This window comes from Micromonospora sp. NPDC023888, assembly GCF_040639415.1.
Taxonomy (GTDB): Bacteria; Actinomycetota; Actinomycetes; order Mycobacteriales; family Micromonosporaceae; genus Micromonospora.
In genome coordinates this window covers 1-57671 of sequence record NZ_JBEZZW010000017.1, presented here as the reverse complement: position 1 = coordinate 57671, position 57671 = coordinate 1, and the positions used below count along the sequence as shown (strand labels likewise).

55 protein-coding genes (1 of these 55 running past the window's edge) are annotated in these 57671 nt (G+C 69.4%); 28 read left to right on the top strand and 27 right to left on the bottom strand.

The genetic code is table 11. The annotated features are described in order from the left end of the window. Positions 1–1158, top strand: partial view of a nitrate/nitrite transporter gene (locus AB0F61_RS17465; protein WP_357810382.1) — the 3' portion only. It extends 234 nt beyond the left edge of the window; the window shows 1158 of its 1392 coding nt (coding positions 235–1392); the start codon falls outside the window, past its left edge; it ends in the stop codon at positions 1156–1158. 156 nt (positions 1159–1314) lie between these two features. Here AB0F61_RS17465 and AB0F61_RS17460 read toward each other — a convergent pair whose 3' ends face one another. From AB0F61_RS17460 to AB0F61_RS17440, 5 genes are all read right to left on the bottom strand, one after another. Next, on the bottom strand, positions 1315–1896 hold the full coding sequence (locus tag AB0F61_RS17460; RefSeq protein WP_357810379.1) for a hypothetical protein: 582 nt from the start codon (positions 1894–1896) through the stop codon (positions 1315–1317). A gap of 92 nt (positions 1897–1988) precedes the next feature. After that, positions 1989–7166 carry a trypsin-like peptidase domain-containing protein gene (locus AB0F61_RS17455; RefSeq protein ID WP_357810376.1) on the bottom strand — a complete coding sequence of 1726 codons (5178 nt, stop codon included), beginning with the start codon at positions 7164–7166 and terminating at the stop codon, positions 1989–1991. Positions 7167–7182: 16 nt separating this feature from the next. After that, complete coding sequence (locus AB0F61_RS17450; RefSeq protein ID WP_146758808.1) at positions 7183–7503, bottom strand: trypco2 family protein; 321 nt, start codon at positions 7501–7503, stop codon at positions 7183–7185. Between the two features lie 335 nt (positions 7504–7838). After that, entirely contained in the window at positions 7839–7967 is a 129-nt protein-coding gene (locus tag AB0F61_RS17445; RefSeq protein ID WP_357810371.1) for an NAD-dependent epimerase/dehydratase family protein, read from the bottom strand. Positions 7968–8041: 74 nt separating this feature from the next. Further along, positions 8042–8956, bottom strand: coding sequence for a helix-turn-helix transcriptional regulator (locus tag AB0F61_RS17440; RefSeq protein WP_357810368.1), 915 nt, complete (start codon positions 8954–8956; stop codon positions 8042–8044). 171 nt (positions 8957–9127) lie between these two features. On the opposite strand from AB0F61_RS17440, the gene AB0F61_RS17435 reads away from it, so the two are divergent. Next, on the top strand, positions 9128–9988 hold the full coding sequence (locus AB0F61_RS17435) for an SDR family NAD(P)-dependent oxidoreductase (protein WP_357810365.1): 861 nt from the start codon (positions 9128–9130) through the stop codon (positions 9986–9988). A 687-nt stretch (positions 9989–10675) separates the two neighbouring features. After that, complete coding sequence (locus AB0F61_RS17430) at positions 10676–10810, top strand: hypothetical protein (protein WP_357810589.1); 135 nt, start codon at positions 10676–10678, stop codon at positions 10808–10810. 283 nt (positions 10811–11093) lie between these two features. On the opposite strand, the gene AB0F61_RS17425 is transcribed toward AB0F61_RS17430, so the two are convergent. Then, complete coding sequence (locus AB0F61_RS17425) at positions 11094–12119, bottom strand: saccharopine dehydrogenase NADP-binding domain-containing protein (RefSeq protein WP_357810362.1); 1026 nt, start codon at positions 12117–12119, stop codon at positions 11094–11096. Positions 12120–12237: 118 nt separating this feature from the next. Here AB0F61_RS17425 and AB0F61_RS17420 point away from each other — a divergent pair, with 118 nt between their 5' ends. Continuing rightward, a complete protein-coding gene (locus AB0F61_RS17420) occupies positions 12238–13185 on the top strand; it encodes a helix-turn-helix domain-containing protein (protein WP_357810359.1) in 948 nt (315 codons plus the stop codon). Between the two features lie 940 nt (positions 13186–14125). On the opposite strand, the gene AB0F61_RS17415 is transcribed toward AB0F61_RS17420, so the two are convergent. Together AB0F61_RS17415 and AB0F61_RS17410 are read right to left on the bottom strand one after the other, a co-directional pair. Then, a complete protein-coding gene (locus AB0F61_RS17415; RefSeq protein ID WP_357810356.1) occupies positions 14126–14482 on the bottom strand; it encodes an antibiotic biosynthesis monooxygenase in 357 nt (118 codons plus the stop codon). Beyond that, the gene (locus tag AB0F61_RS17410) at positions 14479–15198 is read right to left on the bottom strand and encodes a DUF3159 domain-containing protein (protein WP_357810353.1); all 720 of its coding nucleotides are present in this window, start codon (positions 15196–15198) and stop codon (positions 14479–14481) included. Before AB0F61_RS17410 ends, AB0F61_RS17415 begins: the two co-directional genes overlap by 4 nt. A gap of 65 nt (positions 15199–15263) precedes the next feature. On the opposite strand from AB0F61_RS17410, the gene AB0F61_RS17405 reads away from it, so the two are divergent. The 8 genes from AB0F61_RS17405 (at position 15264) to AB0F61_RS17370 (ending at position 22357) form a co-directional block, all read left to right on the top strand. Beyond that, positions 15264–15755 (top strand): MarR family transcriptional regulator, encoded by a 492-nt coding sequence (locus tag AB0F61_RS17405; RefSeq protein WP_357810350.1) that lies wholly within the window; start codon positions 15264–15266, stop codon positions 15753–15755. An 89-nt stretch (positions 15756–15844) separates the two neighbouring features. Further along, positions 15845–17095 (top strand): NAD(P)/FAD-dependent oxidoreductase, encoded by a 1251-nt coding sequence (locus tag AB0F61_RS17400; protein WP_357810347.1) that lies wholly within the window; start codon positions 15845–15847, stop codon positions 17093–17095. Positions 17096–17126: 31 nt separating this feature from the next. Further along, positions 17127–17333 (top strand): hypothetical protein, encoded by a 207-nt coding sequence (locus tag AB0F61_RS17395; protein WP_357810344.1) that lies wholly within the window; start codon positions 17127–17129, stop codon positions 17331–17333. A 67-nt stretch (positions 17334–17400) separates the two neighbouring features. Then, positions 17401–18072 carry an HAD-IA family hydrolase gene (locus AB0F61_RS17390; RefSeq protein ID WP_357810341.1) on the top strand — a complete coding sequence of 224 codons (672 nt, stop codon included), beginning with the start codon at positions 17401–17403 and terminating at the stop codon, positions 18070–18072. Beyond that, entirely contained in the window at positions 18066–18572 is a 507-nt protein-coding gene (locus tag AB0F61_RS17385; protein ID WP_357810339.1) for a DUF523 domain-containing protein, read from the top strand. The genes AB0F61_RS17390 and AB0F61_RS17385 overlap by 7 nt, the downstream gene beginning before the upstream one ends. Positions 18573–18953: 381 nt before the next feature. Further along, positions 18954–19901, top strand: a complete 948-nt coding sequence (locus tag AB0F61_RS17380) for an alpha/beta hydrolase (protein ID WP_357810336.1) — start codon at positions 18954–18956, stop codon at positions 19899–19901. Between the two features lie 585 nt (positions 19902–20486). Further along, on the top strand, positions 20487–21725 hold the full coding sequence (locus AB0F61_RS17375) for a sensor histidine kinase (protein WP_357810333.1): 1239 nt from the start codon (positions 20487–20489) through the stop codon (positions 21723–21725). Further along, the gene (locus AB0F61_RS17370) at positions 21713–22357 is read left to right on the top strand and encodes a response regulator transcription factor (RefSeq protein ID WP_357810330.1); all 645 of its coding nucleotides are present in this window, start codon (positions 21713–21715) and stop codon (positions 22355–22357) included. The genes AB0F61_RS17375 and AB0F61_RS17370 overlap by 13 nt, the downstream gene beginning before the upstream one ends. A 67-nt stretch (positions 22358–22424) precedes the next feature. On the opposite strand, the gene AB0F61_RS17365 is transcribed toward AB0F61_RS17370, so the two are convergent. From AB0F61_RS17365 to AB0F61_RS17345, 5 genes are all read right to left on the bottom strand, one after another. Then, entirely contained in the window at positions 22425–24875 is a 2451-nt protein-coding gene (locus AB0F61_RS17365) for a lanthionine synthetase LanC family protein (protein ID WP_357810327.1), read from the bottom strand. Further along, positions 24848–26002 (bottom strand): hypothetical protein, encoded by a 1155-nt coding sequence (locus AB0F61_RS17360; protein ID WP_357810324.1) that lies wholly within the window; start codon positions 26000–26002, stop codon positions 24848–24850. Before AB0F61_RS17360 ends, AB0F61_RS17365 begins: the two co-directional genes overlap by 28 nt. A 4-nt stretch (positions 26003–26006) precedes the next feature. Next, positions 26007–26486, bottom strand: coding sequence for a hypothetical protein (locus AB0F61_RS17355; RefSeq protein ID WP_357810321.1), 480 nt, complete (start codon positions 26484–26486; stop codon positions 26007–26009). A 387-nt stretch (positions 26487–26873) separates the two neighbouring features. Continuing rightward, complete coding sequence (locus AB0F61_RS17350; protein ID WP_357810318.1) at positions 26874–27314, bottom strand: hypothetical protein; 441 nt, start codon at positions 27312–27314, stop codon at positions 26874–26876. A gap of 15 nt (positions 27315–27329) precedes the next feature. Continuing rightward, a complete protein-coding gene (locus tag AB0F61_RS17345; protein WP_357810316.1) occupies positions 27330–28109 on the bottom strand; it encodes a metalloregulator ArsR/SmtB family transcription factor in 780 nt (259 codons plus the stop codon). 299 nt (positions 28110–28408) lie between these two features. On the opposite strand from AB0F61_RS17345, the gene AB0F61_RS17340 reads away from it, so the two are divergent. Continuing rightward, positions 28409–28726 (top strand): hypothetical protein, encoded by a 318-nt coding sequence (locus AB0F61_RS17340; RefSeq protein WP_357810313.1) that lies wholly within the window; start codon positions 28409–28411, stop codon positions 28724–28726. Between the two features lie 109 nt (positions 28727–28835). Continuing rightward, the gene (locus tag AB0F61_RS17335; RefSeq protein ID WP_357810310.1) at positions 28836–29066 is read left to right on the top strand and encodes a DUF6188 family protein; all 231 of its coding nucleotides are present in this window, start codon (positions 28836–28838) and stop codon (positions 29064–29066) included. On the opposite strand, the gene AB0F61_RS17330 is transcribed toward AB0F61_RS17335, so the two are convergent. The 5 genes from AB0F61_RS17330 to AB0F61_RS17310 form a co-directional block, all read right to left on the bottom strand. Continuing rightward, positions 28970–29437, bottom strand: a complete 468-nt coding sequence (locus tag AB0F61_RS17330) for a transposase (protein WP_357810306.1) — start codon at positions 29435–29437, stop codon at positions 28970–28972. The two genes, AB0F61_RS17335 and AB0F61_RS17330, sit on opposite strands and share 97 nt — an antisense overlap. A gap of 183 nt (positions 29438–29620) precedes the next feature. Continuing rightward, positions 29621–29941 (bottom strand): hypothetical protein, encoded by a 321-nt coding sequence (locus tag AB0F61_RS17325; protein ID WP_357810303.1) that lies wholly within the window; start codon positions 29939–29941, stop codon positions 29621–29623. Positions 29942–30021: 80 nt separating this feature from the next. Beyond that, positions 30022–31809, bottom strand: coding sequence for a peptidoglycan-binding protein (locus AB0F61_RS17320; protein ID WP_357810300.1), 1788 nt, complete (start codon positions 31807–31809; stop codon positions 30022–30024). 39 nt (positions 31810–31848) lie between these two features. Continuing rightward, positions 31849–33198 carry an alkaline phosphatase PhoX gene (locus tag AB0F61_RS17315; RefSeq protein ID WP_357810297.1) on the bottom strand — a complete coding sequence of 450 codons (1350 nt, stop codon included), beginning with the start codon at positions 33196–33198 and terminating at the stop codon, positions 31849–31851. A 295-nt stretch (positions 33199–33493) separates the two neighbouring features. After that, positions 33494–34537 carry a winged helix-turn-helix domain-containing protein gene (locus tag AB0F61_RS17310; RefSeq protein ID WP_357810294.1) on the bottom strand — a complete coding sequence of 348 codons (1044 nt, stop codon included), beginning with the start codon at positions 34535–34537 and terminating at the stop codon, positions 33494–33496. Between the two features lie 1094 nt (positions 34538–35631). Between AB0F61_RS17310 and AB0F61_RS17305 the strand changes: the two genes are divergently transcribed. The 8 genes from AB0F61_RS17305 to AB0F61_RS17270 all read left to right on the top strand — a co-directional run bounded on the left by AB0F61_RS17305 (position 35632) and on the right by AB0F61_RS17270 (position 42686). Continuing rightward, positions 35632–35757: a lasso RiPP family leader peptide-containing protein gene (locus AB0F61_RS17305; RefSeq protein WP_238657641.1), complete on the top strand. Its 126-nt coding sequence runs from the start codon at positions 35632–35634 to the stop codon at positions 35755–35757. Between the two features lie 152 nt (positions 35758–35909). Next, positions 35910–37691 (top strand): asparagine synthase-related protein, encoded by a 1782-nt coding sequence (locus AB0F61_RS17300; RefSeq protein ID WP_357810290.1) that lies wholly within the window; start codon positions 35910–35912, stop codon positions 37689–37691. Between the two features lie 14 nt (positions 37692–37705). After that, positions 37706–37975: a lasso peptide biosynthesis PqqD family chaperone gene (locus AB0F61_RS17295; RefSeq protein WP_357810287.1), complete on the top strand. Its 270-nt coding sequence runs from the start codon at positions 37706–37708 to the stop codon at positions 37973–37975. Beyond that, a complete protein-coding gene (locus AB0F61_RS17290) occupies positions 37960–38391 on the top strand; it encodes a lasso peptide biosynthesis B2 protein (protein ID WP_357810285.1) in 432 nt (143 codons plus the stop codon). Before AB0F61_RS17295 ends, AB0F61_RS17290 begins: the two co-directional genes overlap by 16 nt. After that, positions 38388–39701 carry a glycosyltransferase gene (locus tag AB0F61_RS17285; protein WP_357810283.1) on the top strand — a complete coding sequence of 438 codons (1314 nt, stop codon included), beginning with the start codon at positions 38388–38390 and terminating at the stop codon, positions 39699–39701. Before AB0F61_RS17290 ends, AB0F61_RS17285 begins: the two co-directional genes overlap by 4 nt. Further along, a complete protein-coding gene (locus tag AB0F61_RS17280) occupies positions 39698–40876 on the top strand; it encodes a hypothetical protein (protein WP_357810280.1) in 1179 nt (392 codons plus the stop codon). Before AB0F61_RS17285 ends, AB0F61_RS17280 begins: the two co-directional genes overlap by 4 nt. Beyond that, positions 40873–41805, top strand: a complete 933-nt coding sequence (locus AB0F61_RS17275; protein WP_357810278.1) for an ATP-binding cassette domain-containing protein — start codon at positions 40873–40875, stop codon at positions 41803–41805. The genes AB0F61_RS17280 and AB0F61_RS17275 overlap by 4 nt, the downstream gene beginning before the upstream one ends. Next, a complete protein-coding gene (locus AB0F61_RS17270; protein ID WP_357810275.1) occupies positions 41802–42686 on the top strand; it encodes an ABC transporter permease in 885 nt (294 codons plus the stop codon). Before AB0F61_RS17275 ends, AB0F61_RS17270 begins: the two co-directional genes overlap by 4 nt. Before the next feature lie 117 nt (positions 42687–42803). Here the strand turns inward: AB0F61_RS17270 and AB0F61_RS17265 are convergent, their stop codons facing one another. Then, the gene (locus AB0F61_RS17265) at positions 42804–42902 is read right to left on the bottom strand and encodes a lasso RiPP family leader peptide-containing protein (RefSeq protein WP_357810272.1); all 99 of its coding nucleotides are present in this window, start codon (positions 42900–42902) and stop codon (positions 42804–42806) included. A gap of 138 nt (positions 42903–43040) precedes the next feature. On the opposite strand from AB0F61_RS17265, the gene AB0F61_RS17260 reads away from it, so the two are divergent. From AB0F61_RS17260 to AB0F61_RS17250, 3 genes are all read left to right on the top strand, one after another. Beyond that, entirely contained in the window at positions 43041–45845 is a 2805-nt protein-coding gene (locus AB0F61_RS17260) for a tetratricopeptide repeat protein (RefSeq protein WP_357810269.1), read from the top strand. 270 nt (positions 45846–46115) lie between these two features. Next, positions 46116–46514, top strand: coding sequence for a VOC family protein (locus AB0F61_RS17255; RefSeq protein WP_357810266.1), 399 nt, complete (start codon positions 46116–46118; stop codon positions 46512–46514). A 146-nt stretch (positions 46515–46660) separates the two neighbouring features. Continuing rightward, positions 46661–47584, top strand: a complete 924-nt coding sequence (locus tag AB0F61_RS17250) for an SMI1/KNR4 family protein (RefSeq protein WP_357810264.1) — start codon at positions 46661–46663, stop codon at positions 47582–47584. 658 nt (positions 47585–48242) lie between these two features. Here the strand turns inward: AB0F61_RS17250 and AB0F61_RS17245 are convergent. Then, positions 48243–48710, bottom strand: a complete 468-nt coding sequence (locus AB0F61_RS17245; protein ID WP_357810261.1) for a hypothetical protein — start codon at positions 48708–48710, stop codon at positions 48243–48245. A gap of 595 nt (positions 48711–49305) precedes the next feature. Then, complete coding sequence (locus tag AB0F61_RS17240; RefSeq protein ID WP_357810258.1) at positions 49306–50235, bottom strand: LysR family transcriptional regulator; 930 nt, start codon at positions 50233–50235, stop codon at positions 49306–49308. Positions 50236–50307: 72 nt separating this feature from the next. Between AB0F61_RS17240 and AB0F61_RS17235 the strand changes: the two genes are divergently transcribed. Continuing rightward, on the top strand, positions 50308–51231 hold the full coding sequence (locus AB0F61_RS17235) for an EamA family transporter (RefSeq protein ID WP_357810256.1): 924 nt from the start codon (positions 50308–50310) through the stop codon (positions 51229–51231). Positions 51232–51328: 97 nt separating this feature from the next. Here AB0F61_RS17235 and AB0F61_RS17230 read toward each other — a convergent pair whose 3' ends face one another. From AB0F61_RS17230 to AB0F61_RS17220, 3 genes are all read right to left on the bottom strand, one after another. Beyond that, positions 51329–52411, bottom strand: coding sequence for an IS5 family transposase (locus AB0F61_RS17230; RefSeq protein ID WP_357810253.1), 1083 nt, complete (start codon positions 52409–52411; stop codon positions 51329–51331). Then, positions 52411–52578, bottom strand: coding sequence for a hypothetical protein (locus tag AB0F61_RS17225; RefSeq protein WP_357810251.1), 168 nt, complete (start codon positions 52576–52578; stop codon positions 52411–52413). Before AB0F61_RS17225 ends, AB0F61_RS17230 begins: the two co-directional genes overlap by 1 nt. A 328-nt stretch (positions 52579–52906) precedes the next feature. Further along, a complete protein-coding gene (locus AB0F61_RS17220; protein WP_357810248.1) occupies positions 52907–53356 on the bottom strand; it encodes a group II truncated hemoglobin in 450 nt (149 codons plus the stop codon). A 511-nt stretch (positions 53357–53867) separates the two neighbouring features. Between AB0F61_RS17220 and AB0F61_RS17215 the strand changes: the two genes are divergently transcribed. Then, entirely contained in the window at positions 53868–54122 is a 255-nt protein-coding gene (locus tag AB0F61_RS17215) for a cold shock domain-containing protein (RefSeq protein WP_357810245.1), read from the top strand. Positions 54123–54635: 513 nt separating this feature from the next. Here the strand turns inward: AB0F61_RS17215 and AB0F61_RS17210 are convergent. Together AB0F61_RS17210 and AB0F61_RS17205 are read right to left on the bottom strand one after the other, a co-directional pair. Then, the gene (locus tag AB0F61_RS17210) at positions 54636–54887 is read right to left on the bottom strand and encodes a hypothetical protein (RefSeq protein ID WP_357810243.1); all 252 of its coding nucleotides are present in this window, start codon (positions 54885–54887) and stop codon (positions 54636–54638) included. Between the two features lie 574 nt (positions 54888–55461). Beyond that, entirely contained in the window at positions 55462–56304 is an 843-nt protein-coding gene (locus AB0F61_RS17205) for an HAD family hydrolase (RefSeq protein WP_357810240.1), read from the bottom strand. A gap of 318 nt (positions 56305–56622) precedes the next feature. Here AB0F61_RS17205 and AB0F61_RS17200 point away from each other — a divergent pair, with 318 nt between their 5' ends. Next, positions 56623–57000, top strand: a complete 378-nt coding sequence (locus AB0F61_RS17200; protein WP_357810238.1) for a VOC family protein — start codon at positions 56623–56625, stop codon at positions 56998–57000. A 296-nt stretch (positions 57001–57296) separates the two neighbouring features. On the opposite strand, the gene AB0F61_RS17195 is transcribed toward AB0F61_RS17200, so the two are convergent. Beyond that, the coding region (locus AB0F61_RS17195; RefSeq protein WP_357810235.1) for a DUF1524 domain-containing protein at positions 57297–57671 on the bottom strand (375 nt) is incomplete at its 5' end.

Sequence of the window (57671 nt, the reverse complement as noted above, 5' to 3'; positions counted from 1 at the left end):
GCCGGAAAATTCCTGCTCACCGCCGTGCCCGCACTGGTCGGGTCGATACTGCGGATCCCGTACACCCTTGCCGTGGCCCGGTTCGGCGGCCGCAACTGGACGATCATCAGCGCGTCGCTGCTGCTGATCCCGAGCCTGCTCGGCGCCTTCCTGATCCGGCCCGGCGTCTCGTACTCGACGCTGGTGCTCATCGCCGCGCTGGCCGGCGTCGGCGGCGGGAACTTCGCCTCCTCGATGGCGAACATCAACGCGTACTACCCCGACCGGCTCAAGGGCTGGGCGCTCGGCATCAACGCCGGCGGCGGCAACCTCGGCGTCGCTGCGGTCCAGCTCGTCGGCCTGCTCGTGCTGGCATTCCTGGGAACGGCCAGTCCCGGCATCGTCGCCGGCATCTACCTGCCGGCGATCGTGCTGGCAGCACTCGGTTCCGCGATGTTCATGGACAACCTCAGCCACGCCCGCAACGAGAAACGGGCCATGCGTGACGTCACCCGCGAACCGCACACCTGGATCATGTCCCTGCTCTACATCGGCACGTTCGGGTCGTTCATCGGCTTCGGGTTCGCCTTCGGCCAGGTGCTTCAGGTGCAGTTCGCCGACACCTTCAACACACCGGTGAAGGCCGCGTACCTGACGTTCCTCGGACCGCTGCTCGGCTCGCTCATCCGTCCCGTGGGCGGTCTCCTGGCCGACCGGCTCGGCGGGGCACGGGTCACCTTCGTGAACTTCGTGGCGATGGCGGCCGGCGCGTCGATCGTCCTGCTCGCCTCCCAGCAACATTCGCTGCCGTTGTACCTGGTCGGCTTCATCGCGCTGTTCGTGTTCAGCGGCATCGGCAACGGCTCGACGTACAAGATGATCCCGGCGATCTTCCGGGCCAGGTGCGGTGTGCAGTTGACCGCCGGCGGCGCGGCCGACCCGCACGACCGGGCGGCGGAGCACGAGGCCCGGCGACTCTCCGGCGCGCTCATCGGCGTCGCCGGTGCCATCGGCGCGTTCGGCGGAGTCCTCGTCAATCTTGCCTTCCGGCAGTCGTTCCTGGCCTACAAGACCGCGGATGCGGCCTACATCGCCTTCATCGCTTTCTACGCGATCTGCTTCGTCATCACCTGGTTCGTGTACATGCGCCCGTCGCCCGGGAGACTTAAGGGCGTCTGACAGCCGGCAGTAAACGGGGGCCATGAGCAGGTCGTCGGTGTCCCGCGGGGATGTTCGTTGCACTCTTGTACGGCGCGGCTGTTGAGGTCGGCAAGGCCGAACTCAGTGAACAGCAGCAGATCGAGTTCGTCGACGCTTGGGCGTCCGTTGTCACGACTATGCAATCTCGTGCTGGCGCGACGACGCTTTCGCCGAACCGTCGTTCATGCCGAGCTCGGCGGGATAGCTGCCGAAGCTCTTCAGGTTGAACTTGCGTACAGCCACCGCCCACGGATTATGCGTGGCCATGCAGACGAGGTGCTCGAAGTGTGACAGGTACGTCTCGCCGCGCTGGGCACGCTCGGCGAGGATGTAGGGCTCCAGGACGCGCCAGGCCTGCCGAGAGCGGTAGCTGACCGTACCCACGAGGAGCCTCGGATCGACCGCCGCAAAAGCCAGCATCTGGCCCAGACCGTTGTAGTACATAGATAGCCGGACCACATGGTGACGGGCCTCGGCCGGCAGGTCACTGACGCTGACATGGGGTGGCGGGTGTCGGACGGTCAGCTCATTGAGGACAAAGTCCTCGGCGCGTAGAAACTGGTCGCTGGATCGGTCTCGGGTCAGCAGCTCAATCGCGACGAGGGTCTGGTTGGCGGTCTGCGCCGAGCGCAGCTGGCGTAACGCGAATACGACCGTCACGACAACCGCGATGGCAGATCCGCCGGCCGCGACGACATTCGCCAGGTCAGCTATCACAAGTCCTGAGGGTAGTAAGTTGAGGCGAGTGTCGATGGCTGTATCCCCGCGCTTCGGACTAACGCGACCACGAGCCACATTGGTCGCTGGGGTCAGTCGGCGGGGCGCGAAGCGTACCGACCGTGCGCCACCAGGTCGGTGAGCAGGTCCGGCGGGATCTCGTACAGGAATCCACAGGTGCGGTCCACGGCGAGAGCGCCGCCGTCGACGCCGGAGATGTCCGCGTCCAAGGTGGTGTCGCAGCGGTCGCAGTGCACCCGGGGCCGGGGGTTTCGGCGGCTGCCCCCGACCTGCGCAGTGGGGGCCGGCAGACGGGTGAGTCGCTGGGCGACCGCGACGCGACCGGTACGGATGTCGATGCTCAGGTCACTGGCGCACCCCTGGCAGGTGAAGGACTTCACGGCGGGATGCGCGCCGTTGCCCTGCAGCACGAACGGGGCCCGGCAGCCGGCGCAGGTCAACGGTCGCCGCCAATGGCCGGCGGGCGGGTTGTCCGGTGCGGCCGGCGGGCTGCCCGGGCGTGGACCGACCAACCGTGTCGAGGCGGGTCCCGGCGCGGGAAAGCCCGTCGGGGTCGGCCGGTCGGCCAGGCGCGACCGTACCCTGTTCCACGCGCCGGTCGCCGGGGCCGCGTCGAGCCGCGGCTGCGCCAGCGGGCGCAGCTGCGCGCGGTGCACCTCGTCGGGGTACGCGTCCCACAACCGGACCCAGAGGGGCGCGAAAACCTCCGCCGCCAGGCCCGGCAGCAGCTCCCGGGAGAACCGCCACGCCGCCTCGGACGGCGCCACCGAGATCAGCCACCGCCACAGGACAGCCCAGACCTCGGTGCGCTGCCAGGTGGTCAGCTCCCGCTGGGCGGCCTCGAGCGACTCGGGCCGCGCCTGCCACTCGTCCACGATCCGGTCGATCACGCCGTACGCCTGGTCGACCGGGGCGTTGGACTCGACCGCCGCCCGCACCACGTCCAGGTCGGTCGGATCGTCGCTGATGAGGTCCTTGGCGATGAGCGCCCAGGACGGCCGTGTCCCGTTGCGGCGCAGCCAGTTCGCGACGACGACACGGAAATCCCGGTCCCGCAGCAGGTGCCGGCACGGCCCCTCGTGTATCGCGATCCGCCACAGCGGGCCGGCCGAGAACTCGTATGTGTCCGCCGCGCTGAACCAACGGTGCACCAGCTCGCCCAGGTGCGTGCCGTCGAGGTCGCCGGCCGTCGCGGCCAGCACCCCCGCCCACCGCTTGTCGGTCATCTCGGTCAGCAGCCAGGGCAGCGCCAGGGCGCGGGCCCGGTCGGCGGGCAGTGACGGGCGGATGGCGGCGTAGACGGCGCCCCACGCCGGTCGAGGGACGGCGAGCCACCGTTCGGCGTGGACCAGCACGGCCGGTTCGGCGGGGGTGCCCGCCGAGGCGGTGGTCGCGACCTGGAGGAGCTGCGCCGCGCGACCGGACGCCGGGTGGGCGCGTACCCAGTCCAGCAGGGTGCGGGCCGTCCGTTCCCGGTGCTCGGGGGCCGTGGCTCGGGCGATCCGGGAGGCGAGGTCACCCCACGCGGTCTCCTCGTCGGGGTAGCGGGTGAGCCAGAGCAGCGCGGTGTCCGCCACCTCGGCGCGCCGCGCCGGTGGTGCGACGCGCAGCATGCCGGCGAACACGTCAGCGCAGTGCAGGGCGTCCAGGCCGCCGGTCAGGCGGTCGGCGCCACGGCCGACGAGCCCGTCGTCCGGCTCCACCATGTTCAGGCAGAGATGGCTGTACACGCGGGGCCAGCGGGTCGAACCGGGGTTGTGGTCCAGCCAGTCGATCGCCGCGGCCCGGATCTCGGGTTGCCGGACGTGGGCCGCCCGCAGCTGCACGAACAGCAGCGACCAGGCCGGGTGGTCGGCCGTCAGCAGGCCGACCAGTCGATCCCGCAGCGGCGGGCAGAGCTCACCGTGCCGTTCCAGGTGGGCACGCAGCACGTCGCGCCGCCAGCCGCCCCGGAGAAACCAGGGCCAGCTGACCAGGCGGGCGAGGGCGTGGCCGGTGGCGACGTCGGTGGGGAACTCCCGCATCCACGCCCCGAGCGCCGGCAGCAGGTCGACCGGTACGGGCGCGGCGAGGATCTGCCGCCACACCAGGGCCTGCTCCCGGCGCGGAGGACCGGCCAGCCAACCGTGCACGACGCCCTGGTGGTCGGCGCCCCGGCGATGCAGGGCGGCGACCAGAGGCGCGAGCGACCCGTCGGTCGCGATCCCGCCGCGGACCAGCCGGTGCGCCACCTCCAGCAGGGGGCGGTACGACCACGGCTGGCGCAGGACGGCCACCAGGGTCTGTAGCGCGTCACCGTCGGCGCGGCCGGTCGTCGTCTCGATCAACACGTCGAGGTCTTCGTCGTCGGGTCGACGCTCGACCAGCCGGCGTGCCGTGGAGTGCCAGGCCGGCCAGCTCCGGTTCGCCCGCAGGAAGGCCCACACCGCCCGGTCCGCGACCGGATCGCGCAGCCGTACCAGCGCGTCGACCAGGTCGGTCAGCCCGACGTCGGTGCCGGCCGACGTGGTCAGCCGGTGCAGGGCGTGGGCCAGCGGGCTCCAGCCCCGGGCAAACCGGACCTGACGCTCCAGGCCGACCCAGACCGCGAGCACCGGGTGGGCGAGGCGGGTCAGGTCCGCACCGATCGCCTCGGCGGCGGCGAGTACGGCGACTTCGGCGTCCAGCCGGGAAAGCGGGGACGCGGCGTCCGGACCGTCGGCGCGACCTGCCGGTTCGGTCGGATACTGACTCAGGGCGGCCCGGGTGACGGCGGCGAGCAGCTCGCGTAGCAGGGGCAGGCTGGCCCAGCCGCGCGGGTTGACCCGCACCGCGCCCAGCAGCGCGTCGCGCAGGTGCTCCCGCCGGACGGCGGCGTGCCCCGCCACGGGAAACCAGACGTCGTACATCAGGCCGGCCAGCAGGGGATGGGCGAGTCGGTAACCGGGGCGACCGTCGTCGGACGGCAGCACGTGCAGGTCGGTCCCGTAGCCGTCGAGGGCGTCCCGGACCTCGGCGGGCAGCAGGTGGAACGACTTCTCGGGGTAGCCGACGTCCAGCCGGTTGACGGCGAGCAGGTCGACGAAGAACCGGTACAGCTCCGGACTGTTGGTCGCGGTCACCCGCGACCGGAAACGCCGGGCGTACGCGGTGATGCCCTCGCCGTTGTTGCGCCACTCGAAGAACAGCTGCGCGGGCAGGGGAACTCCCCCGTCGGGCAGCGCGGGTGCCGGGGTGCCGGTGCGCAGGGCGTACCAGTCACGGAGCTGTTCGCGCAGCGTCGTGTCGTACCCGTCGTGGCGGTAGCCGCCGGTGACCACGTCGCCGTGCCGCCGCTCGAACATCGCCCGCTGCTCGGTCGGGGCGCAGCAGACGAAGACCGGCAGGCTGGTCACCGGCTCGGTCTGCGACCGGTGGGCGAGGATGTCGAAAGCCTGCCGCCAGGGGTCGGGCCCCTGCCCGTCGCCGACGGTGAGCGGGTCGTCCACCCCGATGACCACGTGCCGGGTACGACCGAGCCCGTCGGCGTGCCGCGCGGCGTCGGACAGGTGGGACCCGCCGGCCGGGCACAGCACGGACACGCCGGCGCGGGCGTTGAGCCGGGCCAGCAGTTGCAGGAGCAGGATGCTCTTGCCGGCGCCGGACGGCCCGGTGACCCAGAACATCGGAAGTCGGCCGGCGAGCTGACCCGCGTCGGCCAGGATGACGTCCTCGTACCAGGCCCAGTAGGCCCGTTCCACCTCGTCGACGGCGTCGGTGGGGGCGAAGAAACCCTCGCGGAGGTGGGCCAGGGTGGGTTTCTGGTTGACCAGGACCCCGCCGGGACGGGGGACGACGTGCTCAGGTGCCCGGTCCCGGCCGGTCATCATGACGACGGGCGCGGGGCCGGCCTCCCCGAGCATGGTCCGCAGCAGCTGATCCGGGGGCTCGCCCAGACCGGAGGCGAAGATCTCGCTGACCAGCTTCGGTGCCCGCGCCGCCGGTTGTGCCCACCCGCCGTTGTGCAGCAGGGCGATCAGCCGGCCCTGCGGGTCCGCGCCCGGGTGCAGGTCGACCCGGTCGATCAAGTCGTGCAGGGCGCGCTCGGCGTCCTCCAGCTCGTCCGTCGGTTGGCCGGCCAGCATGTCCGTCAGCCACCGCCGCATCTCCGCGTGCGGGTCGGCCACCGCGATGCGGGGCGCCTCGATCCGGTACCGCAACCGGGCGCTCGCCCGGGGCAGCGCCGCGACGGTCGAGTGCACCCGGGCCAGCTCGTCGAGCAGCTGGCGCAGGACGCCCACGTCGAGGGGTCGGCTCGTCGCCACCCGGTACACCGGCTCGGCGGCCTCCGAGCGTGTCAACTCGGTGTGGATCCGCTCCGCGGCGGCACTGGGATCCTGCGGATCCGCCGTGGCGAAGGCGCGCTCCAGCACCTCGTACAACTGGATCGCGAAGGTGCCGGGACGCCGCGCCGCCTCCGGCACGCGGGGATTCTGCCGCAGCTCGTCGTGGACGGCCCGCAGGTCGTCCAGCCAACCGGCGCTGGCCCCGTTGCCCGGCAGGATCGGCGCCGCGGCGTGGTCGGGCACACCGAGCAGTCGCCACCACCGCTGCGGGTCCGGGACGCCCGGTCCCCATTCCGGCCACGCCCGTTCCGGCTCCAGCAGGGTCAGCGGCGCGCAGAGCAGGCGGCCGGTACGCGGTGCGTGCTCGACCACCACACCGACCAGGTGGTCCCGCACGATCACCGGGCCGCCGGACATCCCGTCCCAGGCGGAGTTCGGCGGGTGGAGGAAGCCTCTCGTCCGCGCGCCGCCGGGCTCGCCGTCGGTCACCGGGGGCAGGCGGACCTCAACCAGGCCCGATTCCAGCTGCGACGCCCGGAGCAGCGAACCCCGTTCACAGAACGACAGACCCCGGTTGGTCTCGGCGAACGCCGGACAACCCCACACGTCCACCCCGTCGAGCGGCGCGAGGTCGGTGCCGGCGCGATCCAGCCGGGCCACCGGGAAGGTGCGCAGCCCTGTTCCAAGCCCGGGTACGCGGAGGAGGGCGAGGTCGGGGCCGTCCGGGCCCGGCGTCCAGATCGCGTCCGGGCCACACGGGACCGTGTGCCGGGCTCCGTGCAGGTCGACCGCGGCGACCGTCCGGCCGGCGGCCACCACGTGCGCGCAGGTGAGCACCACCTCGGGCCGGACGACGAAGCCGCTGCCGTAGACGTAACCGCCCTCGACCCCGACCTCGATCCGCACCAGCCGCTCCGCCGAGGACAGGCCAGCCGACGGTGTCACCAGGACCGGCCTCCCCTCACCGCAGCCGGGTCGCGCTCACCCGGTTGACCTGCACAGGGTTGCCGCTGGCGTCGACCGGTGCCCCGAACTCGATGGTGATGGTGTGGGTGGCCTCGCGCGAGTAGCTGGCGCCCCCGCCCAGTTCCGCCTCGATGACCGGGATCTTGAAGCCGGCCCGGCCGTCGATGTCGGTGGTGGCCACCGCGCTCAGCTCCACGGAGACGGCGTTGATGGGAAACCGGATCTCCGCGCTGGCCGCCCTGGTCTGGGCGAGCGTCAACTCGCGACGCAGCTCCTCGATGGCGTCGGCCAGGTCGAGGCCGCCCTTCCTGGTCATCCGCACCTCCGGGTGATCACGATCGGCGTGCGCCGCCTGATCGGCGTTTCGACAGCATCGCAGGTGGCAGTCGATCATCTGGTGCGGATGCGGTGCGAGGGAGTGTCCGATTTCCGATTGCCGTAGGCCGACGTTTCCGCGCCCAGGCGCTCATCGCCCCTTGTCACCGTTCGTCGACGATTGGCCGGGGTTTTCGGGGGGTAAACGGGGGACCCACAACCCGCAAGGTCCGACCGCCCCTCCGCATCTGCCACGGCGCTCTAGACGCCTCACGGCATGCGCACTGATCGAACCTGTGTCAGCCCTTCCCCGGTCAGCACAACCGTCACCGGACCTCACGCGACGGTGGCCTCGAGAAGGCCGGTCCCACCCGCACGGGCGGAACGCGCCACGGTGGTCGCGGCATGACCTCGCTCGCGCAGCACGTCCACGACATGGGCACCGATCAGACCACTGCCACCCACCACAAGAATTCGTACGCTGAATCGTCCATGGTGGACGCCACCGATTGTCAAGGGGCGATCGACGCCCGTCGGAATCAGGCTGAGCCCGGAGACCTGGTTAAGCTGTCTTCGATCTGGGCGGGAGCGGCCTTGGATGGGCTGGTCGTTGGGGCGTACAACTGCTGTGTCGCCCAGAGCGCGAGCAGGCGCAGGTTGTCGTGTGAGCTGCTGCCGGGATCCGTGGTGTAGATGAAGAGTGTCTGGTCGTCGTCGCCGGGTAGTGCCAGCGCCTCGTATCGGATGGTCATCGGTCCCACGGCGGGGTGGACCATGTGCTTGGTGCCGTGGGTCCGCTCGTGCACCCGGTGGTTGTGCCACCACGTACGGAACTGCGGGCTCTTGATGGTCAGCTCGCCGACGAGTTCGTTGAGCTGCGGATCGTCGGGGTTCCGGCCGGCGTAGAGGCGCAGGGTGCCCACGACGTCAGCCGCCACGGTGGCCCATTCGGGGTAGACCTCGCGGGCGCCGGGGTCGAGGAGGACCCAGCGCGTGTAGTTGCGCTCGCGGGGTGGCAGTTGGGTCCAGTCGGTGAGGAGGGCGCGGGCCAGCAGGTTCGACGCGAGGATGTCGGTGCGGCGCCCGACGATGAAGGCCGGGTGGTCGACCATCGAGGCGATCATCTGGTGCATCGCCGGCCGGACCCGCTGGCCCGGCACCTGCCCGGTGCGGTGCCGGGCCGGCCGGGCCAGGTCGACAAGGTGAGCCCGGGCGGCCGCGTCGAGTTGGAAGACACGGCCCAAAGCGTCGATGACCGCCTCCGACGGACTGGTGTGGCGGCCCTGTTCGAGTCGGGTGTAGTAGTCGACGCTCACCCCGGCGAGCTGAGCCACCTCCTCCCGGCGCAGGCCGCGGACGCGTCGCCCCGACAGCGGGAGGATTCCCGCTGCCTCCGGCGTCGTGTCAGCCCGGCATTTCCGCAGGAAGCCGGCCAGTTCTGTGCGTCGCACCATGTCGCCAATGATGCCGCGCGCGGCGGGCCGCGCCCAGGGGCTGGGTGGGCATGTCGTTCCCAGGTACGGCTGGGCCTGGCCAGAGGTGTTCGGCTCGCCCGCCCGGCAGCAGCATGAAATGCGTTTCCGGCAGGGCACAGCGCTGCCACTCCAGTCACAAGGAGAACACCGATGTCGTACCCCACCACCCGACCCGCCACCTGGTTCGTCACGGGCACCTCCCGGGGCCTCGGCCTGGAGTTGGTCAAGCAGCTCCTTGAGCGCGGTGACAACGTCGCGGCGACGACCAGGTCGGCTGAGCGTCTCGACGCGACCCTGGGATCCGTGGACCGGGCCCGGCTGCTGCCACTTGAGCTGAACCTCGCGGACGAGCCGGCGGTCGCGGCGGCGATCCGTTCCACCACCGACCGTTTCGGCGCGATCGACGTGGTCGTGAACAACGCCGGCTACGGCTTCCTCGCCGCCATCGAGGAGGTCACGGACGCCGACGTCCGGCAGATGTTCGACGTGCAGATCTTTGGGCTCTGGAACGTTCTTCGTGCGGTGCTGCCGTCCCTGCGCGCCCAGCGCAGCGGTCACATCATCAACATCTCCTCGATCCTCGGTCTGACCTCCTTCCCGGGCTGGGGTCTCTACTGCGCCGCAAAGTACGCCCTGGAAGGGCTGACCGAGTCACTGGCCGCGGAAGTCGGCGATTTCGGCGTGCAGGTCAACCTCGTGGAGCCCGGCTACATGCAGACCGACTTTCTGCGTACGCACTCCCTTGGCCTGCCGCCGACCACCGTGTCCGGCTACGAGTCGATCCGGGAGATGACCGAGGCGCACCTGGCGATGCCGGGCACCCAGCTCGGTGACCCCGTCCGAGCCGCAACCGCCATCATCGAGGTGGCGGTCTCGGGTAAGGCTCCTCTGCACCAACTGCTCGGCTCGGACTCCTACTCGCTGGTCAAGGCCCGGATCGATGCACTGACCTCCGACGTGGAGGCGGGCCGCGAGCTGGCGTACACGACGGACATCCCGCAGCACAGCTAAGGGCTCTCCGTTGCCTCCTGGCGTTGCCCGGCCTGGTCTCACTGTCCAGGCCGGGCCCGCCGCCGTTCAGCACGTGACGAGGTCGAACTTCTCCCGCTTACGGTTCCCGGGCCGTAAGCCCTTCGACGACCGCAAGGTTGCTCATCTAGGACACGGCTGCGTTAGGCCGCCGTGTCAGTCATAGCGCTTGCTCTTCGACGAGACACCGACGGAACCGCCGAGACCTAGCTGTACTGACCATGGACGTTGGTGACGGGGAGATCTTGATATAGGTGAGGGCCTTCGGGTTCGGTGTGGATTGCGACGTCCTACCCCGAACCAGCGGAGGCCCTCATGCCCCACCGTAATGCACCCTTGTCCGAGACCGGCCGGCTGCGGCTGGCTCGCTGTGTCGTTCGACGGTGCCCGCCGTCCTACCAGCGGGGCCTCCCGTCACCAAGAGAACGACGTATCCCTTTCATCGCGACCCGCCTACCGCAGGGCATGGGGGTGCGAGTCGGTGAGGCGACACGAACCATTGCCCAACACCGGCGATGCACTTCCCATCGTCGGCACGAGCTGGAACAGCGTAGGGTCGGCGTGCAGCGAAGACCTCGCGCACGCCGCGCGGGTCTTCCGTCACCTGCACGCCTCGATCAGGCGAGTACCACGCTGCACGTTCACCGACCTGCTCCAGGAGGTTCGATCATGTCCAAGGACTCGACGAGCAAGGCGAACGTCAAGAAAAAGGGTAAGACGACCAAGGAGAAGCAGACTGCGAAGCGCCTGAAGCGCGACGAGCAGAACGGGCATTCCTCAAACATCGTGCCCACCGGGCGCTGACGCCGACGGCATCGCTCAATTGTCCGAACGCGGCGATGAAGGTGGGGGCTGACGATCGTCGGGTCCCCACCTACCGCTGCGGCCCTAAAGTTGCGGCAGCGCCGCTCAGTGGTGCACAGGGCACAGGCAGGCGCCCGGCGCTGGTCTCCAACCGCTACGAACGGGCTCGGGCATCAGGTCCGCGGACTTACCTTTCGGGTGCGTCGTGGGCGCTGTCCGTCCGCGGCCGAGTTGGCAAAGTGGCCGCACTGACCACGGTCTGGATCCCTGCACGGGTCGCCGGTCAGCCGCTTGTGTCGAGCGGGACGTGCAGCGAGAGGTGCGAGGACAGGGCGCGGAGGAAGTCCGGGGTGTCGAAGACCGCGCCCGCGGAGGCGACGCCGGTGGTCCTGGTCCGGCCGGTGAGGATGCGGTCGACGGCCTCCACCGCGAGCGGCGCGCTGATGGCGTAGATGTCCTGACCGGCGGCGACCACGCGGCGTTCCGCTCCGCCGGAGCGGACGAGGACGTCGACGACGAAGGTCTGCGCGGAGCGGCCGCGCTCGTCGACGGCGGTCGGTGCCGAGGCGTCAGGAGCGGACAGGTCCGCCACCGCCTTGGCGGTCATGTAGGTGCGCACCTCCGGGATGGCCAGGTGGCTGGGAATGGTGACGACGTCGGCCATGGTGAACTCTCCGATGACGCTCTGGGGGCCGAGCGGAGCCGGGAAGGGCCACTCCAGGGTCGGCAGAGTGTCGTCGTGGTACTCCAGCCGTCCGCCGGTGTAGCGGACACGGCGGCCACCCCGTCGCTGCCCCGAGACCGCGCCCGCAACACGCGTCCCGGCGGTGGGGTGCCAACTGCTCAGGCCGTAGGCGATGTGCGCCTCGTCCGCCGCCGTCCAGTCGCCCATCGCGGTGGTGACCAACAGGTCGCCGAGGCCGCCGTAGAAGGCCATCGCAGGGACCACCACGGTGCCCGCGGCGCGGGCGCGCTCCGCGAAGTGCGCGAACGTGTCAAGGTTCGCCTCGATCTCGGCGGCCACGTCGACATACGGGATGCCGGCGCGCAGCGCCGCCTCGACCAGCGGGGCTGCGGTCGTGGCGAAAGGCCCGGCGCAGTTGATCACGGCGGCCGCGCCGTTCAGCGCGCGGTCGAGCGAGGCTGGATCGTCGACCGACGCCTGCCGCGCCTCGAGCCCCGGTTGGGCCTGCGTCAGCGCCAGCAGCTTGTCCTCGTCGCGACCGAGGAGCAGCGGGACGTATCCGCGCTCGCGCAACTCCGCGACCACGAACCGCCCGGTGTGCCCGTAGGCCCCGAACACTGCCACGTTCCGACCTGATCCCATGTCTGACCCCGCGTGCTCGAAGCGATCCACTGTGGAATCCTGTCCCCGTTTGCCCATCGGTGCCAGTGTCCGGAACGACATGACCCGTACAATTCCCGACATGAGCTCTGTCCCGCGTTCCGTCGCGGTCGCCGCTACCGACGGGATGCTGCACTTCGAGCTGGCCCTGGCCTACGAGGTCTTCGGTTCCGCCCCGGCCGCCCTGCCAGGCCCTTGGTACGACGTCAAGGTGTGCGGCACGCACGCCGTCCGGGTCGGCCGGTTCCTGCTGGAGCCGGACTGCGGGCTCGACCGGCTGGCGCACGCCGACACCGTGATCGTCCCCGCCTTGGCGGACGTCGACGAGGACCCGCCGGCCGACCTGGTCGAGGCGGTGCGAGCGGCCCACGAGTCGGGCGCGCGGGTGGTCTCCCTGTGCACGGGCGTGTTCGTGCTCGCCGCCGCCGGCCTGCTGGACGGGCTACACGCGACCACGCACTGGGCCCACACCGATTTACTGGCCGCGCGCTATCCCCGGGTGAAGGTCGACCCGGACGTGCTCTACGTCGACAACGGCAGCGTGCTCACGTCTGCGGGCAAGGCCGCAGCGATGGACCTGTGCCTGCATCTAGTCCGCCGCGACCACGGCTCGGCGATCGCCAACGTGGTCGCCCGCCGCCTGGTCGTGCCGCCCCACCGGGCCGGTGGCCAGGCCCAGTTCGTCACCACACCGGTGCCCACCCAGGACGGCCATCCCCTAGCCGAGCTGCTCCCCTGGGTGATGCGGCGGCTGGACCAGCCGCTCACCGTGGAGGACCTGGCCCGCCAGGCGAACATGAGCTCGCGCCACCTGGCCCGCCACTTCCACTCGGTAACCGGCACCACCCCGCTGCAGTGGCTGCTGACGCAGCGGATCCGCCGCGCGCAGGAGCTGCTGGAGACCACGGACGACAGCGTCGACACCATCGCCTCGGCCGCGGGCATGGGCACGGCGACGACACTGCGCCGCCACTTCCACCGCACGATCGGCGTACCGCCGGACGCCTACCGCCGCACGTTCCGGGCGTGAGGCTGCGGTCCTCGCCTTGACGGCTCTCGCCGTCTCAGCAGCGCCCTCCGCCAGCTCGGCGCCCAGGTCCCCGTCATCGCCGACGCCCTCGGCATCCACCAGACGACCGTGACCAGACAAGCCATCAACGTCGGCACATCTGCGCGAGCGGATCGCCAACGACCGCCCCCACGGCATCGGCGGCGAAAAGCTGCTCTGTCTGCTCTGCATGGGCTACCGGGCCAAGAGGGGACTCCCCCGCGCACCGGTCTGGCTGACCTTCGTGGAAGGGCGGCACGGCCCGATGCTCCGGCACGAGGATGGCCGCTCGCCGCACCCGGAGCACCAGCCCGAGACTGACACCCACAAGGCGCTCAGAGAGCGCAAGGCCCGCACGTGGGAATCAGTCGGCGGCGCCGTAGAGGTCGGGGTGTGGCGGCCGCGCGCCCGCCGCCGACCAGACGTCCTCGCCATCGGTCCGGTCCTGACGGTAGCCGGGGAGGTCCAGCACTCCAAGGAGACCCCTCGGACCATCCGGGCCCGGCGACGAGCGCTGCGCAAGGCCGGAGACTCACGGTGCAGCCGTTTTTGTTTTGCGGGCTACTGCCCGTCTGACTGGACTGCGGGTGGGGCGTCGTCACTCTCCAGCGCGGCACCTACCTTTTGGAGATCCTCGATAAGACCTGCCCACTGCTCAGCGGCCAGCGTGGGCCTGCCCCGGCGCGACGCAACAGGGTCGCGGTGACGACGCTGCCCGCGAGCGCCGCGACAGTGGAGGTGACTGTGTCCCGGTGCAGGTGCAGTGCCCCGTAGCTGCCGGACAGGAACTGGCCGGCGAAGACGGCCTGATCGAGGGACAGAACCGCAGCGGTGGTGATGGTGAGCCGGAACAGTCAGATCGGCCACCGCCGCCTCGACGACATGGGTTGGGACTGCGGGGATGGCGTGGTCCGCGTGGTCGTCACGATGCGTCGAATGCCAGGGTGTGGTGGGAACGGATGACCTGCACGTCGGCGAGCAGACGAGAAGCCGCCATGCTGGAACGGCCGCCAGGGCTGGCCAACATTGCCGCCAGGGCGTCGTCGTCGCGCCAGCGTGCGTGGTGGATGACGTGTCGCCCGTCGTCGGATCGGCTCAGTGTCGAGCCGAGGAATCCGGGCGTGTGCTCCAGGACGTCGTGGCCGTTGGCGGTCAGCAGCGCGTACAGCTGGTCCTGGTGTTGTTCGGTCACGGTGAAGACGCTCGTCACGGTCAGCTCGCCGCCAGCGGCTGCCGGATTGTCTGGTCGGCTGGCCGGGCGCTCGGTGGGGGCGGTCATCGCTGAGCCGCCAGGGTCTTGCGGACGGCGACGATCGTGACCGCGACGAGGGTGGCGAAGACCGGTCCCGTGGCCGCGTGGGCGACGGCGAGCACGATGGTGTCGCCCCGGTCGTAGAAGATCACCTGCACGGTGGCGTTGATGATGTTGATACCGATCGCCGTACTGGTAGCGATCAGGTGGACGCGGCGCAGCGCGGCGTTGCGGTACCAGTCGTGCGGGCCGCCGGTGACCCGGTTGAGCAGCAGTCCGGTCAATGGGCGGCGCGCGATGATGCTGGCCAGGCACGCCATGATCACGGCGAACGGGATCAGCGTCGGGACCAGGAAGAAGCCCCGCGCTTCGCCGGTAACCGCGGCGACCACCGCGCACACCGCCACCACCAGGATGCCGATCAGTGCCGACCTCGGCGACTGTCGGCGCGCCAGCCGGTAGCCCAGGCCGGCGAGAGCGGTCACGGCAGCGGCGGTGATCGCCGGGTACAGGGAGGCCACCACATTCGCCGCGACAAACACCAGGCCCGGGGCCGCGGCCACGAGGATCCCGACCCAGCGCTCAGGGTCACTCCAGGTTTGCCTGATCGCCGCCCATCCTGACTCCGGTCCCTGGTGGCGGCCCTGCTGCGGGCCAGGTCGGGGTGGTGGTTCGGGGTTGCGGCTGGCGTCGTCCTCGGGCATTCGATCGCTGATCGTCAGGGTGGCTCGTTGGTTGCTCATGGGCAAGATGGTTACACGTGAAACGGTTTCTTGCAAACCTGTGTCTCGTGAGATAGTGTTCGGGCGTGCCTAACGAACAAGCTTCCGCCGACCAGTCAGCTACGTCCGGCACTCCGGAAAACCCGGAGGAGGGGTCGCCCTTTGCGATCGGGCTACTGCTGCGTCGGGCGCACGATCGCGTAGCGGCGGCGATGGACGGTGCTTTGGCGCCGTTCGGCATCGAGCGGCGCCACCTGATGGTGATGATGCGGCTGCACGCCTCGGGGCCGCTCAGCCAACGTGACCTCGTCGCGCACACAAACCACGACAAAGCCTCGATCGTCCGGATTGTCGACGACCTCGAACGACTCGATCTCGCTTCACGCCAGCTGGTGCCCGGTGATCGGCGGCTGCGGGCCGTCACCCTGACCGACCACGGCCGTGAGGTCTTCGCCCAGGCGCACCAGGCTGCCGAACCCGCGGCCTCGGCCGCAACGGCTCCCCTCACTGCTGCGCAGGCCCAGCAACTCCAGCGGCTCCTGCGCACGATGGTCGCCCCCGTGAGCCCACCCGCCTGATACTCCGGCAGCTCACCGCCCGTCTCGGGCCGCCCGGTGTCGACCGGCGGGCCCTCCCGCCAGCTCGCTGGCACGAAAGGCAGCACCTCATGCGCGTTCTCATCATCGGCGGGGGCCTCGGCGGCCTGACTCTCCTGCACGGACTACGAAGCGCGGGAATCGACGCCCGCGTGTTCGAACGGTCGGCGCACCGCGCACAGCAGCCGGCCAGCTACGGGATCCACCTCAACGCCGACGGCCTGCGTGCCCTGCACGCCTGCCTCCCCGCTGAGAACTGGAAGATGGTCGACGCGGCCGGGACTCCCGTACCGCTGATCGTCCGGTTCCACGACCCCCGCCGCGGCGTCCTGGCCACCATCGACAAGAGGTTCCCCGAAGACACCACCGACCCGATCACCAAACGCCGCGCGATCAGCCGCGGCAAGCTCCACGAAGCCCTCCTGCACAACACCCGCACCGACGACGACGCGGAACCTCTCGTGCACTGGGACAAGAAGTTCACCCACTACGAGCTACACAACGACGGCGTCCGGGCGTACTTCGCCGACGGCTCCCACAGCGACGGCGACATCCTCGTCGGCGCAGACGGCAGCAACTCCCAGGTCCGCAACCAACGTCTTCCCGGCCTGCAACGTCAGGATCTCGGCATCATCAACATCGCCGGCCGCGCCCCCCTGGCAGGCACCGTCGCCGCCGCCCTACCAGCCGACTTCACCGACGGCGGCATCAACAACGTCGTCCCCGCCCGCAACGGGTGGATGTTCCTCTCCACCTGGCCCACTGGCGATCCCGACAACACCGACGTCAGCAACGGCGCCCCCGAGTACGTCGTCTGGGCCTGGGCCGGATCGGAAAACTCGTACCCGCAGGGAATGAAAGATCTCAACGGAATCCTGCTCAAACGACTCGTCACCGAACGCGTCCGCGACTGGGCAGCACCGCTACGGACCCTGGTCGACGCCACGGACGCCGCGACCATCACCACCGTGCCGCTACGGACCATGCCCCAGCTCCCCGAGTGGGCACCCTCGCGAGTCACACTCCTCGGCGACGCCATTCACAACATGACACCCATGGCAGGCATCGGCGCCAACACCGCCCTGCGCGACGCCGACCACCTCCGCCAAGCCCTCACGACCGCCACCGATCCGGTGAAAAGCATCGGCGTCTACGAAACGGCGATGCGACACTACGCCAACCAAGCCCTAGCCCTCTCCACCCGAAACGCCACCAACGCCGCCCTCGCCTCACCAGCGAACCGGACCACGTTCCGTGCGCTTCTTCGTGCTAGTGCGACCGTCCCCGCCCTACGGCGCAAGGTCTTCGGCCCATCCATCTAACTGAGCAGACCCGGTTCTGTCTCCGCGGCCGATGAATGACATCGTGCCCGATGCCGTCTCTCGAGATCATGCCGATCTCTATGTTGCAAGTATCAGCGTCGCCGTCGGTTCCGAGAGCTTGTCGTGTCGGTCAACAGAACTTCCGTTCACGGAAGGTGACGAGTCGCCCGAAGCTGAACGCGTGTTGTCAGCGGCAGAAGAGCGTACGCAACAAGGTGCCGGCTGTGCCGGTCTGTGATGGCGGCTTCGGCACGAGGGGTGCCTGGCGGCCGACCGGGGTCAGATCAGTCGGGTAGCGTCTCACTGTGTATCAGGCGATCTTGCTGGACGTGTACGGCACGCTCGTACACGATGATGAGAGCTCGGTCAATGACGTCTGCGTGCAAGTAGCAGATTTGATCGCAGTCGATCCGTCTGCTATCGCGGCGGAGTGGTCCCGACAGCTGGAGGCCAGCGCCGAAATGGCGTATGGGGCCGGTTTTCGTACGCTCGCAGACCTGACGCTCGGCAGCCTCACCGAGGCTGTGGCGAACTTCGGGGCATCCGTGGAGCTTGAGCCGATCTGCCGCAAGCAGATGCACTCCTGGCGTCATCCACCGTTGTACGACGACAGCCGGCCGTTCCTCGATGCGGTGAAGGTGCCGGTGTGCCTGGTCTCCGACGTCGACCAGGACGACCTGACGGCGGTGCTGCGGTGGCACGGCATCGCCGTCGCCGCCGCGGTGACCAGCGAAGAAGCCCGCGCATACAAGCCCCGCCCTGAACCGTTCCAGCTCGCGCTGGCCCGCCTCGGCCTGGGCCCCGGCGACGTGATCCACATCGGCAACTCCGCATCGTCCGATGTCGCCGGAGCCGCCGCTCTGGGTATCGACACGGCATTCCTCGACCGTGCTGGAGTCGGCCTGCCGCCGGGGGTCACGGCAACCTACACCGCGGCGACGCTGACGGCGCTGCTGCCCCAGGTGTTGCCGTGTTGAAAATCCTGGTCAGCGGCTGCCTGGGCGGCGCACCGATCCGGTTCAACGAGACTGGCGTGCCGGTCGCCTCTCCGATCTGGCAGCGGTGGGCTTCTGAAGGGCGCCTCGTGTCGCTGTGTCCAGAACTGGTCGTCGGATTCCCGGTACCGCGCCCGCCAGCCGAGATCGTCGGCGGCAGCGCGGCCGACGTCCTCGACGGCCGCGCCCAAGTGCACGAAGCATCGGGCCGTGACGTCACCGAACTGTTCCAGGCGGCGGCGCAGCGGGCGGTCGACAAGGCGCTGCAGGCCGGCGTCGGGCTCGCCATCCTGGTCGAGGGCAGCCCTACCTGCGGTAGCACCTACGTTCACGACGGAACCTTCACCGGCGTCACTGTCGCTGGGCGTGGCGTCGCGGCCGAGGCGTTGCGCCGCCGGGGCATCCCTGTGTTTTCTCACTACGACCTGGACAGGGCAGCGGCTGCTCTGGCGGAGCAGGAACGGCAGCACGGCAACGGCTGACGCCCGCTCGACGCAGCGCGGGGCCTTCGCGATGGTTGGAGGCCAGCGTGATGCCGTGCACAGATGCCAAGTATTCGTAGGAGTGGCGCAGGTATTCCGGTGCTGAAGACCCGGCACCGCTGCTCCACGGCGTATCCGACCTGAACCTCGAACTGCACGGCCGGGACGTCCGCGGCCGGCTGGCGGTGGTCAGGCAGGAATCTGGTCCACCAGCACCCACCTGCTGACCGGCCCACCGGCGGGCGCTGGTGCGCCCGACCCGGACCGGGCGTCCTGCCTGACGGGTTCTGATCTGCCCCTGGCGAGGGTAGGGGTAACTCCCAACCCGACTGGGAGGTAGCAGGATCGAGCAAGATTCAGAAACCGTGGAAGCTCATTTCCATGACCACGCAGAAGATCTTCCGGTTCCATCGGGCCGCCCTGGCTCTCGTCCTTCCCGTCGCCGTGATAGCGGCAGTCGCCGGGTGTGATGACTCGGCGGCGCCGAAGGCCGCGCCAGCGGCCAGTTCGGTAGCCGCGGTTCCCTCGACCTCGACAAACGCGGCCGGCCCGGCAAGTGCGGCCCCCGCAGCGGGCTTGCATATGATCGCCAACAACGGGCATCAGCTTGCCTTCCACGTCACGCCCGGAAGTTCTCCCACCATCGTGCTGGACGCCGGCGGTGGCGAGGACTCCTCGTACTGGGATGCCCTGGTGCCGCAGCTGTCGCAGGCCACCGGATCGCAGATCATCACCTACGACCGGGCCGGTCTGGGCGCCAGCGAGGAGGTGAAGGGCCCATGGGACCCCAAGGCCGCCGCCTCCGACCTGCAGGCCGGTCTGCGTGAACTCGGCGTCACCCAGAACGTGGTCCTCGCGGGCCACTCGCAGGCAGGAGAGGTGGCCCACTACTTCGTCCTCGCGAACCCCGGCGTTGTCACCGGGGCGGTGCTCATCGATGCCAACGTGCCGCAATTCTTCACCGACACCCAGACCCAACGCCTCGTCGCGCTAACCGCGCCGCAGATCGAAGAGCTCAAGAAGGCGCCGTCGACGAAGGCGAACCGCCAGCTCATCGCCACGGCCGACAACTTCGGTCCCACGCACCAGGCGTACCACAAGGTCTCCTGGCCCGACGGCGTTCCCGTCATCTATATCGTGTCGGACAAGACACCCTTCGATGGATCTCCGCAGGACGCTCAGGCCTGGCGCGACGCGGCAGCGGCGTTCACCAAGGCGGGGCCCGACCGCACACTCGTCATCGCCGAGGGAAGCTCGCACGACGTTCCCCAGGACAAGCCCGCCCTGGTGCTCAAGGAAATCGAACAGATGACCGCCACCGTCAAGTAAAGGCCATCGGGCCGACGGCTGACAGGACCGGCGAGCCTGGTTGACCGGCGCTGCCCCGGCGTTCTTGGTCAACCAGTCTGCGGAGACGACCTCACCGCGTGCGGTCACCGGTAGAGCGAGCACGGAGCGTCCGCCGACTCGGAATTCGTTGTGGCGCAGCTGCCGATGACCGGGGCAGCGCCGTAGGCGAGCGCGACAAGCCACACGGTCCGGATCCCGATGACGGCGAGGTGGTGGTCGAGATTCGGGGAGCGGACCGGAACTGCTTACGCGATGGGTAGCGTGTGTGCGGGTGTCGATCGATCGAGCCGTCGATCGGCGACGCGAGCCTCCGTGGACCACGGACGGACACCATGGTCGCTGGATCCCGCGCGACGTGGGGGACACCGACCGTGGGGAAGTGCGGATCGCCGGCCAACATGAGTCACCAGCCCGGCGGTTCGGCACAATGCGCAATGATGGAGTGAGATGACCGATAACAGCGGAGCCTCCCTGTCCGGCGGCTCCTCGCCCTCGCGGGAGGGCTCCGGGCCGGGTCGCGTCGCTCGCAGCGGTCCGATTTCGCGCTCCGCGCTGGCCCAACGGATGAGCCTGCTGGGCTGGTCGCTGGTGCTGCTGGCGGGCGCGGTCCTGGGTGCCGTGCTGGCCACACTCTGGATCACCTCGATATCGATCGCCGCGCTTGGCGCCGGAATCCCACTGACCCTGCTCGCGACCGTACTGGTGCGCTGGTTTGCCGACCTGCATCGCCAGTGGGCCGCCGACCGGCTCGGCGAACCGGTGCCCGCCCGGCCCTATCAGCCGACGCCGGACGCCGGGTGGCCGGTGCGGCTCTGGACGATCCTGCGCGACCCGGCGACGTGGCGGGACTGGATCTGGTTGGTGGTCAACTCGATCACCATTTGGTTGAGTTGCGGACTGTCGCTGCTGTTCTTCGTCGTCGGATTCGTATACCTGACCTATCCGCTCATCTATCAGCTGACGCCTTCTCAGGTATTCCGCACTCCGATGGGGGAGGGCTTCCGGCTGCACAGCGTCGCGCAGTCGTTCGGGCTGGTACCGCTCGGTCCGGTTTTCCTTCTGCTCTGGTACGTCACTGCGGTGCGCCTCGCGAACCTCAACGCTCGGGTGATCCGCGCTCTGCTCGGCCCCACCGAACAGGCGCGCCTGCGGGCCCGCGTCCAACAGTTGGCGACCTCGCGAGCTGAGACCGTCGACACCCAGGCCGGTGAACTGCGCCGAATCGAACGCGACCTGCACGACGGCGCGCAGGCCCGGCTGGTGTCGCTGGGTATGAGCCTGGGCTTGGCCGAACAGTTACTGCCCAACGATCCGCAGGCCGTCCAGCAGTTGCTGGCCGAGGCCCGCGAGTCGACCTCCAGCGCCCTCACCGAGCTGCGCGACCTGGTACGAGGCATCCATCCGCCGGTACTGGCCGACCGTGGCCTGGACGGCGCACTCAAGGCCTTGGCCCTGGTCAATCCGATCCCGACCACGGTGGTGACCCGCCTACCCGGACGGCTGCCGGCCCCGATCGAGTCCGCGGCCTACTTCGCCGTCGCCGAGGCCGTGTCGAACGCCATCAAGCACGCCCAGGCCCAGCAGATCGGGATCACCGTGGAGTTCGCACCCCACCGGGGCGGCGCTGCCGGGGAACTGACGATGCTGGTGTCCGACGACGGCCGTGGGGGTGCTTCGATCGATTCCGGCACGGGCCTGCGTGGCATCGTCCGTCGCCTGGCGGCCTTCGACGGCACGCTGACCGTTGACAGCCCGCCGGGCGGACCTACCGAGGTGAGGATGTCGCTGCCGTGCGTATCGTGATGGCCGAGGACCTCGCCCTGCTCCGCGAGGGCCTGATCAGGATCCTGCGGGCCAATTCATTCGAGGTCGTGGAAGCCGTTGACAACGGCCCCGCGCTGATCCGGTCGCTGACGACGCACCGCCCCGACGTCGCCATCGTCGACGTGCGGTTGCCGCCGACCTTCACCGACGAGGGGCTGCGTTCCGCGATCGAGGCCCGCCGCCAGATTCCAGGGCTGCCCATCATGGTGCTATCGCAGTATGTCGAGCAGATCTACGCCAGGGAGCTGATGTCAGATCGCGCGGGCGCGGTGGGCTACCTGTTGAAGGACCGCGTTACGGACGTCGACCAATTCGTCGCCAGTGTCCGGCAGGTCGCTACCGGCAGCACCGTTATGGACCCCGACGTGGTGAGTGCGCTACTCACCCACCGCTCCACCGACCCTAAGCTCCTGGAGCTGAGCCCACGCGAGCATGAGGTCCTCACCCTGATGGCCGAGGGCCGCTCGAACGCTGCGATCGCCGCCCGGATGTTCGTCACCGAGAAAACCGTCAGCAACCACAGCAACAACATCTTCACCAAGCTCGGTCTCAAGCCCTCCGAGGACGACAACCGCCGCATCCTGGCGGTCCTCGCCTACCTGCAAGGCTGAGTCCTTGGCCTCCGCCCCACCATCGTGCTGGCCGGCGTGAATACCGGCCACCTCGGCCGGTGGTCGACTATCCGCTCTGGACGGCCCGACCGCAGCCGGCCGGGCCGTCCAGCTCGAACAGCGGCATCCGGGCATGGTCGGGGTGTGCCAACTGGGCCACCAGCACGGCGGTACCGACATCGCCCTTGTACAGGCTGTCCCGGCGCATCGTCCATTGGCGTACCTCGGCCACCGCCTCGCCGGTCAGCGCCCGGGCCCGGTTCAGCCAGGCCGGCTCACCGCTGTGCCGGTACTGGCACAGCAGCGCGTACGCCCGGCCGGCCGAACCGCAGCACAGGTCCCCGGCCCTGGCCCCAGCCGCGTCGAACGTGCTCCACGCGGCCTGCCGGGCCAGCCGGGCGTACGCCGCCTCGCCGTACTGGCCGTGCGCCAGGTTCCACAGGTGTACGTACCCGGCGGTGCCGTTGCACCAACTGGTACCGAGCCCGGGGTCGGGCGCGGGCCCACCGACCTGGTACGCCCAGTACACCCCCCGACCGGCCGGGACAGCCTGTGCGGCCAACTCCGCGAGCCGCTCGGCCACACCGTACGGCGGTGCGGTACCGGCCGCGGCGCTCCAGCACAGTAGCGCGTAGAGGTAGCCGGCCCAGCCGTGCGCGACGCCCAGGGTGCGCAGCTCCGCCGCACGGTCCAAGGGCGGCTGCTGCGCCAACCGGCGCCACAGCGCGTCCCGCAGCGCATCGCCGAGCGCCACCAGGTTGATCAGATCGGTGGCGGCCGGATCGGCTAGCCGCTGGACCAGCACGGCGCAGCCGAGCAGCAGGCCGGACCGGCCGAAGGCAAGGTCGAACTCGCCGGAACCGGGGCCGCGCCGGGCCGGGTCCAGCTCCGACTGGGCGATGGCGAGATAGTCGGCCAGCGCGAGTCGGCAGCCCAGCTCGTCACCCCGGGCGTCGGCGATCAGTGCCTGGACCGCGTGCACGCCGGTGATGCTGTGATAGAACGAGCGCTCGCCGACGGACCCCGGGTTGATCTCCAGCTCGTCGCTGACGTAAGCCCGCTCGTCACCGGAGGCTAGCAGCGCCCGGGTAGCCCACCGGTCGGCCCCGGCCAGCAGTTCGGCGTCCTCGCGTTCTGCGGCGATCTCCAGCAGCGCGTACCCGAGGCCGGCGGCGCCGTTCATCACCGGCGCGACTGGGGCGACCAGGTCGTCCTCGAAGCGTTGGTCGGCGCGGGTCAGCCGGGCCAACACGTCGTCCACCAACTGCTGCCCGGACCGGCTGCTGTCGGAGGCCGGGGCGCGACGGTCGCGCGCGGCCGCGGTTCGCAGCGCCGTGCGGAAGTCCGCGACCGAGGGATAGCGCCGGGACGGTCGGTCAGCCAGCGCACGCCGGACGGTGCGCTGCACGGCCGGCAGGTCGGCCACCCCGTGCTCGGCGAAGGGCGCGGGTGGCCGGCGCGGTAGTCGGGAGTCCGTCAACGCCGGTGGGTGCGGCTGACCGCCGGTGAGGATCAGGTACACCAGCCGGGCGACGCTGTACTGCTCACCGGCGGCGCTTGGCAGCCGGGTCGGACCGCCGGGGCGACGCGCACCGGACAGCTCCGGTTCCCGGTAGAGGTCCACGCCGCCGGTGGCGACGGCGCGGACCGTCCCGTCCGCGTCGACGGTGGCCGCGAGTCCGAAGTCAACCAGCGTCACCCGATCGTCGGCGGTCACCAGTACGTTGCGCGGGTGCACGTCGCCGTGGAGCACGCCAGCGCTGTGCAGGTGGGCGTAGGTAGCCAGGACCCGGTCGGCCAAGTCGATCAACGCGTCCCGCCGGGCTGACCCGGGCAGTCGCCGGACACCGGTCGCGGCGCGGTGCAGATCCACCCCGGCGATCCAGGCGGTGACCAGGTACGGGCGGTCGTCGTACTCGCCCGCGTCGAGCAACGCCGGGCTGACCACGCCGGCTAGCCGGGCTAGTACCGAGGCCTCATGCTCCAGCTGGGCGCGCACCTGTGCGCCGAACCCCGGTCGGGCCAGCTTGACCGCCACCGGGGTACCGTCGGCCGCGCTGCCCCGATGCACCTCGGTGTCGATCAGCACCTGGACCGGCTGGTGCACGGTGTACCCGCCGATCCGCTCCGCCGGCCGCAGCCCGGTACCGATCGGCGCGGCCAGGGCGGAGTCGGCCACCACCAGTACCCCGTCGTTGATGAACCCGCTCAGCAGCGCGAACGCTTCCTCCAAGGTCTCCGCCGGATCTACGCCGTTGGCCAGGCTGAAGGCCAGCACCGCGTCGGCGATGGTGGTCGGCTGGCGGAACTCGCCGAGCAGCGCCGCGCCGGCCGAGTCCACGATGGTCGAGGCGGTCCGGGCGTTCGGCCGGGTCACGCAGTGCTCGTCCGGCTCCTGCTGGAGCTGGCCGCGCAGCTGCGCCGGCAACTGGGCGACCGGCGTGATCGTCACGTCCGGCGGGAGCACCAGCGGGCCGAGCAGCGGGCCGGTCATCGGCCACCCGGCGACGTCGCCCACAGCCCACGATCGGCAGTCCAGGTACGGGTGTCCACCCCGGACAGTCGCAGCTGGTGCAGGGCGAGCCGCCACGGAGGTGTAGCGCCCGGGTCGGCGAGTTGGGCCGCCGCGAGGTACCGGGCCAGCTGTGCCGTGACCCAGCCACGCCAACTGGTCTTCGCACCCGGCGGATCGGTACCCCAGGACAGCAGCCCGTCCCCGGTGAGTGCGGTACTGAAGGTGACCCCGTCGGCGGGTAATCCGGACAGCTTTTCCCGCAACGCTTCGGCGCACGCGGTCAGGTCGGTGGGCTGGTCCAGGTAGACCACCAGCCGGTCCGGTCGGCACAGACCGACATGGTCCGCGCCGACCTTGAAGCCGCTGACCCCGGGTAGCCCGGGAACCACCTGCGCCACCGCCCGCACCGCGTCCGGCATGACGGCGAGTGTCGGGCTGACGTAGAGCTTGTACCCGCTGGTGTGCTGCGGGGCGAACGGATCGGCCGGAGGCGGGGCGTGCCAGTGCCACCAGTGGTGATGCTCTGCCGGCGGGGCCGGAGCCGTCCACCGCGCGCCGGACAGCTCGCGCACCAGTTGCCCGTCCGGGGCCAGGCCCAGGTGGTCGGCGATGGCCGAGCGGTTGGGCAGCCGCTCGCGCAGCCGGGGGTGCACGGGGGTCCGGCCGTAGCTGTAGAGCCGGCCGGCGAGCAGCGGCGCGGGCAGGTCCGCCAGGCACTGCGCGTAACGCAGCGCGGCCCGGGAAAGCTCGCCGATCCGGCCGGTGCCGCCGTCGTCGGGGTCGGCGTCCGGCCAGCCGGCCGCCAGCGCGCCGCTGGTGAAGCCGCCGTCCCGGGCGATCTCCAGCACACCGTCGAGGACGAGCCGGGTGGCGATCCAGCCGAGCTGCGGGCCGAAGCGGGACCGGGCATACCCGGGCAGCGGCCCCGGCTCGATCAGGCTGAGGTAGAGCAGCGCGAGGTCCGGGCTGATCGGACGGGTTGGCAGCGGCGAGTCCCGGCCGGGTACAAGCAGGCCGTAGCACTCGCTGTCGTCGAGGGCTGTGGCCGGCAGAGCGGCGCGGTCGGCGGCTGGCAGCCGCTCCAGCGGCACCAGGGTGTACCCCGGATTGGCGCGGTACACCTGCGCCACCGGGCTACTCCCGTGCCGCGCGGTCGCGTAGGGCCCGTTCGGCGACCTCGATGTGGGCCAGATGGGTATCGATGGCGTCCCGCTGTGCCTGGGCGACAACATCGATCTCCAGCCGCCGGGCCTCCAGGTGCGCCCGCAGCACCGGCAGGTACTCCTCGGTCACGCTGAGGACGGTGCTCCCCCGGTTCATCATGAAGGTGGCACTGCCGTACTTGGTGCGGACCACCGGGTCCGGCGCGCTCTGCAACTCGGCCACGACGCACTCTGTGCCCCCGGAGCCACCGGTCGGCAGATCCGGTTGGCTGACTGGACAGGTGTAGGTCATCAGCGGGCCGCAGTGCACCAGGTCCGGGATGCTGACCGAGTCGCACGGGTGGTGGATCAGGGGGTCTCCGAACGGGCTGCCCTGCAATGGACAGAACCACCCGTCCGGCTCGTCGGCGGCCTCGATGATCGAGTTCTCGCCGTCGCACGGCAGTTGCACCCGTAACTTCCTCGCCCGGAAGGCCACCGCGCACCTCACTGCCAGAGTCCGACTGACTACTCTGATGAGTACAGCAGGACAGCACTGCGCGAGGCAAGGAAGACGCAACGTTCCGCCGGTGCCGTCAGCTCCGCAGTGGGAATGCCAGCACGACGGAATCGCTCTGGCCGTCCAGGTGCCGGTGAGCTCCGCAAGCGCGGCGGCAGGGGCCGGCCGTCAAGCGCGCGAATCATACGCAGACATTCGCCCTGCCTGGATCACCACAAACGGCAAACCCGTGCGCCGGAGCAGGTCCGCGGCGCCGTGATCCGCGTCGGAACCGTGCGCGGACATCGGCACGACCGGACATCGTGTGTGCCGGTCAAGCAGCATCACGCTGTGTCCAGCCTAAAGCTGCTTGGTGTGTCCGGGTAGCTCTGCGTCGGCGAGGCCGGTGAGAATGTCCCCCAGCGAGAGTGGCTGTTCGACCAGGCACGTGTCATTGGACAACAGCAGCGTTGGTACCTTCGTGGCGAGCTCGGCCTCGCTCAGCAATGCGGCGAGGGAGCACAATGCCTCCCCCTGCACGCGGATGCGCTCCCGTAGGCCTGCTTCGCCGCTGGCGAGCGCGATGACGCGGTCGAGGGTCCACGGGTCCTGGGACAGGCGGTTGTCGTACGTCGAGACCGTCGCCGAGGCGACTGCAGCAACGCTGCTGATGGTGGCCGCGCTGACGAGCGAGACGTGGGCCAGGATCTGCTCGGTGTTCCATTCATCGGGCGGTGGTACGGCTCGCGGGGCGGCGGCCAGCAAGGCGTCGTAGGCCTGCCGGAGGGGCGTGGTATCCATTGGGTCGGGTTCCTCTCAGGCGTGTGTGCCGGTCATTTTCCACGGAGCTTGCGGGAGCACGTCGCCGGTCTCTAGCAGGGACTTCAGGTTCGACAGGACCGCGGGCCAGCCGCGCGAGATACCGTTGAGCATGGCGAGGTTGGCGAGGTTCTCGTGGGTCACCGTGAGACGCACGATGTCCTGGTGCGGTTCGACGAGGAACGTGACGACCGAGGGCTCCCGTTCCTCGTTCGGGCTGTCCTCAAAGGTGATGGCCAGATGCGTCGGCGGCTCGGCGGTGAGCACCTTGCCCACGACGTCGGCCACGCCCGATCCGTCGGTGCGCTGGTGCTCCCATGCCGAGCCGGGCTGCCAGTCGGAGACGTTGGCGTGGTCCCAGTACCGCGCGGTCAGGTCGGCGTCGGTGAGTGCCTGCCATACCTGCTCGGCGGTGGCGCGGATGTAGGTGACGTATACGTAGGTCGGCACGGAGGTCATGCCGTACTCCTCTGCTTGGTCTTTGATCATGCTGAGTGCTCGCAGACGAGGCTTGTCGAAGCCGGAGATCCAGCGCTGCTCGATTTCGTGGATCGGTGCGGGGTTCAGGTAGTGCAGGCGCTCCCGCCCTCGCCGCACGACGGTGACGAGATTGGCCCGCACGAGGATGTCGAGATGCTGGGTGGCCGACTGGCGGGCCATGGCCAGGTGCTCACAGAGCTCGCCCAACGTCTGGCCGTTGCGTTCGCGGAGGCGGTCGAGCAGAAGCCGCCTCGTGGAATCGGCCAGCGCCTTGAAGGTCAGCTCCGTGTCGCTCACACCCCCATTATGCAGGTATCTACCTGCATAATGTCAAGCCCAGTCGCCGCACAGCTGTGATTCGCCCCCACCGGTGCGTGCTCCCACCCCGCTCCCGGAGAAGGGCACCATCCAAGCTCGCGCACTGATTTGCCGCAGAGCACTGCGACGCGCAGGCGCTATCGACGGACCCTCAACTCGCACCTGCCCGACTCCGCTTGATCCGTTACAGGGTGGCTTCATATGACGCCTGACGCTCCCCCAGCGATGGCTCGAGCCCCACGAGTCCAAACCTCCGCGAGCTACGCGACGATGATCCGGTGGACGAACAGCTCGTCTTTACCGACCCGTGGTGGGACCTACGCCGAGGTGGTCCAACCGAACAACGACAGCGTGAGGCACTGCACGCGGAACTTCTGACCGAGGTGGCCGCCGGGCACCCCCTACACAACCAACCCGTCGAGGTGATCGGCAGGTCCGGGGCCTCAGACGACATCGTTGTGGAACTGGCTTCTGGGGGCTGGGCCCTCGTTCACCTCACCTGGAAACGCGCGGCCGAGAGACAACCCTGGCCCGAGACCACCTTCTACAGCACCATCAAGGCCCTCGAAGAGGACATCCACGAGCCGGACTGGTGACACGCATGATGATCCTCTAGAACTGTTCAGCGCGCTGAAGAACGGCGTGCCACCGCCCACCAGAACCGGGTAGGGGAACAGCACGTACTCGTTGATCAGCCCGGCCCGCATGTCCACCCCGGCAAGCGTCGCGCCAGCGATGCCCGTCGGGCCGCCGTCCTCGGTTGAGGCACTGATCCGCAAGGACGGTCGGTTGACTCTGACCTTCGCCGACGACGCAGTCCTCGTCGTCGAGCCGGACGATCAGTACGAGGCGTTCACCGTCACGAGTATGCCGCCGCCGGGGTTCCGGGGATTTCGCTTCGTCGCTGTCCCCGGCCGCGGTCTCGCCCACTGGTAGCCGAACACCGACAGTGATGCACACGCCTTCACGACCAGCGGCAGATCCGTGCGCCCGATCATGGCGGCGGTCCGTTGGGGTCCCGGGTGGCCGATCTGCTCGGCCAGCCAATCGCGCACGTCGTCGCGGACGACGTCGGCGTCCCACACCGCCGTACGCAGCAGCCGCTGCATCGCCTGCGGATCGGCGTGCCCAGCCCGCTCCGCAAGGGACCAGCAGGTCTTCCGTTCCACGCCAGACAGCAGCCCTTGCGCGAACTGCCCCGCCGTCGCACGCGGCTTCGCCCGCACGAACCGGTCAGCGACCCGCGTCACCGCCTCGTCCAGGATGACCCGCCATCTCGCGGGGTCCACGCTGTGGCCCACGGCCACCGCGCGATCTTCGATTGTCCTCACAAACCATCGATGATCAACGCGGTGGCCGTCCTCATGCCCACGCCAGGCCCAACACCAAAACCAAGTGACGTTGGACTAGTAGGCCCCACTCGCAGCCTCTGCCCCTACGTCACTCCGGCGAGGTGGCAGGGCAGTCCAGCGCGGTCGTTTGGCGCCGAATCAAGCCCAGTGATATTTCTCGGATACGAAATACCCCGAACTCCTCATGTACCAGTAATTGCCGTAGCTGTTGATGCAATAGTAGGTGATGAAAACCTTACCACCACCGCGAAAGGAGACTGGGCTACTACCATAGGGCTCGATATGCCACGGCGCATCCGGGGCGAAATTCATGTTCTGTCCCCACTCGTAACAGTCGTAGCCGGCGGCTGCGGCCACCTCACGCCCGGCAGGCGCAGCCACAGCGGGCGCAGGATTGACCCCCGCCACTAATCCGAACCCAACCACAGCACCAATAATGGTGCGCCTGATCTTCCGCACAGGATTACCCTTTCTCGCAATCAAATGAAACCGAGATAACTTGCGACGCGTGGTACGCAGGTCAGCTGTACCGCACGGGTTCAGAAGCGTCCCAGGTTGATGGCGTTCTGCACGGCTCGCACCGTGCTCGGTCCCCACAGTGCGTCGACCGTGAGCCCGGCTCCGACCATCCGGTTAAGGTGCTGTTGCAGCGCTCGCACGGTGGCCGGGCCCATCCCCCCGTCGACGGCGAGGCCGGCGTCGGCCCAGGTGTTGAGGTGGTGCTGCAGAGCGCGGATCGACCCGGGTCCCCACTGGCCGTCGGGTGCCGCGCCGATGGCACGTTGCAGGGCGGTGACGGTGGTCGGGCCGAACACGCCGTCTACGACGATCCGCGCTCCCTCGTCGGCGTACCCGTTGTAGGCCGCGTCGGTCGTCGGCCCCCAGAAGCCGTCCGCGCTGACGCCCACCCTGGCCTGCAGCCAACGCACTCCCGCGTCGGTCGTCGGCCCCCAGATGCCGTCCACGACCAACGGCGGGGTGTAGCCGAGGCGGTTGACCGCGTTCTGCTGGTAGGCGACCGACCGGACCGAGGTCATACCGCCCCCGCTGGACGTGTCCCCGGTGAGGCGCCGGTACGCCGCCTCGGTCTGCGGGCCCCAGAGCCCGTCGGCGTCACCGCCCGCCTTGGCCTGCAGCCAGCGCACGCCCGCCTCGGTCTGCGGCCCCCAGATGCCGTCCACGACCAACGGCGGGGTGTAGCCGAGGCCATTGACGGCGCGCTGCTGCGCGGCGACGGTGCGGACCGAGGTCATGCCGCCGCCCGCGCCGCTCGTGCCGTCGGTGATGGGCAGGTCGTCACCCTGCATGCCGCCCTGGACCCACGCTCGTAGCGCCGAGCCGGGGCACTGGGTGGCCTGCCCCGACAGGCCGCCGTGCCAGGTCTTGTCCAGCGTACGACCGCACAGGCGGTTGGCGTAGAGGTAGAGGGCGCGGATCGCCGCGGCGGTGCGTGCGGTGGCCTCGCCGTCGCGGCCGATGAAGCAGACGCCGATGTGGGTGGTGTTGTAGCCGGCGGCATGGGCGCCCAGGATCTGCCAGCCGCGTCCCTCATAGATGTGGCCGTCGCGGTCGACCAGGAAGTTGTATCCGATGTCGTCCCAGCCGTTGGAGTCCATGTGATAGTTCTGGATCTGCCTCGGGGTCTGGGTCGGCGGGCCGGCCGAGTAGTGCACGGTGAACCCAGTTCGGCTGCTCAGGGGCACCTGCTCCGCGCTGCGTGGCGGCCGGGCGCCCCAGCGGCTGCGGGGAATGATCGTGACTCCACCGCTGGGCGGCGGAGTCGGCGACGTGGGTTCGAGCGATCCGTTCTTCACGTACGGGTAGAGGTTGACCGGGCACTGGGTGTCGAACAGTTCGCGATGCCCCTTGATCTCCGTCCCCGCTCGCTGCTGTTGCTGGCGCAGTTGCCCGATCAGGTCACGAATCGCGGTGAGCATCGCCTGGCTGGGCTGATCCCCCGATTCGATCATCCCCATGACCGCGTAGTAGTTCTTGTTCGCGCCGGGCGTCGTGGTGCCGTTCGCCGCCGACCGGACCGCGTCGCCTCGCCCCTCGAAGACCCATCCGTGTTGGCAGACGAGGTAGTTGTAGGGGATGTCGTCGTATTCCTCATCCCCCAGCAGTTCCTCAAAGAACCACTTGTTCATGGCCTGATCCTGGATGTCCCAGACCTGCTGGTAGCACTCCTGGTGGTTGGCCTTCGGGAAGCCGGTTCCCGGCCCGTGGTGATGGATGACCACCCCGCCGAGCCACGGGGTCCACGGGTCGTCGATCGGTTGCTTCGGCACCACCGCGTGCCAGACGGAACGGGGAACGATGTACACCATGGCGGTTTCTCCGGTCGTCGCAGCGGATGAGAGAACTGGTCAGGCGGCGCCGATGACGCCACCGTCTGCGCGCCGGACGACGAAGGTGACGGGGTCGGTTCCATCCTTGCGTGACGTGCCCACCAGGGCCGGCCACGCTACGGTGACGGACATGGTCCGCTGGTCCGCAGCGAGCGCCAGTGCGGTGATCTCGCGTCCGCGGGGGACGGTGAGGAAGCGTCTGACCTCGCCGGACGCCGGGTCGACGGCGAGCACCGCGTCGTTGCCTAGCGCGCGGTACACCTCGTCCGGCAGGTCACGGTCCGTGCCGTTCAGGGCGGTGCGGATCCACAACCGGCCGTCGGCGTCGAACGACAGCCCGCGTGGACGACCGAAGGGGGCAGCTTGCCCCGTGCCCGTGGTGCCGTCCGTCTCGGCGACGACGTCCCACCGGAACCCGACCGCGGTCGCGTCGCCCGCGTCCTCGCGCCACCGCAGGACATGGCCGGAACCGGGTGCGGTCGACTCCCGCTCCGGCCCCACCGGGCCGGCGTCCGGCGCCGCGCACCGGACGTCCACCGCGCCGCCGGCGACTGCGCAGTAGACGGACTCGCCGCTCGGATCGACCGCCACCTGCTGTGGGCGGGCCAGTGGGGTGGCACCGACCGCGTCGGCGGCCAGCCGGGTGCGCAGAAGGACGTCCGCCTGGTCCAGCCAGCCGTTCCGCACCGTCAGCGGGCCCTGCCCGTGCGCCAGCGGCACCCACTGGCCCGAACCGTCGGCGGCGAGCCGCGCGACGTGCAGGACACCCTGGTCCAGTGGACTGCGGCCATCGGCCCTGAGCCGCCGCCACCCGTCGGCCCCGACGAACTTGTAGAGGTAGCCCCCGTCCTCGTCGTCACCGATGTAGACCACGACCCGGCCCCCGGATTCCACGGCCGTGATCCCGGCCGGGCTGAACCGGCCCAGAGCGGTGCGCTTCACCGGGTCGGCCGGAGTTCCCTCGGGCTTGACGGCCAACTCCACCACCCAGCCGTACCGGCCGGCCTCGCCGAGATCGGCAGCAAGGTCGGCGCCGGGCAGTTTCTCACCTCGGGCACCACCCGGCAGGTGGGGACCGAGCCCGTAGCGCAGGTCGGTCTCGCTGGGTCGCCAGTCGCGGTGCCCGACGTCGAACCAGCGCTGAAATCCCGCCTCCCCCGCCAGGTGGGACCCCCACGGCGTACGTACGGAAGCGGCCTGCGCCAACGTCACGCTCACCGGCAGGCGCGGGGGCGCGGCGCGTACCGGACCGGAGAAGGTGGCCGCGCCACGGCCGGTCAGCGGCGCGTGGCGTGCTGGCGCCTGCGCCGCTGCGCGGACCCGGTAGCCGGCCGGTACCCGGGGTGACCTGTCCGTGTTCACTGGCACCGGACGGAACCCAAGCACCGGGCGGACGGGTGTTGGTAGTGGAGCGGAAGCGAGGGCCTGGCCGTCCGGTATGGCCAACAACGCCGCCGCCGAGGCCAGACCCGCGAGGGCGGTCCGTCGCGAGACGGCGGCCGGTTGACGGGCGGGCGTGTGCTCTGCGTCCCGCATGCGTTTCTCCTCGTGGGTCGGAACTGTCGTGCGGATCGCGAGCCGGTGGCGGCGAGCGTCGGGAGGAATCGGCCCGGAAAACGGCACACTCCCTTTGCGTCGCACCGATGTCCGTGCTCGACGCGTCCTACTGTGGCCGAGCGGGAAATTCCGGTCCAGCCTTTGCCTCAGCCGGCAATGGCGCAGTTCGGCCGTCCGGTAGTTCACCGTTGAGCAACGCGATGCCAAGGCCGGTGGGCCCGTGCCACACCGAGCCACCGCACCGCCGGGTCTCTAGCAGCCCGGCGGCACGCAGCACGCCGCAGTGGCGGCTCACCACCGGATCCGCGACCCCCACCCGCCGTGCCAACTCTCTGGTGCTCCCGCCTGCCGCGGCCGCCTCCAGGACCGCCGCGCGGGTGCCGCCGAGCAGGGCGACGGTCGGTGACGTCGACTCACGCGCGAGTGCGGCGCCACGGAACAGGCCGAGCCGTGGCGCGAGCGGATAGACCAGCACGGGGGGCCGCTTCGCGTCCAGCAGCGTGATCGGCTGGATCCGGCAGAAGAAGGAGGGGACCAGGACGATTCCCCGCCCCCGCAGATGGACGTCCTGATGCATGTACACCGGTATCCGTAGCACCGGTGGCTCCCACTTCACTCGGGGGTGGAGGCTGCCGAGGAGTCGGTCGACCCCGCCGGCTAGCAGCATCTGGGCCCGGCGGGTCCGGTCCGCCTCCGCCTGCGCGCGAAAGGCGTCGCGGTGCGGCGCCAACGCCAGCCGGTGGTAGGTCGTGAACGCGGCCTCGAGGCGCCGCAGCGCGCCCGTCTCGCCCGAACCAATGGCCCGGACCCAGGTGCTGACCGGGCCTGTCTCGGCCAGTGCCTCGATGTCGGCCCCCAACCGCCGACGTGGGGTGGACAGCAGCCGGTCGAGCAGAACTTCGAACTCGGCGTCCCCCCGGCCGGGGGTGAGGAAGTCGGGTGAGTATCCCCAGGGCGGGGCCAACTGTGCCAGCAACCGCAGCGAAGCGGACCTGGTGGAATTTATCCGTCGGCGCCACTGGTCGAACTCCACGCAGGTGTCACGCTCCTGCAGCAGGTGCAGGCTGAGGAGAATCTCCCAGAGCGGATCGACTCCATCGGCCACGGTCACCCGCCGCAGGTCTTCGCTGGTGAAGTGGATGCGTAGCATGACTCTCCCTCGGCCCACCATCACTCGTCCCGCGATATCCGGATGCCGCATCCATTCCCGGTACCGGGCGTGGTCGATAGCAGGCGCCGTCGCCCGCTGACCGTTGTCAGCCGGCCAGGGCTTTCGAGCTGCGGCACACGCGGCGGGATTCGTCCAGCTCACCGCTCTCGGCAGCAACGTAGGCGAATTCCGCGTTCAGGACCGGACCGAACGGTCTCGAACCCCGTGTTCAACACCGCGCGATCTGTGACCGCCCGGCAGGCCTGCCCATTGTCCAGCACCATTGCCGGCATGTCTGTCCCGCAGGCCGCATGCCCGCTCCGGACATCGAAGCCACCGACACCACCCGGGCCAGCCGCCGAACGGGGCCTTGCGGGTCAAACGTCAACTGACCGCGGTGTCGATGAGCAAGGTGGTCGCGGCGTAGGCGCTGGAAAAGTTCACACCCAATCGGTGTACGACCGTCGACGTGATTCGCAAGTCGGCGGCTGCCAGGAGCCGGCCGACCAAGTCGCGGTCACCGACAGCACGACCAAGGGCAGTACCAGGCGCGGGCGGGGGCCGGGCGGGGCGACCCACCGGCTCGAGGGCTACGCCCGGGGATGCCGGTAGGTAGCCGCCGATGACCCGCCCCCGGCCGAGTCGTCTGCCAGGGATATCCAGCCGCGTCGCCCCCGCTGCTCCCAACCTGCTCCCCCCAACCGGCCTCGCACCGGGCCGCCCACCGATCGTGAGCTGCCAGCACAGCGGTTGGCACCAGCGGGGCTACATGGTCGTCGAGGCGACCAGCCGCCGTAGTACCACAGTGGACCGCTCGACATCGATAGCGCCGGCCCGGGTCGGCCACCCGAGCGACGGCGGTCCCCGCCCACTGCTCCTGCTTCGCCAAACCCCACAAGTCGAACGGACGGTACCCCTGCGCGATGTCCTGTCCGGGCCCTTGTCCGGGACGGCCGCACCGCCGCTGGTGACCCGTTGCGCGTCTGTCCCGGACAGGAAGGCGCGATTGCCGGTCAGCACCCACGGATATCTGATGGGTGTCAGCGAGGCAGTCACAAGGATCGCCTCAATTCACCGATTACGAGGTGAACAGCATGAACGAGAAGACGATGGGCTACGAGGCCCCCGCGCTGGTCGAGGTCGGCGACTTCACCGAGCTCACCCGCATCACCAACGTCGGCGAGTGGACCGACCTGTGGGGCGGCTGGTTCGACCTCTGAGTCGACCCGACCTACCAACCGGTGAACGACTAACGCGATAACTGACGCACGTCGAACACCGCATCAACGCGCCGGGGTGGTCGGCCAGCTGCACCAGGGCTGACCACCCCGGCGTCCTGCGTCCAGACGGACCTTGCCGAAGGGAGCGGGCAATGCGGTTCATCATCCTTTCCGACCACGAGGCATCGGCGGCCCTGGCCCGGCGACACAGCGGAGGACAGACGATCCGGCATCCGTCCGGACGGCCCTGGATCGTCGGACACTGGGAGCACGACGACATCGTCGTGGCCCGTGCCGGTGACCGGGCCCTGGCGCTCCTCGGCCGGACCGCCGAGACCAGCGAGAGCCTCACCCGGCGCCTCGACGCCGTCCGAGGCGTGGCCGACCTGGACGCCGTCGCCAGGAGTGTGCCGGGCTGCTATCACCTCATCGGATCGATCGGCGGGGTCACCCGGGCACAGGGCAGCCTGTCCTACCGCTACCAGCTCTTCACCGGAACCGTCGACCGGGTCGCGGTCGCGGCCGACCGCGCCGACACGATCGCCGCCATGACCGGCGCCGGCATCGACTCCGAAGCCGTCGTGCTCCAACTCGTCGCACCGTTCGGGCCGCCGTGGCCGCTGCGCGAGCGATGTGTCTGGCAGGGTGTCGAACAGGTGCCGGGTGGACGTTTCCTCGTCCTGCGCGGCGACGACCCGGTCGCCCGTACCTGTCGATGGTGGACACCGCCGGAGCCCGAGCTGTCACTGGCCGACGGCGCGCAAGTCGTGCGGACAGCACTGGTCGCGGCCGTCGCGGCGCGCGTCCCGCGCGGCGGCGGGTCGCTCAGCGCTGACCTTTCCGGCGGTCTGGACTCGACCAGCCTCTGCTTCATCGCCGCGGCCGCCGGGGCCGACCCGACGACGTTCCGCTTCGCGCCTCTGGACGAGTCGAACGAGGATGAGCGGTGGGCGGAGTGGTGCGAGGAACAGCTGCCGGGCAAACATCTGGTGGTACCGGGCGACGAGGCACCCTCCTGGTACGAGGTCACCGGAGATGACGACGTCGAAGGGCCCTTCCCGTTCGTCCGTACGCGGGCCCTGGCCGGTTTCATCGCTGCGCACGTCGGAGCCCACGGCTCCCGGCGTCACCTCCAGGGGATCGGCGGCGACGAGCTCTTCTCCGCCAGCACGTTGACCCTGCACGACCTGGCCCGGCGCCATCCCACCACCGCCGCACGGCAGATCCTGACCACCAAGGCGATGCGCCGCTGGTCGGTCGCCACGACGACCCGGTTCCTTCTCTCCGGCGTGCCCTACCACCGGTGGTTGGCGCGCAGCGGCCGACGGCTGACCGCGCCGCCCGGTGAGATGACACACGCGAACTGGGAAATCGCCACGACCCTCCCGCCGTGGATCACCGCGGACGCCGCAGACGTGGCGCGACGCCTCTACCGGGAGGCGGCCGCGAGCCGACCCCGACCGGAGGCCACTCCACCAGCGCAGCACGAGATGATCCGGATCACCCAGTTCAATGGAGCGGCCGCACGGCGCAGCTCGCGGGTCGCAGAACGCGACAGCGTCACGCTGGAGAACCCGTACCTCGATGACCATGTGCTGAACGCGGCGCTGTCGGTGCGGTTCGCCGATCGGATGGTCAGCGGCCGGTTCAAGCCGGTGCTCGGCGAGGCGATGCGGGGCATCATTCCCGACGGGTTGCTCGACCGGCGGACCAAGGGCGACTACAGCGCCGAACAGTTCGCCGGGCTGCGTCGCCACCGCGGCGACCTGCTCGCGCTCTTCGACGACGCCGAACTGGCCCGGATGGGTCTCATCGACACCGATCGGCTGCGCGCCGACGTCTTCGGCGTCCTGCCGAACTCAAAGCCACTGATCCCGTTCGAACGGACCCTGTCCTGCGAGGCATGGCTTCGCGACGTGGCCCGAGCCGCCTGAAGGAGGAAAATGAGATGAGTCTCGCACTGGCTCCAGAAGTGACAGCCGCCGAAACCAGCAACGGTCTCGTGCTGCTCGACCAGCGGTCAGGCCGCTACTGGCAGCTCAACGGCACCGGAGCGACGACCGTGCGGATGCTGCTCGACGGCCGAACGCCCGACGGCGTCTCCGCCGCCCTCCGCGAACGGTTCCCCGACTGCGGGGAACGCGTGGAAGCGGACGTGAATTCGCTGGTGGACGCGCTGCTCGACGCGAGGCTGGTGGAATCATGCCAGCCGGAGTGATGATCGAGCGTCCCACGACCCCGCCACTGTCGCTCGTGCCGGGCGCTGTCGCCGCCGCCGGTCTGGGCCGGGTGCTGGCGCGGGTCACACCGCACCGGCTGCGGAAGGTGCTGGAGTTCGCCCGCCGGGGCGCCCGCCCGGCGACCGAGGCGGAGGCCAGCCGTGCCCGCAACGCGATCGTCGCGGTCAGCCCCCGCTGCCGGGGCCAGTGGTGCCTGCAACGGGCCATCGCCACCGCGCTGCTGTGCCGGGCGGGAGGCGCCTGGCCGCAGTGGTGCACCGGCGTGCGGACCGACCCGTTCCAGGCGCACGCCTGGGTCGCCGTCGACGGCCGTCCGATCGGAGAGCCCGGCTCCGACATCCACTATTTCCGGGCGATGATGGTGGTGCCGCCGGTCGGGCGGGACGCGTCATGAGGGTCCTGGTGTGCACCTACGGCAGCCGGGGCGACACCGAGCCCTACGTCGCTCTCGCCTGTGCGCTCAACGCCGCCGGCCACGAGGCGATCCTCGCCGCACCCTCGACCTACGCGGGTCTCGCCGCCCGGCACGGCGTGGAGTTCGCCGCCCGTGACGCCGGGCTCCTCAACCTCATCCACGACCCCCGGATGCGCAGGCAGATCGAGGATGGCAGGGCGACGGGTCGCCATCCGGACCTGGCTCTGGAGATCCGCGACCGGCTGTTCCCCGCCCACCTCACCGGCCTCCTGGAGGCCGCGGCGGACGCCGATCTGGTCGTGCACCGTGCCGACTACGGGCACCACGTCGCCGAGAAGATCGGAGTGCCCACCGTGCTCGGCCTGCTCAACCCGCACGGGGTCACCTCGGCCTACTATCCGACCGTCGACGCCCTGGGCACCGAGGCGCCCCGACCGCGCGACGACGGTCCCAGCCGCGAGAACCTGCGCACTCACGTGCGGGCACGGCTTCGGGGCGAGCCCGCTTCGACGAGGAAGTGCGTCGAGCGGTGGCGGGAGCGGGACCTGGGACTGCCGCCCCGGGCGGGCATGCATGACCGGTTCCATCAGGTCGACAACCGCCCGGTCCCGGTCCTGCACGCCTTCAGTCGGCACCTGGTCGAACCGGCACCCGACTGGCCACCCTGGGTCCACACCACCGGATTCTGGTTCCTGCCGACCGACCGAGTGGCGCCACCGCCGAGGCTGGTGCGATTCCTGGAGCAGGGCGCGCCGCCGGTCTTCTTCGGCCTGGGCAGCCTGGTGGGCACCGACCCCCGACAGACCGGCCGGATGGTCGTCGAGGCAGCTCGCCGCGTGGGAGTGCGTGCGGTGGTCGTCGCCGGTGCCGGCGGCATCGCGATCGACGACCCCGAGACGAGCGACGATGTCCTGGTCGTCGACGACGTTGACTATGACTGGCTGTTCCCCCGGGTCCGCGCCGCCGTCCACGCCGGTGGTCTCGGCACCACCCACCACGCACTCGCCGCGGGCCTACCGCAGGTCGCGCTGCCGTTCCACGTGGAGCAGATGAGCTGGGCGACGCACCTGCACGCCCGGGGTGTCGCGCCACCGCCGATCTGGCAACGCGACCTGAGCACAACCGTGCTCAGCACCGCCCTGCGGGCCTGCCTCACCGATCCCGCCCGCACCCGCGCCGCCCAGGCGCTGGGCCGGAACCTGCGCGCCGAGGGCGGGGCCGCCGCCGCGGTCGAGGTCCTGGAAGCGATCTACGGTCCGCGCCTTCGAAGAACAGGAGAGGCAGCATGAGTACGCTCCGCGAGCCGACTGACCTTCGCGTGCTGATCCGCTCCGCGGCTGCCGGTGACGACGCGGTCGCGGAGGCCATCTCCCGGCTGGGACCGGCCCGTGTCGCGGCGACCCTGGTCGACGAGTTGATCAGCCGGGCCGACCTCGGCGAGGTCGGCCCGCTGCCAGGACCGGTGACGGTCAGGTTCGATCTGGACTTCGATGGTCGTACCCTGGCGCACTCGGTGTCCTTCGAGGAGGGGCGGGTCCGCCACGGTCACTCCTGCCCCGACGGCGCCCGACCGGTGCTGGTCGAACTGGAACTCGTCGCCTTGACCAGGGCGGTGTTCGGTGGGCCACTGGCTACCCACGCGCTGTGCCGGCGGATCGACTGGGGTGATGTCGACGACCCGAGGGAGTTCATGGTCGGCGTCGCCGCCGCTCCCGTGGTGCAGCGGTTGCTGCGCGGCGCCGCCGGCGAACCCGCGCGACTCGACGAGCTGGCCCTGGCCAACGGCTCCGACAAGTGGGGCCCACACTTCTACACGCCTATCTACGAACGGCACTTCGCGCCGCTACGCGAGCAGGAACTGACCATCGTCGAGTTGGGCATCGGTGGGTACGCCATTCCGGGCAGCGGCGGTGGTTCGCTGCGGATGTGGAAGCGGCACTTCCCCCGGGCGCTGATCTACGGCGTCGACGTGTTCGACAAGAGCGCCGCCGCCGAACAACGCGTCTTCCCCATCCAGGGCGACCTTTCCGATCCCAACTTCGTCGGCAGCCTGGCGGAGAGACTCGGCCCGCTCGACATCGTCATCGACGACGGCAGCCACGCCTGCGCCGACGTGATCCTCGCCTTCAACGCGCTGTTCCCCGCCCTTAGCCCCGGCGGCCTCTACGTGATCGAGGACCTGCAGACCTCCTACTGGCCCTCCTACGGCGGCAACGCGACGAACCTCCACGACGCCAGCACGAGCATGGGTTTTCTCAAACAGCTGCTCGACGGCCTCAACCATGAGGAGCACGACGCCGCGGCCAGCTCTCGGCCCACCCGGTTCGACACCACGCTGGTCGGTGCGCACTTCTACCACAACGTCGCCGTGCTGGAGAAGGGCCGCAACGCCGACGGCCCGATGCCCCGCTTCGTCCGGCAGCGTCCGGTGATCCGGGTCGACCGGCGGGAGGTGCCAGCGTGAGCGCCATCGTCGCCGAGTCGCTGCGCAAGGCCTACGACGGCGTCGCCGCGGTCGACGGCCTCGACCTCACGGTCGCGGCGGGCGAGATGTTCGGCTTCCTCGGCCCCAACGGCGCCGGCAAGTCGACGACGATCGCGATGCTCTGCACCCTGACCCGTCCGGACAGCGGTCACGCCAGCGTCGCCGGGTTCGACGTCGTGCGGTCGTCCACCGAGGTACGCCGGCTCATCGGCCTGGTCCTGCAGGAGAGCACCACGGACGGCGACCTCACCCTCATGGAGAACCTCCGGTTGCACGACCACCTCTACGGCCTGCCCCGCCGCACGTTCCCCGCCCGGGCCCGGCATCTCCTCGACCTCTTCGGTCTGGCCGAACGGCGTGACCGGCTCGCCAGGACCCTCTCCGGCGGCATGCGCCGGCGTCTCGAGATCGTCCGGGGTCTGCTGCACGAGCCGGCGGTGTTGTTCCTCGACGAACCGACCGCCGGCCTGGACCCGCACAGCCGGGCCGGCGTGTGGGACCACATCCACGCGCTTCGCCGCGCCCGCCCGCTCACCGTCTTCCTCACCACTCATCACCTGGAGGAGGCCGAACGCTGTGACCGGATCCTGGTGCTCGACCGGGGCCGCGCGGCCGTGCGTGGCACACCCGAGGAGCTCAAGGCGACGGTACACGCCGACGTCGTGCGGCTGAACACCGCAGACGACGCGCGCGCGGCGATGCAGATCCGGCGTGACTTCGGGTGCGACGCCACGGTCGACGCGCAGGGCGTCCGAATGGTCACCGAGAACGGCGCGGCCCTCGTACCCCGGCTGTGCGCGGTCCTCGACACGCCCATCAACGCGGTGCACGTCTCGCCCCCGACGCTCGACGATGTCTTCCTCCGCCACACCGGGCGGGTGGTCACCGAAGGTGAGTGCCTCCAATGAGACACCAGACGGTTCCGACTAGCAGCACGGTCCCGCCGGTCGACGACGCCCTGCCCACGGGTGGCTCGCTCACCCGCGAGCTGCGGGCGGTCTGGGCTCTGTGGCAGCGGGAGATGCTGCGCCTCGTACGCAGTCGGACGCAGGTGGCGATGACCCTGCTGAGTCCGCTGCTGTTCCTCTTCCTGCTCGGGCCCGGCCTTGACACCATGCTCGACACGCCGGCCACCGGTGCCGCAGGCGCGGATCGGGGCAGCTACGTGGGGTACCTCTTTCCCGGAATCCTGATCATGGCCGTGCAGATGCCGGCGCTGCGTGCCGGCGGTGCCATCGTCCGGGACCGAGAGGCAGGGCTGCTACGCGCGACCCTCGTCGCACCCGTGCGCCGCGACACCCTGCTCGTCGGCCGGTGCATGGGCGGAGCGAGCGCCGCCGCGCTCCAGGCCGCACTGCTGCTGATCCTCGGACCACTGGTGGGGCTGCCCGCCGACCCCGGCCTGCTCCTGCTGCTCTTCGGCGCGATGTGGCTGATCGCCTTCTCCCTGACGATGCTCGGCGCGCTCGCCGCTGTGCTCGTCCGCCGGGTCGAGACCTTCCAGGCGATGCTCGGCATGGTGACCCTGCCGCTGGTGATGCTCTCCGGCGCGCTGTTCCCGGTCGGTGCCCTGCCGGGGTGGCTGACTCCGGTCATCCTGGCAAACCCGCTTACCTACGCGGTCGACGCGATCCGCCGGATGGCCTCCGTGGAGGGCGTCGGTCCCGTGGGGAGCGGCCCGGTCTGGGGTGGCTGGCAACCACCTGTCGCCCTCGAACTCGCCGTCATGGTGCTACTGGGCCTGCTCGCACTCGTGGTCGCCGCCCGTCGCTTCAACCGGACGGACTGACTGTCCAACCATTCCGAACCGGCCGAGACAGAAACACCGTCGTGGCCGCCTTGTCGGCGGCGGCCACGACGATGTTCTGTCCATGGTCTCGGTGTTCAGGGGTCAGGTCGCGCTCCATCAACCGATCATGTCGACCCACTCCTTTGGCAGGCTTACGCCGTTGGTCAGAGCGATGAAGTCGCCAACCTCGGCCATCGCGGGCGGCTCGTCGGGCATCCTTCTGTCCCGGGCAAGCCGTTGTATGTCAACGGGATTGCTTCGGTAGTCTCGGACCCGAGTCCGGACAGGACAGTGACGTCCCGCCGGGTCATGCGGGGCGGTCACGCCCGCAACGCCTAACGCGGGGGGCGGCAGATGTCGGACGATGACGTCGCAATCGACATGACGGGCGTCGAACAGATACTCCTGCAACTGCGTCGACTCAAGCAGGAGTCCCGGCTGACCTACCGCGAGTTGGAGAGCCGAGCCACCGCGGTCGGCGACGTCCTGCCGCGCAGCACCCTCGCGAGCGCGCTGCGCGGGCCGGGCCTGCCCCGCCGCGAGGTTGTCGCCGCCTTTCTACGCGCCTGCCTCAACCCGACCGACGCCGAACGCTGGCTACGCGGCTTCGACCGCCATGCCGCCGCGAACGGCTACGAGCAGCGCGACGCGGGGCCCCCGGTCGCGGCAGACGCCGCGGTCGACGCGAGCACGGGTGGGCTCCTGGTCCCGTCCGGCCCGCGAGCCGCGCCGCTTCCGAGGCAGCTTCCGACGCTGGGGCGACACTTCGTGGGCCGACGGTCGGAGTTGGTGCTGCTCGACAAGGCCCTGCTGAGCGAGGACGGCCGCGTCGCCGTCGTGTCGGGAATGGCGGGTGCCGGCAAGACGGTGCTCGCCCTGCGGTGGGCCCATGCCGCCGCATCGGCGTTCCCGGACGGTCAGATCTTCGTCAACCTGCGGGGGTTCGGGCCGCAGCCCGCGCTGACGGTGACCGCCGCGCTGGGGCAGCTGCTGGGCAGCCTCGGCATCCCGGCCGACCATGTGCCATCCGACGACGAGCAGGCGGCGGCGCTGTTCCGGTCGATGACCGCGGACCTGCGGCTGCTCGTGGTGCTCGACGACGCCCATGACGCCGACCAGGTGCGGCCAGTGCTGCCGGGCGGCCGACACGCGCGGGTGATCGTCACCAGCAGGGACCGCCTACTCGGTCTGGTCGTACGCGACGGGGCGGGCTCCGTTGACGTCGGCGTGCTCAACGAGCCCGACGCGGTCGACCTGATCGGTCGAATCGTCGGCCCGGAGGTGCTCGCGGCGGAGCCCGCCGCGGCGCGCGACCTGGCCCGGATCGTGGGCTACCTCCCACTGGCGATCCGCATCGCCGCGGCCGACCTACCGAGCGGACTGGCCGACCCGATCGCGACCCGGGCCCGCCAGTTGGCCGCCGGCAACCGCCTGACCCACCTTGAGACGCGCGGCGACCCGGGCAGCGCGCTGGCCACCGCGTTCCGTCACTCCCACAGCCGGCTCGAACCGACGGCCCAGCGACTGTTCGCGCTGATCGGACTGTTGCCCATGACCGAGTTCGACCAGTCGGTGGCGGCGGCGCTGCTTGGCGTGCCAACCAGCGCGGCCGAGCCGGCCGTGCTGGGTCTGGCCGACGCGCACCTGCTCACCGTCGTCGGCTGCCGCGTATTCGTGCACGACCTCGTGCACGAGTACGCGGCCGACCTGGTCGTGCGGACGGTTCCCGGGGCCCACCGCGAGGCGGCGGTGCGCCGCGCATACGGCTACTACCTGCGCCGGCTACTCGCCGCCGGGCGGCTCCTGTCGCCGCAGCTAATCCAGTTGGAGAAACACGGCGGGGAGATGTTCGGCGATCCCGGGCACGCGATCGCCTGGCTCGACCAGGAGTACGAGCACCTGCGGTCCGCCGCTCTGCTGGCCAGCGACCGTGGTGTGCCCGACATGGCCTGGCGGCTGGCCGCCGCGCTGCGGGTACGGTTCATGTCCCATCGGGACATGGACGGTTGGTTCGCCGTCACCCGGGCCGGGCTCGCCGCCCTCCGCGCTCACCGCGCCCGGGCCGGCAACGTCCTGCGGGTCCGGGCGATGCTGCGCACGAGTCTCGCCCTGGCCCATCTGTTCCTTGGCGAGCCGGCCGAAGCCATGGACAACGCACGGTGGGGGGCGCGGTCCAGCCGCCAGGCGGGCTGGCTCCGGTGCGAGACGTCGGCCCGGTCGATCCTCGCCGTCCAGCACTCCCGCATCGGGCACATCCGGGCCGCCGAACGACAACTGATGCACGTACGCAACCGGCAGCGGGCCGCCGGCGACACGTCCGGGGCGGGGATCGCGCTCAACAACCTCGGTACCGTGCGGATGCTGACCGGCCGGCTCGACCTGGCCGCACCCGACCTGGAACGGGCGCTGACGTTGCAGACCGCCAACAACGCCCGCCGGGGGACCGCCTCGGTGCTGATCAACCTCGGCCATCTCGAACTCGAGCGGGGCCGCCTCGGCTCGGCCGCGGAGCGCCTCACCAGGGCTATCAACCTCTACGAGCGGCTCGGCGATGTGGAGGGGCAGGCTGCCGCGTCCGGATACCTGGCGGTCGTACGCCTCTTCCAGGGCGACGCGACAGTCGCCCGCCAGATCGCGGTGAGCGGTCTGCGGGCCCTGCGCGGCCTCACCGATCCGCACGCGCAGGCGTTGCTGCTGTGCGGCCTCGCCACCGTCCGCCGCGTGACGGGGCAGCACCGACTGTCGATCACCTACCTGCATCGGGCCCTGCGGCTGTCTCTCGTGGCTACCTCCGCCCAGCCCTACGCGGAGGCACTCATCGGTCTCGCCCACGGCCACCTGCGCCGGGGCGAGCTCGATCTGGCCGGCGCCCGGGCGACCCAGGCGCTGGAGTTGGCCCGCGAGGCCGGTTACCGGGGCTTCGAGGGGATGACGCTCGGCGTCCAGGCGGCAATCGCCGCCCGGGCCGGCGACCGGGCGGGCGCCGCGTGGCTGGCCCTGGAGTCCGCCGACATCCTGCGCGAGCGCGGGTTCGACCTCGCCCTGGCCCACAGCCTGATCGTCCACTGCGAAGCGACCGGGGACGCCAGCAACGGTGAAGAGATCAAGACCCTTCTGGCCGAGGCCGCAGACAGTTTCCGTTCCAGCGCCGGATGGTGATGTTCTCGCAGGACTCGGCAGGTCTCCTACTCAAAGGGCTTCGTCGGTGTGCGCGGGTCAGGTCCGGACCAGCAATTAAGTTGCCGACTGGATCGGCGAACGAACTCCGGCGCTGATGCACGGTCATCGGCATGTCCGGACGTCAACTGACACCAGAGGCCGGCCACAAAGCGTGACGACTCCGCCAGTGCTAGGTGCGCGGACGGCGGCAGATCAGTGAACCTGGTAGCGTCCGCGATCCGGCGCCGAATGCTGATCAGGGAGACGACCATGTCCGACTCCATCCGGCCCGCCTCGGTCACTCTGGGCTGTCTCGACACGGAGCTGCTGGCGACCTTCTATGCCGAGATCACCGATGGCACGATTACCAATCTGGATGAGTACTGGGCCACGGTCATCTGCCCGACCGGCCGCATGGACTTCCAGCGGGTAGTCGGCTACACGCCCCCGATCTGGCCCGACCCCGCATCGTCCGTCCAGGTGCACCTTGAGTTCTACGTCGAGGACCGCGCTGCCGCAGAACTGCGCGTGTTGAAGGCGGGAGCGAGGAAGTACGAGTTCCAGCCCAACAGCGAGCAATGCTACGTGTACGCGGATCCGGCCGGTCACCCGCTTTGTCTTACGACATGGGTCGACATGAGGCCCCAGACGAGCGGACCGGCCGCATAGGGCGGCGCGCTCTGATCGGCACGAGCGTGCGTCTGACAAGCTGATCGATGGCGTACGGGGAGTGACGGGGCGCCGGTGTCCAGCGCGCCCGCTCGGCGACAGATGGGGTAGTTGCGTCTGCGGTGGCGATGTCTAGAGTTTGCGTCGTGACTGACACTGGAGCCGATGTCGACAAGCGCGTTGCCGAGGCGTGGGCGCGGGTCGAGGCTGGCCTGAGTCACGTCCTGCCGGCTTCCCTACGGCAGCTCAACGCGCCGGCCGCGGTTCAGGCCATCGATGCGGTCGAGGCCGCCTTGGCCGTGCCACTGCCGCAGGATTTCCGCGCCAGCCTCCGCATTCACAATGGAACTAAATGGATGGTTAGCGCGGACGGACAGCATCAGCCCAGCCCGATACCGCTGGATTGCCTCTACGACACCGACGGCATCGTCGAGGCGACGCGGATGTGGCGCGACAACTACCATCCGGAGCCGAACTGGGACGACCTTAGGGTCTGGGCGTACCTGGTCGACGGCGGGAACCACCTCTTTCTGAATGGGCCGGTGCGGCCGATTGTAGGTTCGCCGGGCGCGGTGGTCGTGGGCGACATGAATGGCGACGTGACGTGGTTTCTCGACTTTGATCCGGCACCGGGCGGAACGCCCGGACAGGTGGTTCGGGTTGATGTCGAATGCGCCTCGTGGGACGTGTTGGCCCCGTCCTGGACGCAACTGCTCGTCCGCTATGCAGAGGATCTGGAACTGTTCGCGGCTGATCCTGACAGCTCAACCCTGGAGATAGATCAAGAGTGTGGGCCGGCGTGCGAATGGGGCAGCAGCACGCCGTCGGATTCTGCGGGGGTGCGTCCGGCGTGGCTGCTGGACGTTCAAGCTCGTGATCCGTACCCGTACCACCGGGCGGAGTGTGAGGCCACCAGGATGCAGTGGCACAATGAACGGAACGAGCGATGCACGGTCGACGGTGAGCACAAGCCGCACGTCTTCCGCTCGACGGACAGGCACAATCCGTGTGGCGGCGGCCAGACCAGCGTTGACAGAGACGCCGACCGCCGACGGTGGGATCACTCGTAGTAGGCCAGGCGAGGTTCGTCCCTGATCTTGATCTGGAACTACCGGCACGCCGACACGGAGTATCGTCTCCAGCCCGTCCGCCGCGCGCTGCGGAAGTCATCTCGCACGGCGGCCTTGGCCCGTGGAACAGCGTCTACCGCGACGGGTACCGGTGGCGTTCATCGACTGGGATGCCGCCGGCCCGTCGACCCCGTCGTGGACATCCGGTCCCGGCTCCGACAGTTTGTTGACGCCTACGGCAGCGTCAAGCATGCGTCGGTGGCCGCTGCGGAGGCGGCCGCAGCGCACTGCTGGACCGCTACTGCGCCGAAATCGGTGGTGCTCACTCTGGCCGGTGACCGCCTACGCGGCATGACCCTGTTCCTCCACGACATCTGAGCCCGGGCTCAAGCCGGTGCTCGGCGGCCACGGTTACCGCATCCGCCAAGATCCCGAGAGCCCGAACGGGCTGCCACGGTGGCGGTTGACGAAGCAGTGCCGACGGTCAAGATCGGATGCCCTGATCTCGGCATGTCCGGACGTCAACTGACACCAGAGGCCGGCCACAAAGCGTGACGACTCCGCCAGTGCTAGGTGCGCGGACGGCGGCAGATGCGGACATCGGTGGGGTGCTGAAGGGCGCCTCGTTCCCCAATCAGCGTGATGTTGTGACGCACCTTCAGCTCAAGCTGCCGATGGCCTTGGCGTAGTAGAGGGACTCCTCCAGATGGAAGGCGATCTGCCGAACCGACCAGGCACCGGCTTGCCGCTGGTCGAGCTCGGCGTCCGAGAGCCGTCGAAGCCTGACCTCGAAAATCTGCGCGAGCCGGGTTAAGCGGCTGCGTGCCTCGTCAAGATCCTCGGGAGTGAACGGCGCCAGGTCGGCGGTTGTGGTGATCGCGGAAGCGTGCCAGTGATCCGGGATCGTCGGTACGCCGGCGATTCGCGCTTCGACCTCGGCCAGGTGGTCGATGAGATGGTCGGTGACACGCCGGATTGCCTTGTGCGGGCTGTAGACCCGGTCGTCCACCGACCGCGGCTGCCCGTCCCAATGCGTCCATGTCTGGGCCATCTCAAGGACCTGATAAACCATGCCAGTCACCACGCCAGCGGGGTCGCGGGCGTCAGTCAAGGGAGTGTCGGACATCGAAAGCTCCATCCTCGCCGGTCAGCGCTGGGATGGTATCGGCCCACACAGACACTTCGCGGGTCGGCGGTAAGCCATCCGCCTGTCCGCGGTTGCCGCATCATGGCGGTCCGCCGTCGCCCGGCCGGGGTGCTGACGAGCCAGTACCTATCTTCTGGACACCCCGCCGACGTCGAGTGACCACACATCCGCAACTCGGCATGTGCGAGCGTCGCCACCCACCAATCGGCTGCTCATGATGCGCGGACAGCGGCAGATCCGTGCACGTGATCATGAGCTGGGGCCGACTCGACGGCTCAACCGCCGGTGACCAAATGGCGGGAGATGAAGTCACGCCAGAGACCGCCCGTGCCTGATGGCTGCCCGTGTTGTCGAGGACCTGTACAAGTCGATGACGAGGATGTTTCCTCGCTGACGATCAGCCTAGGCACTGCGGTCGGCGACATTGACGATGTGAAGAGTTCGCTTCCCGTGATGCTTGAACTTCCTGGTCATCGCCACCGACCTCGGGCTTGACGTGCGCGCGGACTGACGGCAACGTCCGTTGCCCCGATCATGGCCGAATGCTCGTCGATCGGGGGTCAAAGCACGTACATCAGGCGATGATCGGCGCAAGCTGTCCACGGGGGACGCCGGTCGGGCGGCTCAGCTCCGCCAGGAGGGCGTCCACCGCGGGCCGTTGCGGCGTGCCACCGAGGGCGCGGGTGACTGCGAAGATGCGCCGCTCGGTGACCGGCTCGACCAGTGGCTCCACGTGCACCCCCGGTGGCACGTGGCGCAGTGCCAACTCCGGCACCAGCGCGGCGCCCAGCCCGGCCGCGACGAGGTCCAGCGTGAGCGCGAAGTCGACGGCACGGTGCCTGATGTCCGGCTCGAAGCCGGCGAGCCGGCAAGCGTGCAATGTGGACCGTAGACACGGCGTGTGCTCGGCGCTGGCGATCCATGGCACGTCACTCAGCTCGCTCAGCCGGCCGGTGCGACGGCGCCACGCGACCGGGGTGATCAGGTGCATCGGGTCGGTGGTGACCGGATGCCGGTCCAGGTCATTGACCAGCGGCGCGGGCACGTGGTCGTACTCCTGCAGCACCACTACATCGAGGGTGCCGGAGCGCAGGTCGAGGCGGCTCTGCTGGTCTTCGGCCTCGATCACCCGCACGTCTAGTTTTGGGTGCTTCGCCCGCAGGCGTGCGGCGGAGGGGGCCACCAGCGCGCCGGCTGCGGACGCGAACGCGCCGACCCGCACCGTACCGCTGACGCCGTGGCGGAGCGCGGCGAGCCCGGCCACCGCCTGCTCCACCGCGCCCAGCACGTCCTTCGCGTGGCTGGCCAGCACCTGGCCGGCAGGGGTGAGGACGATCCCGCGCCCGGCCCGCTCGACCAGTTCGTGCCCGGCCTCTCGGGACAGCTGAGCGAGCTGCTGGGAGACCGCCGACGGAGTGACGTGCAGCGCCGCGGCGGCGGCGGTGACGCTGCCGCGCAGCGCAACCTCGTGCAGCACGCGGAGCCGGCGTACGTCAAGATTCATGTAGCCACGCTACATCAGCGATGAAGAACATTGAACTGGTCCTTAAGCGTTGCCTCGGGCAGCGTAGCCGGCATGAAAGCATCACACCGACTTCTCGCCCTGCTCGTCGCCGCTATCTGGGGCGTCAACTTCGTCGCCATCGAGCTGGGCCTGCGCGACCTGCCGCCGCTCGTGCTGACCGCGCTGCGCTTCGTCGCGGCGGCGGTGCCGCTGGTCTTCCTGGTGCCGCGCCCCAGCGCCCGGCTCCGCTACGTGATCACCTACGGGCTGGTGCTCGGCGTCCTGAAGTTCGGCGCACTGTTCACGGCGCTCGCAGCCGGCATGTCCGCCGGTCTGGCCTCGCTGGTGCTGCAGGCGCAGGCGCTTATGTCGGTGCTGCTGGCTGCGGCAGTGCTCGGCGAGCGGCCGGCGCGGGCGCAGGTGGCCGGCGTACTGGTCGGATCGGTCGGGATCGGGGTGCTGGCAATCGGCAGCGGCGGCCACGCCACGGTGATCGGCTTCGCGCTGACGCTGTTCGCGGCGGCCAGCTGGGCCACGGCAAACCTAGTCATGCGGGCCAGCGGCGAGACGCGACCGCTCTCGCTGCTGGTCTGGTCGAGCCTGGTACCGCCGTTACCGCTGCTCGGCCTGGCCGGCGTGGTCGACGGCGGACAGGCGGTGCTCGATGCGATCACCGGCCTGTCGTGGCGCGGACTGCTAGCCGTGGCGTACATCGCGTACGTGTCGACCCTCGTCGGCTTCGGTATCTGGAACCGGCTGATCGCCCAGTACTCGATCGCGAGAGTGGCGCCGTTCAGCCTCCTGGTGCCTGTCTTCGGGCTCAGCGCGGCGTGGCTGCTGCTGGATGAGCCCGTCGGCGTGACGGAGCTGGCCGCGGCCGCCATCGTCATCGCCGGGCTGGCGCTGGTAGTGCGGCGCTCCACAGCGGACCCCAACAACGCCACGGATGCGAGCGAGGGTCGCGAGCCCGAGTACGCCCCGGCCGCGACTGCCTAGGGTCTGTCCTGTCGATCATGGAAGCCAGATGGCGGCAGCGATCAGGATGAGGCTCGCGCGGTAGAGGGATGCGCGTTTGGCGTAGCGGGTGACCAGGTCACGCCACTGTTTGAGCCGGTTGAAGCAGCGTTCTACGACGTTGCGCTTCTTGTAGATCGCCTTGTCGAAGGCTGGTGGTCGTCCGCCGGTGCTGCCCTTGGCTGCCCGGCGGGCGGACCTGGTCGCTGCGTTCGGGGATGACGTGCCGGATTCCTCGCTGCCGCAGGGCTCGACGCGTCGAGTCAAGCGCGTAGCCCTTGTCGGCGATGAGCACCTCGGGGCGCTTGCGGGGTCGTCCAGGTCCGGGCTCGTTGACGCGGATCGCGTCGAGCAACGTCAGGAGCTGGGGATTGTCGCCGGCCTGACCGGGGGTGAGCAGGAGCGACAACGGTCGGCCGCGTCCGTCGACCGCGAGGTGGATCTTCGTGCTCAGCCCTCCACGGGATCGGCCGATGGCCTCGCCATCTCGCGCACCAGGCGTCGCCGGACTTGTTGCGGAGCCCCTTTTTGCGGGCACCAGCGGCATGCTGGTGCGCCCGCACGATCGACGAGTCGATACTGATCGTCCACTGCACCGCTGTGCCGTCGTCATGGACCTGCACCGCGGCCAGGATCCGATCCCACGTGCCGTCAGCGTTCCACCGCCGCAGGCGCTCATGGCAGGTCTTCCACGGCCGAAGCGTTCCGGCAGGTCACGCCACGGCGCGCCCGTACACAGCTTCCACAGAATCCCATTGATGACCTGCCGATGATCCCGCCACCGCCCCCTCGAACCGCCCGACTCGGGAAGCAGCGGCGCGATCACCACCCACGCCTCATCGGTCAACTCACCACGACGTACCACCGGCACATCGTCAACGATCAACCCCCACTCACAGGTCGGCAGGACGCGCCCTAGTCCGCGGCTACGACACCTCAGCACGCTGGTCGCAATCAAGACGGATACCGGTACGGTGCTCGACCGCAGCGAGCATTCCTGCCACCCACAGACTGGGAGTACGCATGGCGCCGTAGCGATCAGCAAGCTCGGCGTCGAGCGCGTCGGGTCTGACGCCTCCGCGTGTCCAGCCAGCTTCCATCGCGGTGATGAGCTCGCCCTACGTGGCAAAGCTGAACCGGTGTCACCGCGTTGACGTTCCATTAGGCACTGCGAACCTCCGCGTCGACGCTGAACGCTCGCAGCACCTCCGGGCGGGCTCCCTGGAAGCCGTTGTTTGCGAAAATGGTGACAGCAGGGCCTACCTGATCGAGATGCAGGACCCATCCGTCGTTCGGGCCGATTTCGTAGGCTTCGGACAGGTCAAGCACGTCGAGATCGTCGGGGGTCGCCACCAAGGCGGGACGCGACGTCCTCGAGGGTCAGGGCAACGCCCAGCGGCCGTGCCACCGTCCAGCACATCGCCACCGGCAGCCCAGTGGTCGCGAGGTCTTTGTAGTAGGCACGAACGTCGGAAAGCACGCAACCATTGTCGATCACTCCCGACCGGCGCGCGCCCTCCTACCAGCCCCCCGTAGCGTCCAAGGTCACTTCGGCGGACTGGCGCCGCGAACAAATCGAGCGGATCGCGGCATGTGCGGACGTCCGTGGCAGCTGGCCGTCGGGAGCCTCGAGGACGTCAGGATTCGCGGATGCCCGTCAGTTTTCAGACTGTCGCGGCCACGTCCAAGCGGGGACCTCACGGATCGGATGCAGCTGGTCATCGCTCTCGGCACGCGAGTTCTGCTGGGCCACGCGGGCGCCGAACTCGAGGTGTTCGCGCACGGCCGCGCGGAAAGCGTCATCGTCCGGTAGGCCGGCTTCATCGATCGCTTCGAGGTAAAGGGCGACGAACCGCTCCCGCTGCTCGTCGGTGATCTTCAGGTGGCGGTGAACGTCAATGATGTACTGAAATCCCAGTCCGGTGGTGAACCTGTCGGGGCCGCCGAAGGACTCGGCGGTAAACCAGGTGAGGTGTTCGACATGGCTCGGCTGGCGAGCGGGGAACACGCTGCGCAGCACGGGGTCGTCCAGCACCTTGGTATAGAACAGTTCCTCCAGACGATGCAGCGCCGCGTCGCCGCCGGCAAATTCGTACAGAGTGGACATGGACTCGTCCTTCGTTGCCGGGACTGAGCGACTGGTGCTCCCTGAAATCCGATCGCTGCGACCGTACCTCGCTGTGACAAGCATGGTGGCCTACGCAAAGCCGCAACGTCCGGTCATCGACAGATGCGCGCGTCGGCTCATCCGCGGCCGTCGCCATCGGGGTCTACGGAGGTTGACTGAGCGACCATGCGCTGATCGCACGATCAGCGGTTCGCCGCCAGAAAAACCGTGGGGTCGGCCAAGTAGAGAAGGAGGTTGCCGGCTTCGGTCAGCGTGCATACTCGAGGCCGCGACACCGCGACCGACCTTGCGGCATGGGAACCAGTCGAGCAGTACCTGCCCCAAGCGTGGCCGAGTGACCAGAGCCCTGAGCAGGCCTTCCGCCATACCGACAAGTACGGAGGAAGCCTCGGCACGTCGACACCAACACCCCCCGAGCGACACCCTCGGCAGTCAACGACGCGCAGCGCAGCTCGACAACCTTCGCCGCGCAGGCCACCTGCTAACTTTAATGACGACCGGCCAGGAGATGACGAACCAGGGTATGCAGGACACCGGCGTGGTGGAGACCTGGAACCTCGAAGAGGGCTGGGGAACGGTAGCCCTTGATCACATTGATCTGACCGTCTGGGTGCACTTCAGCCACATCGTTGCAGGGCCAACTGAGTACCGGAGCCTGACGCCGGGTCAGCGGGTGCGCTGCTACTACGAAGTCCCCGGCCAGGACGGCTACGCCGCCCGAGCTGTCGGAGTCTCCACTCTCTGACCCGGCGCAGCGCCCGCAGTAGTGCCGAAACAACTCGTCGAGGAAACACACCGCCCTGGGGATAGCGCCGAGTTCAGGTAACAATGTCCGGCCTAGACTGGCTACCGATCGGCGACCGCCTATCACTGCCGGTGCCCGAAGAACCTGCCCGGGTGGCGCCCATTTCAACCTGCCGAACTCGGTCCGCGCCGATTGGACTACTCGGATCGGTACAGTCCGCGCGGCGTCGCCGTCGACGGATCGCCGTATGGCTGTCGACCGGGTGACCGCTCGCTGGCTAGGAGGCGCAAGTGCGTTTGCGCCCGGAGCGGTTGGCGGTCGGCGGGTGTCGGCGCGGCGAGGTGGTTACCTTGTTCGCGTTCGGCACCGGCAGCCGGACCAGGTCCTACGCCTGGGTCTTCGCAACTGCTCGACGGCAATGCTGTAACCCGGCCCCTCGGTGAAGATCCTCTGCGACTCCGGGGTCTGCCGCGCCGCCTTGGTGGACGGCAGGTAACCGGTGTCGACTGACCACTACGCGACGTTCTCCGGCTTGGCGGCGAACCGGTCGAACTCGAACGCCGCGTCCTTACGCTCCTTATGCGGGCCAGCCAGCATCACCAACCCGCTGCCGCCGGTCGGGCAGCCGAACGCCTTCTGCTCCGGCAGGAACGCGGCGCCGAAGGCAAACGTCGCCTCCTTGGTCAGCGCCGTCATCACCCCGGTGGAGTCCTGGAGCCTGGCGACCAGCCCGTTGGTGAAGTCGAAGCCCCGAGTACGGCGCACCGCTCAGCTTCCGGAACTACCGATGTGAATGCATCGCCTACAGTGCACCAGGCACCGCCGGCTCAACCAGGACAGACCGGTCGTCCTCCAGCTCGTTGCGGCTTCTTCGGCTGGGTCCGGCTCGGAGTGCGCCGGGTCAGTCTGACGCTGGCCGGAGTTCGGCGATGCTGTCGGATGTGTGGTCTTGTCGCTGTCCGCGAACCAGTCGTCGAACGTGGTCGGCGCGATGCGGGTCCCCTCGCCGGCAGCAGCACGGTGCCGGCCATCGCCGGGCCGAAGATGCACAGCGTGACTCGATGCCGGCTGGTGCGGGCGGCTGCGCGACGTCGGGCCAGCCACTACTGAGGATGGGAGTTCGTTTGTGTGCCGTCAGCCGGTGCGCGACGTTGCCCGTGCGCGCCGACCTTCCAGATGCCAGCGTTTGCGGCGGTCAACCGCAGGTCCCACTTCATGACAAGAGTCGTTCGAGCCGGCCAGCGGCGCGCTGCTGTCCGGCGATCCAGCCGTCTTCCACGTGGCTCTGCAGCAGCTGCTTTGGCGACGTGGGGTATTCCAACTGTCCGAATACCCCTGTCTATCGGGTCGAGGACGGCGCTTTTCTCTCGTCGGGTTTGAGGATGATGCGGGCGATCTCGTCGATGGACGCTGCGGGGAGATGCCAGGTTGGTGTGAAGTCCTCGGGCAGTGTGGCGCCGACGTAGATCGAGATTCGGGCTGCGCGAAGCATCGGTACGTCATTTGGAGTGTCACCCACGGCCGCGATTTGCTCGGGGGAAACGTCGAGGGCGTTGGCGTATTCGGCGAGCAGGGTGGGTTTGGTTGCCGGGAAGACGTGGCGGTATCCGCCGTGTCCGTCGGGTTCGGTGCCGAAGTGTGCGTTGACGCCGAGGCGGCCGGCGAAGTAGGCGACGTTGGGGGCGTGGGTGAGAGACGCGATGATCGTGGCGATGCCGGCCGTGTGTAGCGCGGTGATGCCCTCGATGGCGCCGGGCGCCAGCGGGATGTCGGCGAGCACCGCATCCATGTCGTCGATGCTGAGGTGCTTGAGGTGCTCCCACATGCCGAGGCGCGCCGCGATGAGCTCCTGTTCGGTGCGCGACTGTTCCCAGACGGACATCTGAGCGGCGAACCCGAACGCGTCGGCGAGGGCCTCCATGCACGTTTGCCCTCGTGTGAGGGTGCCATCAAGGTCGAAGGCGACCAGCCGGATCCCGGCCGGGGCGTCGGCCTGGGCTCGCTGGTCAGAACTAGTGCGTTGGTACGGCATCGATTCTCCGAATCGGGTGTTGTTCCGGCGGCTGACATCGGCGGCGTAGCTGGTCCAGTCGCCGCCGCTGGCGCGTTGCCAGGCGACAGCGGCCGGGATCTCGCACTCACCGTCCAAGACGCCGCCTGCCTCGTCAAGATCGCCGGACACAGCCAGGCATGGATTGTGGACCGTCGTGACTGGGCGGCCTGTCTGCCACTTCACCTACGCGAAGGCTGAAGCTCACGCTGCTCAACACGTCTACCACCAACGCTTCTTCGAAGCTGCGCCAGTCCCTGACGGGCGCCGTCTCCGCATGGCTGATTGGGAGCACTGCCCGCCGCAGGCATGCTTGAGGTGCCGGGTACATCTGGTTTATCGTCGTCGCGAGGTGTCATCGCGTCTGGCCGCAACGACGTTGTGGTGATGGAGGTGGCACAACGTCAAGGAACGACTATGCCCGCGTCACTGCACCACATGATCATCCCAGTGTCTGATCGCGACGCTGCCGCCCACTACTTCATGGGCCTGCTCGACCTGCGTGAACCCTGGGAGAACGGTTTCTTCCAGTCCGTACAACTCGATGATGCGGTTGTCATCAACTTCGCGGCTCCGCCGGTCGAGGTGCAGCCCCAGCACTACGCCTTCCTGGTAACCGACGAACTTTTCGACCGCATCAAGTCCCGCTTTGACAGCGAAGGTACGCCGTACACAGCCGACCCGCCCGGGAAGCGGCCTTCCGAGGTCGGCGAGGTCAATCGCGACGGAACCGGCCGACGACTGTATTTTCTCGGCCCGGACAAGCACATGCTTGAAGTGCTGACCGCTCGCTATAACGACGTGCCACGGCGGTCTCGGCCGCAGTAACCGAGCCAGCAGCCGCTGGGCTCACGCGGCGTCTCACGCAAGTCCCTTCCCGCGAACAGCCAAGGCGGCCCTGCCAGCACGAGGCGCTGTGCGGGGCCGCCTGCTCTGCAGCGACCCATTAAGTCAATTTGGCCATAGAGCGTGGTTCATGGGCGATGGGACGAGTGCTGCGGGGGCCATCCGCGGGTCGCCCATGGTTCCAGTCGGCGTCCCGATTGACGTTCAGAGGGCTCTGTAGCGGTTGACCCGGCCGGATCACGTCGTCGACATGACTGCCGGCCGGGCGGACGCGCTGGTTAGGAGGCGCAGGTGTTGAGCATGCTCTGTAGTGCGGACTTCTCCGAGGACTGCAGGGTGAGGCTCGAGTTGTACTTCACGGTGATCCACATTTTGCTGTAGGTGCACCGGTACGACGACAGGGAGGGCTGCCAGGTGGAGGGGTCCTGGTCGCCCTTGGACTGGTTGACGTTGTCGGTCACCGCGATCAGCTGGGGGCGGGTGAGGTCGTTGGCGAAGCTCTGTCGGCGGCTGGTTGTCCAGGAGTTGGCGCCGGAGCGCCACGCCTCGGCAAGGGGGACGACGTGGTCGATGTCGACGTCGGAGGCTGCCGTCCAGGTGGCACCGTCGTAGGGGCTGTACCAGCGGCCCGAGGTGGCAGCGCACGAGCTGTC

Excerpts from the sequence above, each read along its gene's own strand:
- AB0F61_RS17450 (WP_146758808.1), bottom strand. The coding sequence starts at position 7,503 with ATGACCAGGAAGGGCGGCCTCGACCTGGCCGACGCCATCGAGGAGCTG.
- AB0F61_RS17440 (WP_357810368.1), bottom strand. The coding sequence starts at position 8,956 with ATGGTGCGACGCACAGAACTGGCCGGCTTCCTGCGGAAATGCCGGGCT.
- AB0F61_RS17435 (WP_357810365.1), top strand. The coding sequence starts at position 9,128 with ATGTCGTACCCCACCACCCGACCCGCCACCTGGTTCGTCACGGGCACC.
- AB0F61_RS17430 (WP_357810589.1), top strand. The coding sequence starts at position 10,676 with ATGTCCAAGGACTCGACGAGCAAGGCGAACGTCAAGAAAAAGGGTAAG.
- AB0F61_RS17420 (WP_357810359.1), top strand. The coding sequence starts at position 12,238 with ATGAGCTCTGTCCCGCGTTCCGTCGCGGTCGCCGCTACCGACGGGATG.
- AB0F61_RS17415 (WP_357810356.1), bottom strand. The coding sequence starts at position 14,482 with ATGACCGCCCCCACCGAGCGCCCGGCCAGCCGACCAGACAATCCGGCA.
- AB0F61_RS17410 (WP_357810353.1), bottom strand. The coding sequence starts at position 15,198 with ATGAGCAACCAACGAGCCACCCTGACGATCAGCGATCGAATGCCCGAG.
- AB0F61_RS17400 (WP_357810347.1), top strand. The coding sequence starts at position 15,845 with ATGCGCGTTCTCATCATCGGCGGGGGCCTCGGCGGCCTGACTCTCCTG.
- AB0F61_RS17395 (WP_357810344.1), top strand. The coding sequence starts at position 17,127 with ATGAATGACATCGTGCCCGATGCCGTCTCTCGAGATCATGCCGATCTC.
- AB0F61_RS17380 (WP_357810336.1), top strand. The coding sequence starts at position 18,954 with ATGACCACGCAGAAGATCTTCCGGTTCCATCGGGCCGCCCTGGCTCTC.
- AB0F61_RS17375 (WP_357810333.1), top strand. The coding sequence starts at position 20,487 with ATGAGCCTGCTGGGCTGGTCGCTGGTGCTGCTGGCGGGCGCGGTCCTG.
- AB0F61_RS17350 (WP_357810318.1), bottom strand. The coding sequence starts at position 27,314 with ATGGATACCACGCCCCTCCGGCAGGCCTACGACGCCTTGCTGGCCGCC.
- AB0F61_RS17335 (WP_357810310.1), top strand. The coding sequence starts at position 28,836 with ATGTCCACCCCGGCAAGCGTCGCGCCAGCGATGCCCGTCGGGCCGCCG.
- AB0F61_RS17320 (WP_357810300.1), bottom strand. The coding sequence starts at position 31,809 with ATGGTGTACATCGTTCCCCGTTCCGTCTGGCACGCGGTGGTGCCGAAG.
- AB0F61_RS17310 (WP_357810294.1), bottom strand. The coding sequence starts at position 34,537 with ATGCTACGCATCCACTTCACCAGCGAAGACCTGCGGCGGGTGACCGTG.
- AB0F61_RS17305 (WP_238657641.1), top strand. The coding sequence starts at position 35,632 with ATGAACGAGAAGACGATGGGCTACGAGGCCCCCGCGCTGGTCGAGGTC.
- AB0F61_RS17300 (WP_357810290.1), top strand. The coding sequence starts at position 35,910 with ATGCGGTTCATCATCCTTTCCGACCACGAGGCATCGGCGGCCCTGGCC.
- AB0F61_RS17295 (WP_357810287.1), top strand. The coding sequence starts at position 37,706 with ATGAGTCTCGCACTGGCTCCAGAAGTGACAGCCGCCGAAACCAGCAAC.
- AB0F61_RS17290 (WP_357810285.1), top strand. The coding sequence starts at position 37,960 with ATGCCAGCCGGAGTGATGATCGAGCGTCCCACGACCCCGCCACTGTCG.
- AB0F61_RS17285 (WP_357810283.1), top strand. The coding sequence starts at position 38,388 with ATGAGGGTCCTGGTGTGCACCTACGGCAGCCGGGGCGACACCGAGCCC.
- AB0F61_RS17280 (WP_357810280.1), top strand. The coding sequence starts at position 39,698 with ATGAGTACGCTCCGCGAGCCGACTGACCTTCGCGTGCTGATCCGCTCC.
- AB0F61_RS17270 (WP_357810275.1), top strand. The coding sequence starts at position 41,802 with ATGAGACACCAGACGGTTCCGACTAGCAGCACGGTCCCGCCGGTCGAC.
- AB0F61_RS17265 (WP_357810272.1), bottom strand. The coding sequence starts at position 42,902 with ATGCCCGACGAGCCGCCCGCGATGGCCGAGGTTGGCGACTTCATCGCT.
- AB0F61_RS17260 (WP_357810269.1), top strand. The coding sequence starts at position 43,041 with ATGTCGGACGATGACGTCGCAATCGACATGACGGGCGTCGAACAGATA.
- AB0F61_RS17255 (WP_357810266.1), top strand. The coding sequence starts at position 46,116 with ATGTCCGACTCCATCCGGCCCGCCTCGGTCACTCTGGGCTGTCTCGAC.
- AB0F61_RS17245 (WP_357810261.1), bottom strand. The coding sequence starts at position 48,710 with ATGTCCGACACTCCCTTGACTGACGCCCGCGACCCCGCTGGCGTGGTG.
- AB0F61_RS17240 (WP_357810258.1), bottom strand. The coding sequence starts at position 50,235 with ATGAATCTTGACGTACGCCGGCTCCGCGTGCTGCACGAGGTTGCGCTG.
- AB0F61_RS17235 (WP_357810256.1), top strand. The coding sequence starts at position 50,308 with ATGAAAGCATCACACCGACTTCTCGCCCTGCTCGTCGCCGCTATCTGG.
- AB0F61_RS17230 (WP_357810253.1), bottom strand. The coding sequence starts at position 52,411 with ATGGAACGTCAACGCGGTGACACCGGTTCAGCTTTGCCACGTAGGGCG.
- AB0F61_RS17220 (WP_357810248.1), bottom strand. The coding sequence starts at position 53,356 with ATGTCCACTCTGTACGAATTTGCCGGCGGCGACGCGGCGCTGCATCGT.
- AB0F61_RS17215 (WP_357810245.1), top strand. The coding sequence starts at position 53,868 with ATGACGACCGGCCAGGAGATGACGAACCAGGGTATGCAGGACACCGGC.